This window comes from Streptomyces sp. NPDC048434 (assembly GCF_043200375.1).
In the GTDB taxonomy this organism is placed as follows: Bacteria; Actinomycetota; Actinomycetes; order Streptomycetales; family Streptomycetaceae; genus Streptomyces.
In genome coordinates this window covers 56,825-114,038 of sequence record NZ_JBICXQ010000002.1, presented here as the reverse complement: position 1 = coordinate 114,038, position 57,214 = coordinate 56,825, and the positions used below count along the sequence as shown (strand labels likewise).

Genomic DNA, 57,214 nt, shown 5'->3' with positions numbered 1-57,214 from the left:
CAGGGAACTCCTGCACGAATAAAAGCTCAGGCGTTCGATCAATACTGGGCGGCTCAGGGGGGTAACCAGCCATATGCCTCCCACCCGCTTGCCTTCTCGCGCCCCGGCGGCAGCATGGGCGGGCCAGTGGAAAAGGCGCGCTGCGCCGCAGCGTGAAGCAGGCGGGGGTACGGATGAAGCAGGCGTGGCCGCACTCCACTTTCCTCGGGCGGTTGCGAAGCAGCACGTTGGAAGAACTCATGGGCCTGGGAACTCCGATGGTGTATCCCGCTCACCGGAAACTGCTGCAGCAGGGCGACGAAAGCCGGCATGTCCTCTTGCTCACCCGGGGCGTGGCCAAGGTCGTCGCCAGTTCGGAGAGCGGCTACGAGATGCTGCTCGCCATCCGCGTGGCGGGTGATCTGGTGGGAGAGATGGCGGCCTTCGAGGACCAGCCCCGTTCCGGCACCGTGATTGCCTGCAGCGAGATGACCGCCCGCATCATTCAAGTGAATGCGTTGGAGAGTTTCCTCGGCCGCCACCCGGACGCGATGCGGGCCATGCTGGCCATGCTGTGCGCGCGGCTGCGGTGGGCCAACCGGCGCCGTATCGATTTCCGCGCATATGACTCGCTGACGAGGCTCGCGCGGGTGGTTGCGGAATTGAGCCAGGCGTACGGACACCAAGGACCGGACGACAGCGTGAGCCGGCAAATTCTCGACGTCACGCTCAATCAGGCGGAACTCGCCTCGCTCGCCGGCCTTGCGCTGCCCACGACGGAGAAGGCTCTCGCCTCGCTTTCCAAGCTCGGACTGGTGGAGCGCAGCTATCGGAAGATAACCGTCTGTGACGTGCCGAAGCTGCTGGTGTTCGCCAAAGTGTTTGGGGAAAACCCATATTGATACGGGATCAGTTGTCGGACGCTCTCCTAGCCTCTCGGGCAGCACTTCGATGGAAGTGCGGTCAGAGAGAGGAATGGCCGAGTGGCCGAGTGGTCCGGGTTCTATCCCTGCACATGTATCGCCGTGGACGCGCAGGCGTACGGAGGCAACAACGATCGTAGGCAGTCCGAAATCCAGCACGACCTTCCGCGGATTCTTTCCCGCGCGGCCGGCGGCACCGGACTGGACCGTTCGCAGTGGCACATCCAGCCCAAGGGAGACGAGGAACTGGCCGTCCACCCCATGGACGGCACCGAACCGCGCCTGGTCGACGACTTCGTACGGCATCTCGTGTCCGAGCTGCGTGAGTACAACGGCACGCGGGTCCCCACCGCTCGTATGAGGCTTCGGGCCGCCATCCACCACGGTCCGGTGGAGCTGGCCGACAACGGGTTCGCCGGAACGACGGTGGTGACCACCGCGCGGCTGCTCAGCTCCCGCCACCTCTACGACGCCCTGACGACGCACGACGGCGCCGACCTCGCGCTGCTGCTGTCCGACGACGTCTACCGGTCCACGGTGGCCGGCGGCCACACCACCCTGTCCGCCGCGGACTTCCGGTGCGTCACCGTCCGGGAGAAGGAGTGCGAGGCCGCAGCCTGGCTCCAGGTCCCCGGGCACGAGGTGCGCCGCCCCGGGGCCGGCCGACCTGCGGTGGATCAGCCCGAGCCGCCCACCCGCGAAGGCCCGGGCGGCGACTTTGCGGGGCGTCACGACTACCGGGGCGAGCAGATCAGCGTCAACAACTTCACCGCGCCGGTGGACCTGCGCGGGGGCGTCGTCGGTTTCGGGAGTGCGGGTGGCTGACGACGCCGAGGCCCCGGACCTCAGCGAAGAGCCCGTACCCGGACCCGAGGACGAACTCGCCCCGGAGCAGCCGGAGGACACCGACCCGGCGGACCGGACGGACGCCGACGACGGGCCGCCGCCCCGTGCCGACCGCGACGAGCGCGAGGAGGATGGCAAGGGGTACGACGACCTCCGGCGGGCCCTGGGCCGGCGGGTCTACAACAACTTCTACGGGGTGGTGGATGCTTCCGGGGCGGCGTTCGGTTTCGGTTCGGCGGTCGCACCCGGTCTGGCACCCGGTTCCGTGGGGCCCGAGGAGATCGACCGGGCGCTGCGGTTCTACCTCCCGCCCCAGCCGTGCTTCGACGACGCGCTCGGCAGGCTCCGCTCGGAGCACCTCGTGGTTCTGGCCGGTCCGGACAGCAGCGGGCGCGGAGCGGGTTCGTTCGCGCTGCTGCGGCGAGTGAGGGGCGAGCACACCGGACTGCGGAGCCTGTCCCCGGCCAACTCCCTCGCGGAGCTGGCCGCTTCGAGCGCCCTCAAGGCCGGCCAGGCGTATGTGATCCTCGACTACGTCGGTGAGATGAACGTCGACGCGGTGCAGGCCTTCGAGATCCGCCGGCTGAGCGAGGAGCTGCGCCGCAAGGGCTCGTATCTGGTGATCACGGCCCCCGAGGCCACCCGGCGGCGGCTGGCCCTGAAGGACCACTGCGTGCCGTGGCAGGCGCCGGACCCGGTGGAGCTGTTCGACCACTGCAGGGGGCGGACTCCGTCGGCGGACATCCCGCCGGACGTCGTGGTGGAGCTGCTGGAGCGGGTGGCCGAACTGCGCCGCCCGTCGGACGTCGTCGCCGCGGCCACCGGACTCGCCGACGGCCTCGATGCCGCTCTGCAGGTGCTGCGGGACAGCGACAAGGAGCTGGTCCGCAACTGGTTCCGCAACGAACCGGCCGCCGGCGACCTGCTGCCGCTGGCGGCCCTCGCCTTCCTGGAAGGCATACCGGAGCGCAACTTCGAGAAGGCGTCCGTCCTGCTCGGCATCCACGTGCGCGACTGGGAGCAGACCGGGGAGACAGCGGCCGGCGCCGCGGACACCACGGGGACGACGGCGTTGCGCGGTGTGACCTTCGAGCAGACCCGCGCGCGGTGGAAGGAGCGGGCCACCGGGCTCGTGCGGACGGAGCGGCGGTCCGGGCCCGGACAGGACCCCAGCCGGAGCGAGCGCCGCATCGTCTTCACCTCACCCCGGGTCCGCGCGCTGGTCATCGGCGAACTGCACGACCTCTACGGGTACGAACTCTGGTACCCGGTACGGCAGTGGCTGAGCCGGCTGTCGCAGGTGGCGGACCTGGACATCCGGACCGAGGTGGCCCAGGGGGTCGCGCTGTACGCACGGCATGCGCTCGCCGAGGTGGACGAGAGCCTCCTGCAGGTGTGGGCCGACGGTATCGCCGCGCAGCGGGTGACCACCGCGCTCACCCTCCAGTTCATGTGCGAGGACGAGCAGCTGGCGCCCCAGGCCCTGAACCTGGCGCTGAGCTGGGCGGACAACCGGGGCCCCGCGCGCGCCGTCACCACAGCCATGGCCTTGACCGGAACCCTCGGCTCGCTCTACCGCCTCGAAGCCCTCAACTGGCTCTGGTTCCTGACGCACCGCGGCGAGCGGATGGCGTTCGCCGCCCGCCGCTCGCTGGTCCTGCTGCTGCAGACCGCCGAGCAGGATCCCGAGCGCGTGCTGTTCACCCTCCGGTACGTGCGCACCCGGATCGCCGACACCGCCCAGCGGTCCAAAGGCCGCTCCCTCGCCCTGCGGACGACCGCCCAGCTGCTGGAGGCGGAACGGCTGGAGGGCCCCGGCACGCTCGCCGCGGCACTGCTGCGCGACATCCCGGGGTGCGCGCGCCACCTGGGCCTGCTGTGGGTGAGTGTGCTGCTCAGCGTCTGCCGTCGCCGGGCCGTCCGCGCCCTGTGCCAAACGCTGACGGCGCTGCGCGACGACCCCGCGGCGGCCGATGCCGTACGGGCACTCGGCGAGGCGATGCGCGGCGCCATGACCCCCCGGCAATGGAAGGCCTTGGGCAACGACCTGCCCCACGCCTTGCAGCACCCCGACTACGCGATCCCCGGCACGCACCGGCTAGCCCAGGTGCTCCTCGGGTCGCTGAGAAGCCGGCCCACGGCCGGCGAGACGACCTCTCGTCTCCCCTCATCTGTCCCATCCGTCCAAGGAGGCTGAAGCAAGTGAACTACCCGGTAGTCGCCGAGCAGGTGCTGGGCACTGTCCAGGGCAATTGGTGGTCGCGGCGCCGTCGCCGCGATGACGTCCCCGCGCTGCCGCCCGGCGCGGTCCACGTCTTCAGGGTCGGCGGCAACTACCGCCAGTTCCCCGAGGGCATGGTGTTCGACCCGTCCCACGCAGATGTACTCGACGCCTCGTCGGTCAGCCTGGTGGACACCCGGGCACGCATGGTCGAGGTCGAGCGCACCGTCCCGTCGGTGAGCGAGGCCGACCACTTCACGATCCGTGCCTCCTTCGCCTGCCAGGTCACCGACCCCACGGTCGTCGCCCGGCAGGGCATCATCGACGTGACCGTGCCGCTGCGGGCCTATCTGGCGGGCGACAGCGAGCTGCCGCGCGTGAGCGCCGGCCACCGCGTGGAAGAGGTCAACGCGGTGCGCCGCGAAGTGAGCCACCGCATGACCGCGTACAGCGCGATCGTGACGCCGCGGGTCGCGGGGCTGAGCGTCGAGTTCGTCAGCGCCGAGGTCCATGCCTCGGACGATCTGCGGAACTGGGAACAGAAGCTGCGCGACGAACGCCGCGCGCAGGAACTGCGCCGCGGCCAGCGTGACTTCGAGACGCAGGACACCCAGCGGATCGCCGAACTGCTGTCGCAGGGCTCCGACTACGCGGACGCCTTCGGGATCGCCAGGAACCGCATCGACGTGGCTCAGGCCGCGGCACGCATCCATCGCACCACGGACGAGGACTCGGCCCGCCGCAGCCGTGCCGCCGACGAGGACCGCGCGCACGCCCGCGCACGGGAGAACGCGGCGGCGCAGATGCGGCGCGACACCGTGCTCACCCTGCTGCGGCAGATGGGCGCCGCCGAGGATTACGTCGATTACCACCAAGTGCTCGACCAGGTGCTGAGTGACGGTGGCGGCCCGGCCGTGCCGGCGGTGGAGTCCGGTCCGGGGCGCCCGGCAGCCGACGGGCCCAGGCGTCTGAACAGTGGCACCTGCCGCCCGAACGACGGCTTCGTCAAGGACGAGGACGATCTCGTTGACTGACTCCCCGACCACCGACCGGACCGCGTTCGAGCGATTCGACCCTGCCCGGCGGCTGCGCACCCTGACCGGCGTCGACGAGCACCTCCTCGCCAAGGTCGGGTACGAACGGAGCAGGTACACGGCGCTCGGCGGTGTCGTGCTCGGCACCTCCGTCATCGCGGCGTTCTCCATGTGGAACTTCGCGACCGAGGCACTGGGCAGGACATCCTTCCTGGCCGTGATCCCGACCGTGATCTGGATGCTCTTCATCCTCAATCTGGACCGCTGGCTGGTCACTCCCCAGCCGAACGCACGGCGCCGCGCCGGGCCGCTGCTGCTGCGGCTGCTGATCGCCCTGGTGCTCGGCGCCGTGGTCGCCGAACCGCTGGTGCTGCGTATCTTCGCGACGGCCGTGGAGGAGCGCATCACGGACGAGCGGAACACGGACCTGGACCAGCTGCGCGGCAACCTGCTGCGCTGCAACCCCGTGCCGTCCGCGACCGAGGCTTCCTCGCCCACGGGCTGCGGCCGCTATGTGCTGTCCTTCGGTGCCACCCCCGGTGGGCAGTCCGACGAACTCTCGTCGCTGCGCGCCGAGTCCGCGGTCCTCCAGAAGCGGGTGGACCAGGACAACGACAAGTTGGAGGCCCTCGACACGGAGGTGCGCAACGAGTGCCGGCAGCTGATCCGCAACGCCTCCACAGGGCTGTATCAGCGGACGTCCGAGTGCCTGCGGATGCGCGAGAAGGCGAAGGACTACCGGTCCGTCCACCGCACCGAGGAGAACGAGCGGCGGCTGGCCGCCATGCACGGCCGCACCGCGGCGATGGAGGGCAAGGTGACCGCATCGCGCGGCACCTTCCTCCAGGCCCGTGCCGCCGGGATCGAGCGGCGCCTCGCCAAGGAGCGGGCGAAGCAGAAGGAGATCGGCGTACTGGAGCGGATGGGGGCGCTGGACGGCCTCGCGGGCGGGAACACCGTGCTCTTTGCCGGCATATGGCTGGTCCGGGCGCTCTTCGTGCTCCTCGACGCGCTTCCGGTGCTGGTGAAGTTCCTCAGTGGTGAGAGCGCCTACGACCGGATGCTCACCCACGAGAGCAACAGCGCCGTCAAGATCCACGGTGAGCAGGTACGGCTCACCGAGCGCCGGGCCATGGCGGACATCGAAATCGCCCAGGAAGCCATCGAGCAGGAGGTCCGGCGGAGCCGCGCCGAGTCCGAGGCGGCCCACCGCGAGCTCGTGGCGGCGATGAACATCCAGGCCCGGAACGCGGTGAACGGACTGGAGGAGGAACTCCGGCGCACCTCGGGAGTCTGAACACGATCCGAGTACGGACGGAGCACATGACGGCCGCCCCGGCCTCGCCCGGGGCGGCCTCCTGGGCGTCCACGGAGGGAGAGGGCATGACCACCCGCAGAAGAGACGCAACGGCCGGCCACGGCGGAGAACTCGTCCGCACCCTGATCACCGAGACCCGCGAGGAACTGCAGAAGGCGGACAGCAAGGCGGGAATGATGCTGACGGCCCTGGGAGTGGCGCTGAGCGCACTGCTAGGCGCGATCAGCGCCGGCGGCATCACACCGCAGCGCTACGCCCCGGTGCCGCAGGCACTCTTCTGGACGGGCTGCGCGGCATGGGTACCGGCTCTCGTGATGCTCGGACTGGCCGTGGCACCACGAGCCGGAAAGCCACAGCGGCTGCGTGCGCACTACTTCGGGGACGCCGCCGTGACGGCCTCCGTCCGGCTGCTGGCGGCCGTCGTACGACGGACCGACCCGCAGGACCGGGACCTGAACCAGTTCGTGACGCTGTCGCGAACGGTATGGGTCAAGTACCGCTGCATACGCCACGGCATGGCCTGGGGCGCCGTCTTCGTCGTGTTCACGTCCCTGGGACTGCTGACGGGGGCGACGGCCTGAGGGGGTGGCGCATGGTGTGGGGCCTGGCCCCCCGTGACGGTCGGCCGAACGCGACCGTTCACGGCCGTTCAGAGGGGACCGGGCCGGTCTGTCCCACTACGGTAACGGCATGTCTGAGGTCCGGGTCGGCTGCTGGGGGACCGTCACCTGCATAGCCGACTACTCCCTGTGCGGCTATGAACGCAACCTCCTGGAGCAGACCAGCTCGCTGGCCGCCCGCTACCCCGACGCCGTCATCGTCGGCACCTGTGAGGTCGACAGTCCTCCTTCGGCAAGCTCGTTCTCGGCCCCTACGCCGCCTGGGGGTTCGCCAACCTGGTCACCTCCCGCTTCCATGTCCGCTACACCGCCCGCCAGCCTCCTCCATGGAAGAGGTCTGGTTCCTCTACGAGTAACGGTCCGGACGCCAGGGCGAGTCAGGGTCTGCGACACGACAAATCGGTGTGGATCGCGAACAACACGCCCATGGGGCGGGGTAATTGGCGGCACCACCAGTCCGGCAGATCTCGGGAACCCACAGCAGCTCGACGAATCAGGGGCCCGGCGAGACGTACGCCGCGGTCAGCCGCACGCGTTCCTGGGCGGACTCCAGCATGGCGCGGATAACGGTCGTACCGTCAGGTCGAGCGCCGACCCGACCCAGTTGTCTCACCCCGCAGGAGCGGTCAGGATGCAGAGCGAATGACTGTCGTCGGGGTCACCGACGTACGTCCAGAGCTTCAGTTTCTTGCCGTCCCGCAGGGCCTCGTAGCTGGAGCTCACGCCCTTGGCCTTGAACGACACCGTGAGGCTGGTCTGTCCCTCCTGTGCGTCCTCAGCGCTCCAGGTCTTCCGGTGAGGGACGACGAACGAACGGTGCGCCGCCGGAGAGTTCGGCGACGGGGCGGGCTTCAACTCGCCTGGCGAGCCCGCTTGCCGATGATCCCCGCCGGCGAGGCCATGGTCGTCCGTGGAGGCTGCCGGAGGTCGCGGTCAGGGTGGAGCACGTTGCGCCCCACGGCCCGCACCAGGGCGCCGAGAGCGAAGCCGTAGAACGCCACCAGCCCGTGCCCGTTGGACTGCGCGAACCACAGCACCAGCCCGAGCACGGGCACGCCGAGGGCGAGCAGCCTTTCTGTGGACTGCTCCTTGCCGTCGCCACCTCGCAGCAGGAGGCCGGCTGCCAGGGTCGCCGCGAGGAAGTAGGTCGCTCCCGAACTCCCGGCGAAGTTACGAGGGTCGGTGCTGACGCCGGTCTCGCCGAAGAGCGCGTCGATGCGCTGCGGCAGGAGGATGCCCGCGGCGAAAAGGGCCACCATCAGGGAGCCACCCCAGAACCACTCCGCCAGAGCTGCCATGACGGCGAGGGTGGCGATGTTCCACACCGCCCCGAAAACCCCTCCGTTCTGCAGGAAGACGGAGGTGACGACGCGCCACCAGCCTGACTTGCTCGGGTCGCTGTCGAACGCGTCCATCGCTCCCGACCAGCACAGCTGCGCCAGCACGCCGGCGAGGGCGACCGCGGTCAGCCCGGCCGCGGCCCAGGGGATGCGGCGCTGCCCCACCGTCTCCTGCCCGATCAGGGCCACGCCGCCTTTGAACATCAGAACCATCAGCGCCGCTGTGGTCACGTTGAACAGCAGAGTGCCCATCGCCACCAGCCCCCTTCGAACCCCGTTTGAATTGTCCATGCCGAGACTAGCTGTCTCGGAGGTAGGATTCAAACGTCGTTTGAAAGTTCGTGTGAGGGTTTCTTCATGAAGTTGACCGCAGACCGCATCATCGACGCGGGCATGGCCGTGTTCGCACAAGCCGGATACCACGGGCTGTCCATGCGGCGGGTGGCCGAACAGCTGGATGCACACGCCGGAAGCCTCTACTACCACGTGCCCAACAAGGCCGCGTTGCTCCAGCTGATGGCGGACCGAGTGGCCCGGCAGGCCTACGACGCGGGCAGCGCCGCACTGGCCGCGCTGCCCGGTCGCGCCGGCTGGCAGCAGCGGGTCGAGGCCCAGGCCATCACCCTTCGGCAGGGCATCCGGCAGCACCCGGGCGGAGCCGTCATGTTCGCCGACAGCCCGAAAGTACTCAGCACCGGAGCCCTGTCACTCATGGAGCGGCTGCTGCAGACCCTGAACGACGCCGGCGTACCCGATGAACAGGCCGGCATCGCCGCCGACGCACTGTTCAGCCACCTCACCGGATTTGTGCTGCAGGAACAGAGCGAGTCGACCGCCCCCACCATCAGCGCCGAGGACATCACCGATCTCCACGAGCGCTTCCCGAGGACCGTGACCACCGCGGCCGCCCACGACCAGGACGAGAAGTTCATCCGCAGCGTGCGGCTCCTCTGCGCCGGCATCGAGACCCTCGTTGAGCACTCCTGAGGGCCCCGCCCCGCCCTGGCGGACCGCCGACACCCGCCCAGCCGACGTGCCTTCCAGGCCCTGCCGACCGAGCCCCCCACGGCCCACCAGCTCATGGCCATCCCCCTCATGCCCCGCCGCCTCACCCGCCAACGGCCCCGCACCGATGCCGCGGAGGGGACGCCGCCCGCAAGGCGTCGAGGAACGTCGCGCATGATCACGGCCGGTCCGGCAACGACGCGCGTCCCCGTCCTCGGATGCGCGCTCGGGACAGGCACATCACGCGGCCGGTGCTCCGGAAGGTCGCGCGGCAGATCGGTGACGCGCTCCGGGTGCCGCTCGAGGCCGGCTGAGACGAGAGCCGGCTGAGACGAGAACTGAGAGGGACAACGTCGAAGGGCCCCACCGCGACCGGTGGGGCCCTTCAACGTATTGCCCGGTGAGAGCAATGGCGGAGGATACGAGATTCGAACTCGTGAGGGGTTGCCCCCAACACGCTTTCCAAGCGTGCGCCCTAGGCCACTAGGCGAATCCTCCGCCGCAAACAATACAAGACGTTGGGGAGTGCTCGCGAACATGATCCGGGGGCGGGAGCCGGTGAGGGGGTGGAGTGGGTCGGGGGCGGGGGTCCGGGTCGTTTCTTGGGCGGGGGATCCGCTACTGTGGTGCGCAGCCCCTCACGTGGCGCTATCTGACTGAACTCCCCCAGGGCCGGAAGGCAGCAAGGGTAGGTCGGCTCTGGCGGGTGCGTGGGGGGCCCTTGCGTTTGTGGGGCCCGTCGGTTGTCAGTGCGGCCCGATATCGTCGTATGCGTGTCGTCCCTTGCGCTGTACCGCCGCTACCGGCCCGAGACCTTCGCCGAGGTCATCGGGCAAGAGCACGTGACCGATCCGCTGCAGCAGGCATTGCGGAACAACCGGGTCAACCACGCCTATTTGTTCAGCGGCCCGCGCGGCTGTGGCAAGACGACGAGTGCGCGGATCCTGGCGCGCTGCCTCAACTGTGAGGAAGGTCCCACTCCCACGCCCTGCGGGAAGTGCCAGTCGTGCCAGGACCTGGCCAGGAACGGCCGCGGCTCGATCGATGTGATCGAGATCGACGCGGCGTCGCACGGTGGCGTGGACGACGCCCGTGAGCTGCGGGAGAAGGCCTTCTTCGGGCCGGCCGGCAGTCGCTACAAGATCTACATCATCGACGAGGCGCACATGGTGACCTCGGCGGGCTTCAACGCCCTGCTGAAGGTCGTCGAGGAGCCGCCGGAGCATCTGAAGTTCATCTTCGCGACGACCGAGCCCGAGAAGGTCATCGGGACGATCCGGTCGCGTACCCATCACTACCCGTTCCGGCTGGTGCCGCCGGGGACGCTGCGCGAGTACCTCGGAGAGGTCTGCGGGCGGGAGGACATCCCCGTCGAGGACGGGGTGCTGCCGCTGGTGGTGCGCGCCGGAGCCGGGTCGGTGCGTGACTCGATGTCCGTGATGGACCAGCTGCTCGCCGGTGCGGGTGCCGACGGTGTGACATACGCCATGGCGACGGCCCTGCTGGGGTACACCGACGGGTCGCTGCTGGACTCGATCGTGGAGGCGTTCGCCTCGGGGGACGGCGCGGCGGCCTACGAGGTCGTGGACCGGGTCATCGAGGGCGGCAACGACCCGCGGCGCTTCGTCGCGGATCTCCTGGAGCGGCTGCGGGATCTGGTGATCCTGGCGGCCGTGCCGGACGCGGGGGAGACGGGGCTGATCGACGCTCCCGTGGATGTGGTGGAGCGGATGACGGCGCAGGCGTCCGTCTTCGGGGCGGCGGAGCTGAGCCGGGCCGCCGACCTGGTCAACACGGGCCTGACGGAGATGCGTGGAGCGACCTCGCCGCGACTGCAGCTGGAGCTGATCTGTGCGCGGGTGCTGCTGCCCGCTGCGTACGACGACGAGCGGTCGGTGCAGGCGCGGCTCGACCGGCTGGAGCGTGGCGCGGGCGCGGCGCTCCAGGGCGGTGCCGGTGGTGTGAGCGGCGGTGCGGGCCCCGGCGGAGACCTCGGGCCCGGGGCGCCCGTCGTGGCGTCCGGTGGCGGGCCAGCGGCCGGCTATGTACCGGGTCCTGAGGCTCATCCGGCGATGCCGGCGGCGGGACCGTCGGGGCCGGCCGCTGCGCGTGCCGCCGTGCGGGGAGCGGTGAGCGGCGGTCCGGGTGGCGGTGCGGGGGCTCCGGCCGCCCCGGCTCCCGCTGCCCCGGCGGCTCCCGCTCCGGACGCGCCGACTGCCGGCGCGTCCGGCGGGCCGGTGGCCGAGCCCGGCGGGGAGCAGCAGCGGGGCGACGGCGGGGGCGCGGAGGCGCCGCAGGGCGGTCCGGCCCGGGCTCCGCAGAGCGAAGCGCAGGGCGGTGGCCGTGAAGGTGCGGTCGCGCGGCCCGGAGCCTGGCCCGGCAGCACGGGCAGGGGCAACGGCGCCGGCGCCAGCGGCAATGCGGGCGGCAACGGCCCCGGTGCCGGACGGCAGCCCGGTGGCTGGCCCACGGCCGTGGCGCCGGGACAGGGCGGCCAGGCGCCGCAGGGCGGGGCGCCCGCCCCTTCGCCCGAGCCGTCGGCCGGCCCGCCCGCGCCCGTGTCCCCGCAGCCGCAGGCCGGGGCGGCCCCGGCGGCGGCGCAGGGTGCCGCCCAGGTGCGGCAGATGTGGCCGGACATCCTGGAGGCGGTGAAGGACCGCCGGCGTTTCACCTGGATCCTGCTGAGCCAGAACGCCCAGGTCTCCGGCTTCGACGGCACGACGCTGCAGATCGGCTTCCCCAATGCCGGTGCCCGCGACAGCTTCGCCAACGGCGGAAGCGAGGACGTCCTCAAGGACGTGCTGGCCGAGCGGTTCCAGGTGCAGTGGCGGGTCGAGGCGATCGTCGATCCGTCGGGCGGCGCCAATCCGCCGGCCGGTGGCGCTCCCCGTAGTGGTGGCGGTGGCGGTGGCTTCGGTGGCGGGGCGCCCGCCGCGCCGCAACAGGGCGGGCCGCAGTCCCCGCCGCAGCAGAGCGGCCCGTCGGCGCCCCAGTCGTCGGGCGGCCAGTACGGGCAGGGCGGTGGCGGAGCCGGCAGCGGCAGCGCCGGCGGCAGCCAGGGTGCGCGGATGGCGCGGGAGGCCGTTTCCCCCTCGGGGTCCGCGGGCGGCGGGCAGTCAGGGGCCGCGGCGGAGGCCTCGTATGCGCCGCCGGAGCCCCCGCCGATGTCGATCGAGTACGACATGCCGGCCGAGGACGACCCCGACCTCGTCGACTCCGCGCTCAGCGGCCACGACCTGATCGTGCGCGAACTCGGCGCGACGGTGGTGGAAGAGTTCAACAACGAGTAGCTGACGGATCAGCACCGCGTAGGCAGCGCAGGGCAGCGCGCGGTGGTCCAGGACCGGGCAGGGGGCGGCAAGCGAGTAAGCGGGCGTACACCAGGCGTACACCCGTGCTCCTCCCTACGGCGTAGGGCGCCGGGGCCGTGAAACACGTAGGCTCGGGCTACCGCACAAACGTTGTCGTATGGCAGGAGTCACGTCGTGATCCCCGGTGGTCAGCCCAATATGCAGCAGCTGCTTCAGCAGGCCCAGAAGATGCAGCAGGACCTCGCGGCCGCCCAGCAGGAACTCGCGGAGACACCCGTCGAAGGTTCCGCGGGCGGCGGTCTGGTCAAGGCGACGGTGACCGGCTCCGGTGAGCTGCAGAGCCTGGTCATCGACCCCAAGGCGGTCGACACCGACTCCGCCGAGGAGACGGCCGAGACGATCGCCGACCTCGTGCTGGCGGCGGTCCGGGACGCCAACGCCAGTGCCCAGCAGCTGCAGCAGCAGAAGCTCGGTCCGCTCGCCCAGGGTCTGGGCGGTGGCGGAATCCCGGGTCTCCCCTTCTGAGGAGTAGCCAACTAGCGTACGCACCACGGCAGAAGAGAAAGAAGACGTTCCGTGTATGAAGGCGTGGTCCAGGACCTCATCGACGAGTTGGGCAGGCTGCCCGGCGTCGGTCCCAAGAGCGCGCAGCGGATCGCCTTCCACATTCTTCAGGCCGAGCCGACCGATGTCCGCCGGCTCGCGAACGCGTTGATGGAGGTCAAGGCGAAGGTCCGGTTCTGCGGCACCTGCGGCAACGTGGCGCAGGAGGAGCAGTGCCGGGTCTGTCTGGACCCGAGGCGTGACCGGGCGGTCATCTGCGTCGTGGAGGAGCCCAAGGACGTCGTGGCGATCGAGCGGACGCGCGAGTTCCGCGGTCGCTACCACGTCCTCGGTGGGGCGATCAGCCCGATCGAGGGTGTGGGCCCGGACGACCTGCGGATCAGGGAACTGCTGGCCAGGCTCGCGGACGGCACCGTCACCGAGCTGATTCTCGCCACCGACCCGAATCTGGAGGGCGAGGCCACGGCCACGTACCTGGCCCGCATGATCAAACCCATGGGCCTGAGAGTGACGCGACTGGCGAGCGGACTGCCGGTCGGAGGCGATCTGGAGTACGCGGACGAGGTCACGCTCGGGCGGGCCTTCGAAGGGAGGAGACTTCTCGATGTCTGATGCCACGCTGCACAACGCGACCCAGGACCCGGACGACTTCGCCGTATCGATCTCCGACTCGATCGAGAGTTTCATCGTCGCGGTGACGGAAGTGGCCAAGGGCGACGAGCCGGACAGCGCGGTTCCCTTCCTGCTGCTGGAGATCTCCCAGCTGCTGCTCACCGGCGGCCGTCTGGGCGCCCACGAGGACTTCGTCCCCGACGAGCGGTACGAGCCGGACACCGGCCCCGAGCCGGACGTCGACGATCTGCGCGAGCGCTTCGCGGTCCTGCTCGAGCCGGTGGACGTCTACTCCGAGGTCTTCGACCCGTATGTGCCGCGCAGCGAGCCGGTCGCCAGCCGGATCTCCGACGACCTGGCCGACATCGTCACCGACCTGCGGCACGGCCTGGCGCACTACCGGGCGGGCCGGGTCAGTGAGGCCCTGTGGTGGTGGCAGTTCTCCTACCTGTCCAACTGGGGCCCGACCTCCTCGGCCGCCCTGCGCGCGCTGCAGTCGCTGGTCGCCCACGTACGGCTCGACCAGCCACTGGTCGAGCTGGACGGCCTGGACACCGACAGCGACGTCACCGGCGACGAGGAGCGGCTCGCCGAGGAGGCCGGAAAGGTCATGGCGGCGGAGATCGCCGGGCCGCTGGGACTGCGCGGGGTGTGAGCCGGGGGACGGCCGCACGGGGCGTGTGAGCGGCTCCTGCGCCCCCACTGCCCATGTGCGCGAGGCGCCCGCGCGGTCCGCCCCGTGGGTCTCTCCGCGCGCCCGGACCTTGTGACCTGGGTTACGTTTTCGTGTGTACCGGCCAGAAGCGGGCATGTGCTCGCCGAGCGGGCGCGACGGTGCGCCTTGCGGAGCCGCCTCGGGACGTGAAACTCACGGGACAGGTGATCACGGTGAAAATCAGTGATCAACCAGTGAGTCTCATGTCTCACGATGTGGTATCAGCAGGGCGGACTCCGCCTGCTCGTTAGACTGAGCCGACCGCAGTACCCCCATTTCCGGGGGTCCGGGGGGAAACTCCCGAAGAGACAGTTGCGAGGAGCGCACGTGGGCCTTGTCGTGCAGAAGTACGGCGGCTCATCCGTTGCGGATGCCGAGGGCATCAAGCGCGTTGCCAAGCGAGTCGTCGAAGCCAAGAAGAACGGCAACCAGGTTGTCGTAGTGGTTTCGGCGATGGGCGACACGACGGACGAGCTGATCGATCTCGCGCAGGAAGTGTCCCCGATTCCGTCGGGGCGCGAGTTCGACATGCTGCTGACCGCCGGAGAGCGGATCTCCATGGCCCTGCTGGCGATGGCGATCAAAAACCTCGGCCATGAGGCGCAGTCCTTCACAGGCAGCCAGGCAGGTGTCATCACCGATTCCGTGCACAACAAGGCACGGATCATCGACGTCACGCCGGGCCGCATCAAGACCTCCGTCGACGAGGGCAATATCGCCATCGTCGCCGGATTCCAGGGCGTGTCCCAGGACAAGAAGGACATCACGACGCTGGGGCGCGGTGGGTCGGACACGACCGCCGTCGCGTTGGCGGCCGCCCTGGACGCCGACGTCTGTGAGATCTACACCGATGTGGACGGTGTCTTCACCGCCGACCCCCGGGTCGTGAAGAAGGCCCGGAAGATCGACTGGATCTCCTTCGAGGACATGCTGGAGCTGGCCAGCTCCGGATCCAAGGTGCTGCTGCACCGTTGCGTCGAGTACGCACGCCGTTACAACATCCCGATCCACGTCCGCTCCTCGTTCTCGGGGCTGAAGGGCACATGGGTCAGCAACGAACCGCAAGGGGACCAGCCGATGGAGCAGGCAATCATCTCGGGCGTCGCACATGACACCTCCGAGGCGAAGGTCACGGTCGTCGGAGTCCCGGACAAGCCGGGCGAGGCCGCGCGCATCTTCCGTGCGATCGCGGACTCCGAGGTCAACATCGACATGGTCGTGCAGAACGTGTCCGCCGCGTCGACCGGTCTGACCGACATCTCCTTCACGCTGCCCAAGGCGGAGGGCCGCAAGGCCGTCGCGGCACTGGAGAAGACCCGTGCGGCGGTCGGCTTCGACTCGCTGCGCTACGACGACCAGATCGCCAAGATCTCGCTGGTCGGCGCGGGCATGAAGACCAACCCCGGCGTCACGGCGACGTTCTTCGAGGCGCTGTCGAACGCGGGCGTGAACATCGAGCTCATCTCGACCTCCGAGATCCGCATCTCGGTCGTCACCCGTGCCGATGACGTCAACGAGGCCGTGCGCGCCGTGCACACCGCCTTCGGTCTCGACACCGACAGTGACGAGGCCGTGGTCTATGGCGGCACCGGCCGATGATTCCGGCCGAGGCGGGCCGTCCGTCCCTCGCTGATACGGCGTGGGCGGACGCCCGCACGGCCGCCAAGCCGCATCTTGCCGTCGTCGGCGCCACCGGCGCCGTCGGCTCGGTCCTGCTCGGCATCCTGTCCGAGCGGGCCGACATCTGGGGCGAGATCCGGCTGATCGCCTCGCCCCGTTCGGCCGGCCGCAAGCTGACCGTGCGGGGTGCGGAGGTCGAGGTCGTCGCGCTGAGTGAGGATGCCTTCGACGGCATCGATGTCGCGATGTTCGACGTCCCCGACGAGGTCTCCGCGCGGTGGGCACCGATCGCGGTGTCCAAGGGCGCGGTGGTCGTGGACAATTCCGGCGCGTTCCGGATGGACCCGGACGTGCCGCTGGTCGTGCCCGAGGTCAATGCGCACACCGCACGGGTGCGCCCGCGCGGCATCATCGCCAACCCGAACTGCACGACACTCTCGATGATCGTCGCGCTGGGTGCGCTGCATGCCGAGTACGGGCTGAGCGAGCTGATCGTCTCCTCGTACCAAGCCGTTTCCGGGTCGGGCAAGGCCGGCGTCGACACCCTGCGGGCACAGCTGTCCGCGGTGTCCGGTACGGAGCTGGGGACCGCGCCGGGCGATGTGCGGCGGGCCGTCGGCGACACGCTGGGGCCGTTCCCGGCGCCGATCGCCCTCAATGTCGTGCCCTGGGCCGGCTCGCTCCAGGAGGACGGCTGGTCCTCCGAGGAGCTCAAGATCCGTAACGAGTCCCGCAAGATCCTGGGGCTGCCGGACCTGCCGGTCACCGCGACCTGTGTGCGGGTGCCGGTGATCACCACCCACTCGCTGACCGTGCACGCCCGGTTCGAGAACGAGGTCTCGGTCGGCGGTGCGCACGAGATCCTGGCCGCCGCTCCCGGGGTCGTCCTCACTGACGACCCGGCCGAGGGCGAGTACCCGACCCCCGCCGATGTCGTCGGTACCGATCCGACCTGGGTCGGGCGGGTGCGGCGCTCGCTGGACGATCCGCGGGCGCTGGAGCTGTTCGTGTGCGGGGACAATCTGCGCAAGGGGGCGGCCTTGAACACGGCGCAGGTGGGCGAGTTGGTGGCGGGGGAGCTTCGGGGCTAGGTCCGGGCTCCTTCAGGGGTTCCGGGGGCGGCCCCGTGCGGGTCCGGCCGGAGATGCCTGCGGGCTCCGGCAGGGGTTCGGGTGGAGATGCCGATGCGGGGTCCGGTACGGGTTCGGGTAGGGATGCCGATGTGGGCTCCCGTAAGGGTTGTGATGGGGATGTCCGGGGGCTCCGGCCATGGCGTGGGGGCGACTTGGCGGGATCGGCCGTCGTGCGCCGACCGTCTGGGAGATACTTTGTGGGGCGTGTGAAGATTCCGTGAGCGAATTGCTGGTCCCAACCCCTTGATCTGGGCTGACGACCTGTTCGACCATTCGCTCCCCGCCAGACTGCAACCGGCAGTTGGGCGGGGAGCGTCTTTGTGGCCGTCCTCAGGGGTGGCCCGGGATGTCCGCGGGCCACAGGGTGAGGCCCCGGTATCGGGGTATTCGCGTCGGGGTAATTAGGGCATTCAGGAAGAGCTGGTACGCATGAGGGCATTTGATGCATCGTCAAAAGCGGTGCCTTACGCGTACAACCCTTACAGGGGGAAGCGTGTCCAACAAGCGTGGCAGAGGTACTCGGATTCACCATCGCCCCAGCGGGGGCAGCAGGCGCAACAGTGCGCCCGCCGCGTCCCCTTGCGTCCGGCGGCATGCCAGTGATCGCTCCCTGGCCCACCACGCGTCCCGCGCAGATTCCTCCTCAGCATGGGGACACTGACGACGCGATGGCAGTGGGCACCACAGTCGACCACCTCACCGAGACCTACCGGGCGCACTACCGCTCCCTGCTCGGTCTCGCCGCGCTGCTCCTCGACGACACCGCCTCCTGCGAGGACGTCGTCCAGGAAGCCTTCATCCGCGTGCACTCCGCGCGCGGACGGGTGCGCGAACCCGAGAAGACCCTCGCCTATCTCCGGCAGACGGTCGTCAACCTCTCGCGCTCCGCGCTGCGCCGCCGCATCCTCGGGCTCAAGCTGCTCTCCAAGCCGATGCCCGACATGGCGAGCGCCGAAGAGGGCGCCTACGACCTGCTGGAGCGGGACCAGCTGATCCAGGCGATGCGCGGTCTGCAGCGCCGGCAGCGCGAGGTGCTGGTGCTGCGCTATTTCGCCGATATGACCGAGGCGCAGGTGGCCCAGACGCTGGGCATATCGCTCGGCTCCGTCAAGGCCTACGGGTCGCGGGGCATCGCGGCGCTCCGCGTCGCGATGGAGGCTCCGGCATGAGTGGCACAGCGTTTGGCCGGTACGACCCGTTCGACTCGTGTGGCTCGCCCGACGCGACCCACCCGAGCCACCCGATGACGTCGAGCGGACCGCTCCATCCGATCACTCCGAGCAGGCCGGTCACCCCGGCCGGTTCCAGCAGTCCGAGCACTGCGCTCGACCCGATGAACCGGCGCGGCACACGCGGCAACGGGCCCGGCCCGCTCAACTCGCAGCGTGCGGGCGCTCCGTACGGCCGTCTCTGCGAGGTGACCGGAGCCCGTGGTGCGCCCGGCGAGGCGGCGCGCGGGCCGTATGCGGCGCGCGAGGCGCAGGGCCACCCGGGCGGCGAGCCGGGCGAGGGCCGCCGGCGGGCAGAGGCGTCCGGGCCGGGCGCGAAAGCCTGCCAGGAATCCGGCAATGGCGATGACATCGGTGTCGCGGACGCGGCACCGGCGGACACGCAGGCAGCACCGGCCGGCAGGGACGCAGCACCGGCCGGCACGGGCGGAGCGGCGGCCGACGCCGAGGGAACACCCGCCGGCATGGCGGGAACATCGCTCGGCGGCCCGGACGGAGCGGACGCCGGTGGCGCAGACGCCGATGACGGGGCCGACCACCATGCGTACGGCAGCGAGGCGCACACCGACAGCGCCTTCGGCGGCGGCATGGGCGACGGCCACGGCCGGAGCCACCCCACCGGCGGCTTCGGCGGCGAGGACGACCTGAGGCGGCTGCTGCAGTCCCGCGCGGGCGCCCTCGAACCCGCGCCGGACGCGCTGGATCAGCTGCGCCGCGCGGTGCCCGCCCGCCGTCAGCGCCGTCGGCATGTCGTCCTCGGCGCGGCCGCCGCGCTGCTGCTCGGCGGTACGTCCATCCCCGCCATGGTCCACGTGGTGAACCTCAACGACAGCTCCGAGGAGCGGGCCGCCAACGCGGGAAGCAACCAGCGTGCCCAGGGCCTGAGCGGCGGCACCCACGGCGAAGGCACCGAGCAGGCCGGCCCGCAGCCGACCGAGCGGGGCGGCGAGACGCCCGGCGCGGGCAAGCCGGAGGGCACGGGCAAGGCCAAGGGCAAGAACGGCGCGGGCCCCGGCGAGGGCGCAGGCACCCCCGCCCCGGACGAGACCATGGACGTCACCTCGCCGGCCTGCGGGCGCAACCAGCTCGGGAAGGGCAGCAGCACGGTCGGCGCGGCGGACTCCACGGGCCGCATCTACGGCACGTTCCGGGTGGTCAACACCTCCGGCGCCGCCTGCTCCGTCGAGGGCGGCGGCACCGTCGGCCTGGTCGCCCAGGGCTCCACCAACCCCGACCACATCCATGTCGTCGACCACACATCGGGCGACGAGGCCACCGGCCTGCCCGACCCGGCCACCACCCCTGACCAGCTGGTTCTCAAGCCGGGCGAGGCGTACGAGGTCAAGTTCGCCTGGATCCCGCAGTCCGGCGGCGGCGCCACCGGATGCGTCAATCCCGGCCCGTCGCCGACCCCCGACCCCTCCAAGGACCCGGGGCAGTCCCCGGATGCCGGGGCCACGGCAACGGGCGACGGCGGCGGCCAGGCGGGCGGCGATGAGGGGGCCGGCGGCGGCGCGGCGTCCGGTGGAATCGTTCTCAGCCATACGCCGGAGGCCGGTGAGCCCGCCGCGGCCGACGCGAAGATCACGGAGGCCTGTGCCGGAACGGTGTACCGCACCGAGGCACTGGCGACCCCGTAGCAGCCGCAGCCCAGGTCCTGACGACAGGGCGTGGCCGGGGAGGGGGCGGTGCGGCCCCGCCGCACGGGCCCCGTACCGTTGGTGGTGTGTACCGGTTCCTGCTGACCCCGCGGTGGTGGGGAATCAACGTGTTCGCCGTACTGGCGATTCCGCTCTGCATCTTCATGGGCAGCTGGCAGCTGGGCCGCTTCGAGGACCGCGTCAACACCCACCAGCAGCAGGAGCACCGCTCCGCCCGGGCCAAGACCGCCGCGGCCCGTCCGCTGGCCGACCTGCTGCCCGTCGACACGGTCACCTCCGGACGGCAGGCCAGCGCCCGCGGGCACTACGACACCGGGCACCAACTGCTCGTACCGGCCCGCACCTTGAAGGACAAGCACGGCGAGCGGCAGGGCTTCTACGTCCTCAATCTGCTGCGCACGGACGGCGGCAAGGCGCTACCGGTCGTACGGGGCTGGCTGCCCGGCGACGCCGGCGCGAAGGCCGACATGGCACAGGTGCCCCCGCCGCCCAAGGGCGAGGTGACGGTCACCGGAGCGCTGCAGGCCTCCGAGAACCAGGGCACCGACGGCGTACAGGCCGGCGGCGGGCTGCCGCAGGGACAGCTCGGCATGATCAGCGCGGCCTCGCTGGTCAACATCGTGCCGTACGAGGTCTACGACGCCTGGATCACGGTCACCGACGCCCAGGCGCCGCTGCACGCCGTGCCCCCGGCCGCCGTCGAGGGCAGCGGCCTGGACCTCAAGGCCTTCCAGAACCTCGGCTACACCGGCGAGTGGTTCGTCTTCGCCGGCTTCGTGGTCTTCATGTGGTTCCGCCTCTTCCGCCGCGACGCAGAAGCCGCGAAGGACGCGGCGCTGGGGATCGTGCCGGAGGGGGACGAGGGCGCGCCTCAGGCCGGGGAGCGGCAGTCTCAGGCCGAGGAGCAGGGCGCAGGCCAGGGTGAGGCGGCGCGGGCCGGGCGGGCCTGAACCCCGCCGCGACCCCCTCGCTTCTGCAACGAGATTGCAGCTGGTCAGAGGCCGTACGACGGCAGTAGCTGCAATCGGTTCGGCGTGCCACCGTAGGCCATATGGCAGGCAAACGGACCCACCGGCACGGCCATGATCACAGCCACCGCGACCAGCAGCATGGGCAGCAGCGGGCAGCTGCGGAGGAGGGCCGTGCTGCGGGGGTGGATCGCGCCGCGGACGTGAGCCATGCCGGTCACGTGGACCATGCCGGTCACGTGGACCATGCCGGTCACGTGGACCATGCCGGACACGGCCAGGTGGGCACCGGCCGTCCTCGTCACGAGCACGAGCACGCGCACGGCCCCCGCGATTCCGGCCGCTGGTCGCGGATCCGGCACCGGCTCGCCCACCTCGTCACCCCGCACAGCCATGCCGCCATGGACAAGGTCGATGCCGCGATGGAGACCTCCCGCGAGGGCCTGCGCACTCTGTGGCTCTCGCTCGGCATACTTGGCCTGACCAGCGTGATCCAGCTGGTGGTTGTCGCGCTGTCGGGGTCGGTGGCCCTGCTCGGCGACACCATCCACAACGCCGCCGACGCGCTGACCGCCGTACCGCTGGGCATCGCCTTCGTCCTCGGGCGCCGGGCCGCCAACCGCCGCTACACCTACGGCTACGGGCGGGCCGAGGACCTCGCGGGTATCGCCATCGTGCTGACGATCGCCGCCTCCTCGGCCCTGGCCGCATACGAGGCCGTGGACCGTCTGCTGAACCCCCGCGACATCACCCACCTGTGGGCCGTGGCCGCGGCCGCCGTGATCGGGTTCGTCGGCAACGAATGGGTGGCCCGCTACCGCATCCGCACCGGCCGCAAGATCGGCTCGGCGGCGCTCGTAGCCGACGGGCTGCACGCCCGTACCGACGGCTTCACCTCCCTCGCCGTCCTCCTCGGCGCGGGCGGCGCAGCCCTCGGCTGGCGGGCCGCCGACCCGCTCATCGGCCTGCTGATCACCGCCGCGATCCTCATGGTGCTGCGCGACGCCGCGAGGGAGGTCTACCGGCGGCTGATGGACTGCGTCGACCCCGCACTCATCGACGCCGCCGAGCTGGCACTGCGCGCGGTGGACGGTGTCCGCGGCGTCGGGCAGGTCCGCATGCGCTGGATCGGCCATACCCTGCGCGCCGAGGCCGACATCGTCGTCGACTCCCGTCTGACCGTGGTGCAGGCCCATGCACTCGCCGTCGCCGCAGAACACGCCCTGATCCACGCCGTCCCCCGGCTCACCGCCGCGACCGTGCACACCGATCACACCAGCGAGGGCACTGACCCACATGCCGCGCTGGCACATCACGCCACGGCTTGACCGGGCCCCGCCCCCCGCCCTCCCCGCCCCTCCCCACCACCCCCACCTGCAGCCCGTGCCGGCGGCCGACGCAGGGCACGCCTCCCATGAGCACGCCTCCCATGAGCACGCCTCCCACGAGCACGCCTCCCGTGGCGCCACCCCCCCCGTCCTGGGGGGGCATGTGGCAGCCTCCAGCCGTGGGGCACCCCCGCCCGTGGGAGCCCCACCCACCGGCACCAGGCAGCGTCCGGCCGTGGCGAACCGCTCCCGCGGGCGCCTTGCCATGCCGCGCCCGGGCCGTGGGGTTCCCCCGTAGCGTCCCCCCCACGGGGAGCGCCGCCCGTGGGCAACCCAGTAGCGTCCCGTGGCGGCGGACCGCTCCCTGAGGTTCCCGGCGCCTCCCGTGGCCCCGCTCACGGACCCCGGTAGCGTCACGCGGCGGCGCACTGCTCGCTGGGATTCCCGGCTCCCCATGGCGATCCCCGCCCACGGCCTACCCGGTAGCGACCCGCGGCGGCGCACTGCTCGCTGGGGTTCCCGGCGCCCCCTTGGCCCTGCTCACGGGCCACCAGGCAGCGTCCGGCCGTGGCGAACCGCTCCCACAGGCACGCAGCCGTGCCGCGCCCGAGCCACAGGGCACCCCGCCGTGCCGCACCCAGGCCAGAGAGCACCCAGCCGTGCCACGCCCGAGCCAGGCGGCACCCCGCCGTGCCGCGCCCGAGCCGACGGGAACCCCGTCGTGCCCCGCCCGGTCCACGGGGCGCCCCATCGGCCCCGAACGCTTCTCGGGCTCTAGCTCTTCTCGATCACATGCCGCTGGGCGAAGTCGAGCTCCAGGCGGACCTGCTTGATGCGCTCCTCCACGACCAGGGAGCCGTGTCCGGCGTCGTAGCGGTAGACCTCGTGCGGATGACTGCGTCCCGCCAGCCGCTGGACGTAGTTCTCCACCTGCTGGATCGGGCAGCGTGGGTCGTTGACGCCCGCGGAGATGTAGACCGGGGCCCGCACCGCATCCACATACGTCAGCGGCGACGACGCCTCGAAGCGCTCCGGGACCTCCTCGGGGGTGCCGCCCAGCAGGGTCCGGTCCATCGCCTTGAGGGCTTCCATCTCGTCGTTGTACGCCGTGACGTAGTCCGCGACCGGGACCGCCGCCAGGCCCACCGCCCAGGCCTCCGGCTGCGCACCGAGCCCCAGCAGCGTCAGATAGCCGCCCCATGAGCCGCCCGCCAGCACCAGCCGCTCCGGATCCGCCAGCCCGGACGAGACCGCCCACTCGCGCACCGCGGCGATGTCCTCCAGCTCGATCAGCCCGACGCGATGCTTGAGCGCATCCGTCCAGGCGCGGCCGTAGCCGGTCGAGCCGCGGTAGTTGACGCGTACGACCGCGAAGCCGTGGTCCACCCAGGCCGCGGGGGACGAGGCGAATGCATCGCTGTCGTGCCAGGTCGGTCCGCCGTGTATGTCGAAGACCGTCGGGAAGGGACCGTCACCCGCCGGCTGCTGCACCAGCGCGTGGATACGGCCGCCGGGTCCCTCCACCCATACGTCCCGCACCGGCACCGACCCGGGCGCCTTCATGCCGGGCGGGTCCAGTACGACCTCGCCGCTCGTCGACCGCACCTCCGGGGGCTGCGCCGCCGACGACCACAGGAATTCCACCGTTCCGTCCGGCCGCGCCGTCGCACCGGAGACCGTGCCGGCCGGGGTCTCGACCCGGGTCAGCCGCGGGCGGCCGGTCGCAGCAGCCGCGTCGGTGGCACCGGCCGGAACGTCGGCGACGCCCGGCTCGCCCAGCTCGTAGCGCCACAGCTCGCTCCGTGCCTGGTACTCGTGCTCCACCAGCAGCGCCGACCCGTCGGGATACCAGTCGGCACCCACGTCTCCGGGCAGGTCTATCTCCAGGGCCGTCTCCGTCCCGGTCAGCGGATCCCAGATCATCGGCTCCCAGCGGCCCCGCCGCTGGTGCCCCACCAGCAGCCGGGCGTCCCCGTCCACCGGTGCGAAACCCATCACCGACAGGCCCAGCTCCTCGGTCCCGCCGTTGGTGTCGTCCAGCTCCGCGACCGTGGAGCCGTCGGGCCGTACGACACGGATCGCGGAGTGCATCGCATCGCCGTGCTCGGTGTGCTCCAGGGCGATCAGCGAGCCGTCGTGCGAGAGATCGCCGACGCCCGCCGACTCGCGGTGCCGGTAGATCTCCACCGGCGCTTCTCCCGGCCGTACGACATGGACCGTCGAGCCCTCCTCGTCCGTGGAGCACCCGACGACCGCGGTCCCGTCCCGGCCGATCGCCAGTCCGCCCGGATACGAGGCGGCGAGCCCCGGGGTGGCCGGCTCATCCGGGCCGCCGGCGAACGGCTGCCGCATCCAGACGCCGAACTCGTCCCCGTCGGTGTCCGAGAACCACCAGACCCACTGGCCGTCCGGCGACAGCGTCCCGTCCGTCGTGCCGTTCGGCCGGTCCGTGGCCTGCCGCTGACTGCCGGTCTCCCGGTCCCAGGCGTACAGCTCGAAAGTGCCGGTGGCGTTCGAGACGAACAAGGAACGGCCCGGGGCGTCCTCGGCCCAGTCCGGCAGCCCGATCCGCGGCGCACGGAAGCGCTTCTCCCAGTCCGGCATCGCGGTGTCCGCGACGCTGGAGTCTGCCGAGCCTGTCGAGCGCGCCGAGCCTGTCGAGTCCTTCGTCGCCCCGCCCGTCACCGCTGTCGGATCGGCCGCGGCCGCGCCCGTCCCGGACGTGTCGTGGGTGTCGGTCGTCGAAGGGGTCGGAGCGCTGGCGTGGCCTGGGTCTGCGGTCGTCTCGTCAGTCATGGGCCCATTCTGCGCCCGGCGCAAGAATTCCGTTGGCGAGGGTCACCGGGCTGTGGATAACTTCGCCATATGCGAAGACACACCGGCCCGGATGACTGGCGGGACAGCAATCGCGCGAAGTGGGACGAGCGGGTCGCCATCCACACTGCGAGCGATTATTACGACCAGGACGGATTCCGGCGGGTCCGCGACGTACTCCGTGACTTCGTGGTCGCGGAGGTCGGGGAAGTCACCGGCCGGTCCCTCCTTCACCTCCAGTGCCACTTCGGCCAGGAGACCCTCTCCTGGGCCCATCGCGGCGCGGCCCGCGTGGTCGGCCTGGACTTCTCCGAACCCGCCATCGACGCCGCCCGCGAGCTGGCCGCCGAGTTCGGCTACGGCCCGGACCGCGCGGCGTTCGTCGCCGCCGACGTCTATGACGCCGCCGAAGCCGTCCCGGACACCGCGTACGACATCGTCTACACCGGCATCGGCGCCCTGAACTGGCTCCCGGACCTGGAGCGCTGGGCCGACACCGCCGCCTCCCTCGTCGCTCCCGGCGGCTTCCTCTACCTCGCCGAATTCCACCCGCTGTGCGACGCCCTGGACGACGAGACCGGATCGCGCGTCGTCCACGACTACTTCAGCCGCGACGCGTGGGTGGACGAAAGCCCCGGTACCTACACGGACTTCGGCGCACCGACGGTCAACAACCGAAGCGTCGAATGGCAGCACCCGCTCGGCGATGTCGTCTCCGCCCTGGCAGGTGCCGGCCTGCGCATCGACTTCCTGCACGAGCACGACATGACGATGTTCCAGCGCTTCACCGCACTGCGCCGCGACGATGACGGCTTCCACCGCTTCCCCGGCGACCGCCCCCGTATCCCCCTCATGTACTCGCTGAGGGCGAGCCGTACCTGCTGACGACAGCCGTATCCGCTGATGGCAGCCGTACCTGCTTGCGGACGAGGCCCGGTACCTGTCCAGGTCCGGCTGGGGTGTGGAGGTCCGCCCGGCCCCGTCATCCGCCCGCTCCCCGGGGCGGCTAATCTGTCGCACCGGCCCGTCCAGAGGGCGCCGGCGCGAGCCCGCCAGGCCGGACCGGAACCCGGCCGACCGGACGGGAAACCGCCCGGCGGGACCGGAACCCGGCCGACCGGTCCGCACCCGGACCGACCCGGACCCCACCCGGACCCACCCGGACCGACCGGGACCGGACCCCGACCGGCCAAGGCTTTCCCAACAGCCCCGGACCGACCGTCGGGCGTCGGGCAACGGGCGACGAGCGACAACATCGCGTGGTAGGCACCACGCGACACACATCAACGGGGGTTATTCATGCGCGTTCCCATACGTATTGCCGGTGCCGCGAGTGTCAGTGCGCTCATGTTGCTGGCCGTCGGGTGCGCCGGCGGACCCGGCGCGGGCAAGGCGAAGCCGGGGGCGACGGAAGCCGTCACGCCCGCCGAGCCGCTGCCGATGAAGGCCACACCCCGCCCGGCCACCTGGACCGGCACCGACCACAAGGCGCACCAGCTGCGGATCACGCCCACGCGGCTGGCCCGCGGCTCCGACTCCGACCTGGCGCACATCCAACTGGACGACGAATTCAAGGGGATGGTGCCGTACTACCTCACCTTCTCCTACACCAACACCGGCAAGGACACGGTGAGCGACGTCTCCCCGGAGCGGAACTTCTCCGTCAACGGGGCCGACGGCCAGGCCGCCGAGCAGCTCTCGCTGTTCCGGAGCAATCCGATGGCCACCGACTCGGGCCTGCCGCCCGAGTGCCGCGAGAGCGGCAAGGCCAAGCTGGCGCCCGGCGCCTCGGCTGCGATCTGCGGGATCTTCATGCTGCCGAAGGACGGGCAGCCGGCGACCGTCTCGTACAAGGACGACGGCGGCGACACCCTCATCTGGCGGGTCGGCGGTGGCAAGGGCGGCGCGTCCGCCGGGGTGCTGCCCGCGGGCAAGCCCGCCGACGGCATCACCACGGACAGCCGTAGCCGCCCCGTATCGCTGCGCATCACGCCGAAGGGGGTGCGCACCGGCTCCCTCGCCGACCTGAGCCGCTTCGACCTGGACGCGGACGAGAAGAAGCTGGTCCCGTTCTACGTGACGATGCAGTACCGCAACAGCGGCAAGTACGACCTGCTGCCGAGCATGAGCGACGGAGTGGCGCTGCGGACCGTGGGCGGCCGGACCGTGAAGAAGCTGACCCTGATCGACATCGGCGGCCCCGGGGTCAGCCAGTGCCCCGAAGCCGTCCCGCACAAGATGGTGAAGCCGAACGGCACGGTGACCGAGTGCTCCATCCACCTGCTGCCGAAGGGCGACGCCCCGGCTGCCGTCCTCTTCGACGGCGAGGGGGAGGGCAGCGAACCGGTCACCTGGCAGGCGTCGGCGGGCAGCGGCAAGTAGCGACAACAGGCGAGGTCCCCAACCGGACCCGTACGGGACGGCCGTCGCGCACGGGTCCCGGTAGGGAGTACCGGCGTCCCGCACGGGTCCGGTAGGTGGTACCGGTCCGCCGTACGGGCACCACGGGACCCCTTACCTCCTGGGGGCGTGACCGCCACCTTCTGGGGCATGACCCACTACCTCCTGAGGCCGTGACCCCCTACCTCCTGGGCCCGTGACCCGCTCTCACCCCAGCCGCACCGGCAGCGAGTTCAGCCGCCAGTTGCCCGGCAGCGGCGTCCGCTCCAGACGTTCCGGTGCGATGCCCAGCGACAGCTTCGGGTAGTGCGCGAGCAGTTTGCCGAAGGCGACTTCGCCCTCCTGCTTGGCGAGTGTGGCGCCCAGGCAGTAGTGCGCCCCGTGGCCGAAACCCACATGGTTTTCGGCATGGCCCGCGGGATGGCGGGTCAGGTCGAGACGGTCGGGGTTGGTGTAGTGGCGGGGGTCGAAGTTCGCCGACACCAGGACGAGTTGGACGGCATCGCCCTTGCGGACCGGTGTGCCGGCGAGGTCGACGTCGGCGCCGGCGTAGCGCAGCTGCGTCATGTGCACCGGCCCGCACCAGCGCATCAGCTCGTGGACGGCACGGGGGAACAGGGCCGGGTCCTCCTGGAGCAGGCGCAGCTGGTCGGGGTGGGTGAGCAGCGCCGCCGTGCCGTTGCTGATGAGGTGGGCGGTGGTCTCGTGACCGGCGAGGACGAGCGTGAGGATCATGGTGACCATCTCGACGTCGCTCAGCCGGCCCCCGTCGTCGTCATGGGTACGGATCAGCTCGCTGAGCAGATCGTCGGTGAGCGCGCCGCGCCGCTCCCGGACCATCCGGTGGATGTGCTCGATCATCGCCGGGAACGTGGTGCCGAGCCGGTCCGGCTCCATCGAGATGAGGTCGGCGCCCCACTCCCGCCACTGCGGGCGATCCGCTTCGGGTATGCCGACCAGTTCGCAGATGACGGTGATCGGCAGGGGGTAGGCGAAGTGCCGGATGAGATCGACGACGCCGTCCTCGGCGTGCTCGGGGAGCCGGGCCAGCAGTGTGTCGGCGATCTGCTCGACACGCGGCCGCAGGTTGGTGATCTTGCGTGCCGTGAAGGCCCGCGACACCAGACGGCGCAGCCGGGTGTGATCGGGGGCGTCGTAATTGAGAATCGAGCCGAGCAGATAGACGCGGAACTGCTCGGGGAGGCCGAGCATGTCCATCAGCCTGGTCAGCGGGTTGTCCTCGGCCGAGTAGTCCAGGGGCGGCGACGCCGGATTGTTCACGAACCGCTGGTCGCGCAGGACTTGGCGGACTTCCTCGAACCGCGTCACCAGCCAGACCGGTGAGTCGTCCATGAACCGGCCCCGTACGACCGGGCCCTGCTCACGCAGCGCGCCGTAGCCGGTGAAGGGGTCGGTGAGCAGCGCCGGGTCCATCACGTTCGGCTCGCCCGGGTGTTTCCCGACGTGTGCAGCGAACGGAGAGGTGGGTAATGCCGACATCTTTCGTTCTCCTCCGGGTTGGGAGTCGTTCCGGGAGTCGGGGAAAGCGGCTGCGGAGCGGGGCTCGAAACGGACTTGCGGTGCCGGGACCGGCCGCCGCCGTGGCGCGTGGATCAGTCACGTACCTGCCGGCGTATCTCGCGCGCGGTGAGCTCCCCGAACTGTTCGTAGAGCGCGATGACCTCCGGCGCCGCGGCGGCTGCGGCCCCCTGCCCGGGGGACGTTTCCAGTGCGCTGCGGACCGTTCGGGCGAGTATGTCGGCGCGTACCTCCGGGGCGGCCGGGGCGCGGCCGACGAGCAGGGCCTCGCCCGTGAAGAAGCCGGTGGCCATGGCCATCAGGGCGTATCGCTGGTGGTGTACGTCGAGGTCGTCGCGCACCAGACCGTGCCGGCGCAGCACTTCGAGATGGCCGAGCACCATCCGGTCGCCTTCCACGATCAGCTCGGTGAACTCCTTCTTCGCGGTGTCGTTGAGCCGGCCGAGGACATCGGCGTCGTCGGTGTACACGGCGCGCAGCACCGGCTCGTCCAGGAAGTCGCAGAAGTGCCCGCGCAGCATCCGGCTCGGCAGGATCTCCAGCGGGTCGGCGCGCATCCGCGCCAAATGCCGCTGATGACTGCGGAATTGCGTCTCCAGCACGACGGCCAGAAACAGCGCGTCCTTGGTCTTCCAGTGGAGGTACACCGTGCCCTTGCCGACCTTCGCGCGCCGGGCGATCTCGTCGATCGTCACACGGCGGTAGCCCCAGGCGAGCAGCAACTCCCCGGCCACCTCAAGGATGCGTTCGCGACGCTCCACCCGATCCACGGCCGTCCCCCTCTGACTCTGTGACCAGATTTCTCATCCGGTCACACAGTCAAAATTAGGTCCGGCGGAACCGGCGGATAAGAGCTTTTCCGGCCAGGAGTCGTGGCGGCGCGATCCGCCGCGCCCGCGCCGCGATGAGGCGGCGTCAGGTGTTAGAACACTCTCAGGGCGGGGTGGCGGAACCCGTCGAGGCGGAGGCCGCAATACCGGGCAAGACGCCCGAAGGCACGCCTCTGACCTGGTCATACGTAAGCGGGGCGCAGTGCCGGGAGCGTTGCGCCGGAGCCTTGTCACACCGGCGAGAGATCTTGGAAGTACTCCCCTGCCCCGGATAACTGATGAGTACACTCGCCGACCATGTGTGAGGCCAGTCGGAACCCAAAACGCCAAAAAATACGCGTTTCTCAGCCATGTGCCGATGCTTCGGGCCGGCACGGAAAGGGCCTGCGGAACCCGGCCGCCGTTGTCGGATGCGCTCCCCAGCGGGCGTCCGCCGCTGACGACGGACGGGTCCCGTACGGGCGGGAGGCTCCGACGAAGAGTGCGGCGGAGGCCTCGGCCGCCGACGCGCTCCCGTGGTCCCCCGCCCGCGTCGCGGCGGCCTCGGCGACAGCCACCGTCCCCACCACCCCCGCCCCGAGACACCCCACACCGGCCGTGGCCGGGCCCACCTCGGCCACGACGTGAGGCGCCGGACCAACCGGGGCAGGCATGCGCAGTCCCGTGACCCGCGCGGCCATTGGCTGCTGCTGAGCCTCTTACTTCCGCTGGCGTTCGGCGCCCTGCTCTTCGAGGGCTGGACCAACCACGAGGTCGACGCCGCCAAGACCCGGCGCGACTGCACCGAACCCGTGCCGACGGCGGTGAGCCAGGGCGGGCCGGTGGTGCGCCTCAACGGTGACACCGTGAAGTCCGCCGGGATGCCCGCCCGTACCGTGGCACTCACCTACGACGGCGGCCCCGACCCCGTGTGGACGCCACGCCTGCTCGATCTGCTGCGCAAGCACCATGCGCACGCGACCTTCTTCCTGTACGGCGCCCAGGCCGCCCAACACCCGGACCTCGTACGGCGCATCCGGGCTGAGGGCCATGAGGTCGGCTCGAACACCTACACCGGCGCGGACATGGGCACGGCATCGCCCCTCCGGGCCCGGCTGGAACTCTCGCTCACGCAGAAGGCGCTGGCGGGCACGGCGGGCATCCACACGAATCTGCTGAGACTGCCGCAGACCACCGCGGTGGACACGATGTGCGGCGCGGAGTGGAAGGCGGCCCGGCAGGCCGGCGCGGAGGGCTACACCCTGGTCGCCGCCGACCGGTGGTTCCGTAAGCCGTCGCAGGGCGTGATCCGGCAGTTCAGCCAGACCGACACCGCCTACAAGGACACCGAGAGACTGCTCAACAACCCGAACGTCCAGAAGTTCACCACCGTGACGTACGGAACCGGGCTGGCCGCGGCCGAGCAGCCGGTCTCCGCCGTCGAACGAGGGCTGGGCACGGCCCTGGTCTGGGCCAAGGCCGCCGGGTACGCCTTCGTGAACGGGATGACCTGGGTGCTGGGCATCGCCGGGGCGCTGGGAGTGCTGCGACTGGCGTCCCTCGTCTTCTTCGCCCGGACCCATGTCCGGCGGCTGACGCGCTTCCGCCCCGGCTCCCCCTGGCTGCGGGAGGTCATGGAACCGGTGACGGTCCTCGTGCCCGCCTACAACGAAGAGGCGGGCATCGAGTCCACCGTCCGTTCGCTGCTCGCCTCCACCCATGCGCAGCTGCAGGTCATCGTGATCGACGACGGGTCGACGGACGCCACGGCGGACCTCGCCGCCCGGATCGCCGACCCCCGCGTGGAGGTGATCCGCCAGGTCAACGCGGGCAAGGCGGCCGCTCTCAACACCGGCCTGAGCCGTGCGCGGTACGACATCGTGGTCATGGTCGATGCCGACACCGTCTTCGAGCCGGATGCCGTCTACCGGCTCATCCAGCCGCTCGCCCACCCGGCCGTGGGCGCGGTCAGCGGCAATACCAAGGTCGGTAACCGGCGCCGTCTGCTGGGCAGATGGCAGCACCTGGAGTATGTCTTCGGGTTCAATCTCGACCGGCGGATGTTCGAGGTGCTGGAGTGCATGCCGACGGTCCCCGGTGCCATCGGGGCCTTCCGCCGGGACGCGCTGATGGGCGTCGGCGGGGTCAGTGAAGAGACGCTCGCCGAGGACACCGACCTCACCATGGCCCTGTGGCAGGCGGGCTGGCGGGTGGTCTACGAGGAAGCCGCGATCGCCTGGACGGAGGTGCCCACCTCGCTGAGCCAGCTGTGGCGGCAGCGCTACCGCTGGTGCTACGGCACCCTGCAGGCCATGTGGAAGCACCGCCGGGCCGTCATCGAAGTGGGCCCGGCCGGACGCTTCGGACGGCGCGGGCTGAGCTACCTGGCCCTCTTCCAGGTCGCCCTGCCACTGTTCGCGCCGATCGTCGATGTCTTCGCCCTGTACGGGGCGCTGTTCCGCGGTCCGGTGCTCTCGGCCGCCGTGTGGGTCGGCTTTCTCGCACTCCAACTGGCCTGCGCCGGATACGCCTTGCGGCTCGACGGCGAGCCGGTGAAGTCGCTGTGGGCGATGCCGTTCCAGCTCTTCGTCTACCGACAGCTGATGTATCTGGTGATCATCCAGTCCGTGGTGGCCTTCCTGCTCGGCACCAGACTGAAGTGGCAGCGCATGCACCGCTCCGGCACCGCCGCCCAGCACATCGGCCAACCGGTCGCGTACCAGAGCCTGTCGTCGAGATGACCGGCACCCGAGCCCCTGGGGGTGCCCGCCCGGCTCGGCGCCGTGCGGGCCCCGGGCACGGACCGGGGCCCGGGGCGCGGCCGGCGCACCCGGGGCGGGCCGCCCCTCGCGCCCCGCAACCGGCCCGCACCCGCGCCCCGTTCGCTTGTGCAGAACTGAGCACTATTTGGTGAAGAGGACATGACAGTGCAGACTTCCGCGCATGACTGATTGGCTGGACGGGCCGCCTGATCACCGGCATGGCGGCGAAGCGGACACGGCGCACCTCAGTGCCGGACAGGCGTGGCGCCAGGGCGAACACCCGCCCCAGATGCATCCGGCACGGTCGATGAACAGCCCCCCGCGCACCGCCCGTTCGCCCGCGCCGGCGCCGCCGGACCGGTTCGGCGGGCCCACCGGCAACACGGGGCGCGCGGTCCGCACCGGCCGCCGTACGGGCCCCGACAACGGCCGCACCGGCCGCCGCCGGCGCGCCGCCGGCCGTTCCCCCCGGCGCCGCCGGATCACGCGGACGGCGATCGTCCTGGCCACCGTGCTGGCCGTCGGGTTCCTCGGCACCTACGTCTGGGCCGACACCCAGCTCAACGACGAGGTCGACCTCGGCAAGATCGCGGACCGGATGCCGCAGGGCCGGGGGACCAACTACCTGATCGTGGGCTCCGACAGCCGTGTGGGCCTCTCCGAGCAGGCCAAGAAGGATCTGCACACCGGCGGCTCGGCCGACGCGGGCCGCCGCACCGACTCGATGATCCTGCTGCACACCGGCGCCAACGGAACCACGATGGTGAGTCTGCCGCGCGACTCGTGGGTGACCATCCCGCCGTACATCCGCCCCGACACCGGCAGGCACTACCGCGCGTCACAGAACAAGCTCAACGCGGCGTTCTCGTTCGGCGGCCCCGACCTGCTCGTCCGGACCATCGAGCACAACACGGGCATGCACGTCGACCACTACACGGAGATCGGCTTCGCCGGCTTCGTGGGCATCGTGAACGCGATCGGCGGCGTACCGATCTGCCTGGACAGGGACGTCAGGGACGAGAAATCGGGCGCGAACCTGAAGAAGGGCTGCCACACCCTCGACGGCCGCACGGCGCTGGCCTTCGTCCGCCAGCGCCACCAGGAGGCCAAGGGCGATCTGGGCCGGAGCCAGAACCAGCAGAAGTTCCTGGCCGCACTCGCCCGCAAGGCCGCCACCCCCGGCATCCTGCTCGACCCGACCAAGGTCTACCCGACCGTGAGCGCGGGCCTCGGCACGCTCATCGTGGACAAGGACACCGGCCTGCCCAGCCTCACCTCGCTGTTCAAGGCGATGAAGGGCGTCACGGCGGGCGACGGCAGGCGGCTCAACGTCCCCGTGTCGAACCTCGCCTTCCGCACGCCGAAGGGCAGCGCCGTGAAGTGGAACGCGCCGAAGGCCAGGCAGCTCTTCACCGAGCTGAGCAACGACCGTCCGGTGACCGTCGACGACAAGAACTGACCGCCCGCCCGCCACCCGGCGTTGCCCGACAGCTCCCTTCGACGCACAAGGCGCCCTGGCACCGGCAACGTCCGGCGCCCCGGCCGCCCCGTCCCAGGGGCGCGGACCGACGCACGGCCCGCTCGCGAACCGAGCGCCGTCGGCCGCCCGCGGAAGCCGCCGGCCGGCCGGCGGCCGCCTGCCGCCGTCCGGAGCCGCCGACCCCGACTACAGAAACAGCCCCCAGGCGCTGTCGAGCGACCAGCTCTGCCAGCTCATGGCGAGCAGCCCCGTCATCGAGATCAACGCCATCATCAGGTTCTGCCCCTGCTCCGCCCAGTCGTGGATCATCAGCACGAGGTAGATCAGGTTGAGCACCGTCCCGGCGACCAGGGCTATCGGCGTCAGGAACCCCACGATCAGGCCGAGGCCGAGAGCGAGTTCCGCGTAGGCGACGAGGTACGCCATCAGGCGGGGGTGGGGCTTCACGAGGTGGTCGAAGCCTGTGCGGACCGCAGGCCAGCGGTGTTCGGCCGCGATGCCGGCCGCCCACCGGATGCCGCCGCCGGTGAACCAGGTCTTCTTGTCCTTGTGGCGCCAGCTCTCCAGCCACCACAGCCCGAGGCCTATGCGGAGGACGGCGCACCACTCGGCACCGCTGAGCCAGATCGTCTGCATGCTGCCCCTCGTCTCATCAAGCTGAACTGACGATGTGTCAGTTCAACGGACGCCGTGCGATACCGCAAGGGGTGGAGTTCCCGGCCTTGCCTTGCCGTCGCAAGGGCGAGCCCATAGCCTCGAAACTGATGGGTCGTCAGATTCCGTTCCCGGCGTGACACACCGGCGGGCAGTTGGGGGTACAGCGTGATCAGCAGCGAGAGCGGCACGGCAGAGCTACCCAAGATCATCAGCGTGGACGATCACGTGATCGAGCCCGCGCACCTCTTCGAGACCTGGCTCCCGAAGAAGCACCGCGACAAGGGGCCGAAGCCCTTCACCGCCGGCATCGGTGAGCTGGCGTACGTCGGCGGGAAGTACCGGTTCACCACGGACCCGGACGGCCAGATCACGGACTGGTGGGAGTACGAGGGCCTGATCTTCCCGTACAAGCGCATCATCGCCGCCGTCGGCTTCTCCCGCGACGAGATGACGCTGGACGGGATCACCCGGGAGCAGATGCGACGCGGGTGCTGGGACCCCAAGGCCCGGCTGGCGGACATGGACCTCAACCATGTGGAGGCCTCGCTCTGCTTCCCGACGTTCCCGCGCTTTTGCGGGCAGACCTTCGCCGAGGCCGAGGACAAGGAGGTCGGGCTCGCGTGCGTGCGGGCGTACAACGACTGGATGGTGGAGGAGTGGTGCGGGGACAGCGGCGGCCGGCTGATTCCGCTGTGCCTCATCCCGCTGTGGGACATCGACCTGGCGGTCGCCGAGATCCGGCGTAACGCCGCCCGCGGGGTACGGGCGGTGACCTTCAGCGAGATCCCCACGTACCTGGGGCTGCCGTCCATCCACTCCGGCTACTGGGACCCGTTCTTCGCGGCATGCGAGGAGACCGGGACCGTCGTGAACATGCACATCGGCTCGTCGTCGCAGATGCCGGCGGCGTCCCCGGACGCGCCGCCCGCCGTGCAGGCGTCCCTGAGCTTCAACAACGCGATGGCCTCGATGATGGACTTCCTCTTCAGCGGCGTGCTGGTGAAGTTCCCGCGGCTGAAGCTCGCCTACAGCGAAGGCCAGATGGGCTGGATCCCGTACGCCCTGGAGCGCGCCGACGACGTCTGGGAGGAGCACCGGGCCTGGGGCGGGGTGAAGGACCTGATCCCCGAGCCGCCGTCGTCGTACTATTACCGGCAGATCTTCTGCTGCTTCTTCCGCGACAAGCACGGCGTCGCCTCGATCGACACCGTCGGGGTCGACAACGCCACCTTCGAGACCGACTACCCGCACGTCGACTCGACCTGGCCGCACACGAAGCAGGTGGCGGCCGAGCATGTGGCGGGACTCCCCGAGGACGTGACGTACAAGATCCTGCGCGGCAACGCCATCCGGATGCTGGACCTTCCCTTCGACCGGGACTGACCGGCCGCACCACGCGCAGCCGCCCTGTCCGGCACCGTGCCACGCCGTGGTGTGGCGGTGCCGGACAGCGGCGGTGAGCGGCTACATCCAGCCCGCGGCCCCGGCGGCGGCGACGGCGGCCGCCTCGGTTGCCTCCGCCTCGGTATTCAATGCCTCTTTCCTGCCCAGTCCCTCCCTCCCCGCGGCTTCCCCGGCAGCTTGGGATGCCTTGAGGGCAGCGCCGTACGCGGCCTCGGAGAGCTCGCCGGCATCGTGGGACCGGGCTATCCGGGCAGCGAGCACGGCAGCAGCAGAGACGTTCCTCGCGTGGCGGGCGTCCGCGGCGGGATCCGGGGCACTCCCGGCGAACGCGGTGAGGGCCTCGGCGGACAGGCGGAGGGCGTTGGCGGCCTTCGCGGCAGCCTCGGTGGGTACGGGTACGACGTGGGCCCGGTCCTCCTCGACGCCGGCATAGCGGCAGGCCGCCCGGACGCGGTCGCAGGCGCTTCGGGCGCGAGCGGCGTGCCTCTTCCTGAGGGCCTCCTCGGCGCTGCTCACCGGCGTTTCCCGGGGTGAGGCGACGTGGTCCCGCGACATGCCCTGTTGCTCACCTTTGGTCTCGCTCATTGCCGTCCCCTTGTCTGTAAGAGCGACAGTGCTGCGTGATGGGCCTTTGCTGTGGGCCTCGGGGCTGAGTGTGCGAGGGCCACGCAGAAGGTGCCGCGAAGGGTGGCACGTTGGGCAGCAACAGACCAGAGCGGTGCTCAATGCATCGCACGGACGGTGGGTCCCACGCCATGTTCGCGAGGGAATGCCTCGCAGCCGGAGGCAGGGGCGGAAGACCCACGAGGATCTCCTGATACCCGTCGATCGACAGTGCTGATCAATCGGCCGTGCCGTGCCGGTCAATCGGCAGCCGGATAGCGCCACTTGAAGTGTGCGAGCTGCCGCGCCCTGGCCTCCACGACGGCCATGCGGGCATCCCGCTCGGCGGCGTCGGTGTGGGAGGCCTGACTGGTCGCCTGGCCGGGCCACTTGCGGTAGTGGAGGCCTACTTCGGCGGAGAACCAGCCGCGGCTCGTGGCGTTCAGCGCGAGGAGCAGCCCGGTGTCCTCCGACGCCGGGAGGGCCATCCAGCCGCCGAGCGCGAGGACCAGGTCGCGGCGCATGAAGAGCGTCGCCGGGTGCACCGGGGCGCGAAACCCGTTCGCCTTCCAGCGGTCGAGCACGGCTCCGCGCTCGACCGGCCCGGGCTCCGGGTCTCCGGGGAAGCCGGCCGTGGAACCGTCGGGAAGCAGATCGAGGGCGCGCGACGTCGCCCAGCCGATGCTGCTGTCGCCTTCGAGGGCGGCCAGGTCACGCGCCAGCGCGCCGGGCGTCAACTGGTCGTCGGCGTCCAGGACCTTGATGTACTCGCCGTCCGCCTGCGACAGGGCGATGGTGCGGGCGACACCGGGGCCGCCGGGCCGTCCCTGCCGGAACGTCACCCGCTCGTCATCGGGAAGGTGGGGAGCGACCTCGTCGCTCTTCCCGTCCTCCTGGACGACCCAGTGCCATTCCCACCCCTCGGGCAGTTCCTGCCGGCAGATCGACCGGTACGCATCCGGAAGGAAGTGCGCGGACGGCGCATGAACGGCGGTGACGATGATGATGCGCCGGCGCACGGCACTCACCACCTTTCCAGGGGAGTGGTGAACAGCATTTCCGTGCGGTCGCCAGGCAGGATGACATGGGAGACGTCGACGACCCGGTCGTTGATGTCGATCGAGGTCTTCCGGAGCACGAGTACCGACGTCCCGGGCGGCAGCTCCAGTTCCTCCGCTTCCTCGGGCGTCGGCGGACGGGCGGTGACGCGCTCCTCGACGCGGTCCAGCTCGATTCCGACGGTGTAGAGCTGGCTCTGTGAGCCCCCTGGCCACGGTTCCTTGGCCGTGTCCAGCAGGTCCGGGTTCGTCGCGATCAGGTCGTGGACGAGGTAGGACGTCACCAGGCTGAAGGGGGCGCTTTCGGCCGCGTACCGGGTTCTGTAGCTGCGTTCGAGGAGGGTGGTGCCCTCCGGGAGCCCGAAGGCCTCTGCGAGGCCCTGGTCCGCCGTGGTCTCGCGGTACGACACACGAAAGACGAGGTCGTCGACCTCCAGTCCGGTCTCGTGCTCGGTGGCGCCGGTCTGGGCCCGCTCCGCCAGAGGCTGACGCGCCCGACCCTTCTCCCACTGATGGCGGAGGTTTGTACGCAGCGTGGAGGTGCGTTGTCGGCGGACGAAATTGCCGCGCCCGTGGTGCTTCTCGATGAGGCCTTCGTCGCGGAGCGAGCGGAGCGCCTCGCGGATGGTCGGCACGCTGCGCCTGAACCGTTCGGCGAGCTTCGACTCCGCCGGCAACTTGTCCCCGGGTCTCAGCTCACCTGCACGGATGGCTTCGCGGAGCTCGTCCGCGATCCGCTCGTATGCCACTGCCATGGGTGCTCACTGTTCCGTTCTTCGGCGCCCTGGCCGGCTGGCCGGCCGGACGGCTCCACCTTACGACTCCTCAAGAGGTGTTGATGAGTGGGGCCCGTCTTGGACACCCGGGCCGAACTCCATACCGGGCATTGTTTCTTCAGTAGGGGTGACGGCGGCCGCACCACGACCATTTCGCCCCGGCCGAGTCCCGACGGGATCGGCACCCTGGCGGACCGGAGACAGTCGGCTGACCCTGTGGTGCCCAAGAAGGCGAAGAGGCCGATTGCCTCCATACGGGCCCCTTGCCCCGCCGTATCGAAAGCGCCTGGCAATTGCCGGTCCAGGGGTGGACGGGCGGACGGCAGCAGTCACCGGCGGCGAGGCCTTGTCACGCACGCCAGGGAGTGTGATGAGCGCTTTCGCGCGGCGCCCCTCTTTGCGTTGTTCGCGTTCTCCACGATGTTCACGAAGTTCACGTAGTTCATGTTCTGCGCAGGGCATGGCATGAAAGAGCCCGACCGCTGGCGACGGGGGATGCACCAGCGATCGGGCTGCAGCCAAGACTAGCAAGGCTGCCTGCGAGACGGGGAGTCAACTGCAGAATTCTTGTGCCGGGTTGTGATCGGAGTCACCTGGCGCGGGTCCGGCAAGGGGAAACGGAGAACCAAGGGCGCGGCCGAGCCGACCGGCGGCATCCCGCCCGATGCGCGGACGCATGCCGCTGGTTGATCCCGGCTTCGTTACTTGCCGCACGGCGGCGCGTACGAGAGGTGGGGCAGATATTCGCGCCATTTCTCCGGTGTCAGAACGCCTCGAGTGGTCGAGCAAATGCGTTGAATTGCCTCGTCGGCATCCAGGTTCCACAGCCGGACGGTACCGGCCCCGCTCGATACACCGAGCATGTGGTTCTTGGGACTGAACGACAAAAAATTGCCCGTCTTGGCGTTGGGGCTCGTCGATTGACCGATGGGAGCGGCCTTGGAAGGGTCCGCGACGCGCCAGAACCGGACCGTGGTGTCACTGCCGCCGCTCGCCAGGGTGCGGCCGTCCTTGCTGAACGTCAGCGAGACGACCGCTTCGGTGTGGCCCGTGAGAGGGGATCCCAGCCGGGTTGCCTTGCGGGGATCGGCCGTGTTCCAGAGCCGGACGGTGTCGTCGTCGCTGCCGCTGGCCAACGTACGGCCGTCCGGACTGTAGACGAGCGCGTTGACGGGTCCCAGGTGCCCCGTGAGGGGCGCGCCGAGCGGGCTGACATGACGGGGGTCGGCCGTCTTCCAGAGCCGGACGGTGGAGTCCGCGCTGCCGCTGGCGAGCGTGCGTCCGTCCGGGCTGAAGACCAGGGAGTTGATGTAGCCCTTGTGTCCGGTGAGCGGTGCGCCGAGCCGGGCGACATGGGACGGGTCGCCGACGTTCCACAGCTGGATGGTGCGGTCGCTGTAAGCGGTCGCGAGCGTGCGCCCGTCCGGGCTGAAGGCCAGCGCGCGCGGGCCCATGAACCGCGTCCGCAGGGTGACGGGCCGGCCGTAGGGGACCGGCCGGGCCGGGTCGGTGACGTTCCACAGATACACCGCCCGGTTCGCCGTCAGCACCGCGAGGGTGCGGCCGTCGGGGGAGAACGCCAGCGAACGATCGCCGGCGTCCGCGTGCATGAACGGTTTGCTCAGCGACCTGGGCCGGTCGGAATGCTGCACGTTCCACAGCCGGATCCGCCCATCGCGCGCGGCCGTGGCGAGCACCCGCCCGTCCGGGCGGAACGCTCCGCTTCGGCCGATCATGTCTGCCGTCGGAATCGACCACAGCCGGACCTTGCTGTCGCCGCTCCCCGTGGCGAGGGTCCGACCGTCCGGGCTGAAGCCCACGGCGTACATCTCACCGCTGCCGCCCGCGAGGGGCTCGCCGACCTGCGACGGATATGCCGGATCACTGACGTTCCACAGGCTCGCCGTGCTGTCGGCGCTGCCGGCGGCGAGCATGTTTCCGTCGGGGCTGAAGGCCACGGACCACAGAGGACCGGTGTGGCCGGTCAGTGGTGCGCCGAGCGGTGCCGCGTGACGTGGGGCGGCCACGTCCCAGAGCCGGATGGTGTTGTCCGCGCTGCCGCTGGCGAGCGTGTGGCCGTCCGGGCTGAAGGCCACCGAGTGCACCGTGCCCGAGTGGCCGGTCAGCACCCTGTCGATCCGCTTCGGATGACGCCGGTCGGCCAGGTCCCACAGCCTGATCTTGTTGTCGTCGCCACCGGCTGCCAGCGTCCGTCCGTCGGGGCTGAGCGCCACGGAGCGCACGGCGGCCGTGGGGCCGGTCAGGGCACCGCGCTCCTTCGGCCGGTGCGGGTCGCGGATGTCCCACAGACGGACGGTGTGATCCTCGTCGGCGGAGGCCAGCGTGTGTCCGTCGGGGCTGAAGGCGAGCAGGTAGACCGTGCCGGCATGGCCGGTCAAGGGCGCCCCGAGCAGGTGTGGGTGGCTCGGATCCCGCACGTCCCACAGCCGGATCGTGCCGTCGTCCGAAGCGCTGGCAAGAGTGTGTCCGTCCGGGCTGAAGACAGCGGTGCTCACCCAGCTCGAGTGGCCGGTGAGGGGCTTGCCCAGGGGTTTGGGGCGCTTCGGATCCCGCACGTCCCACAGGCGAACGGTCCGGTCGTAGCTGGCGGTGGCCAGGATCCGCCCGTTCGGGCTGAACGAGGTGAGGTAGACGGCGCCGGTGTGGCCCAGCAGCGGCGTGGCCAGCGGCGCGTTCACGATCGAGATCAACCGGTTGTTCGCGCCCTCGTCGTCGGGCCGCAAGCCGTGCGCCACCAGGTCGAGTTGAGCCGACAAGGACGGATCCGTGTACTGGGCGCGATCGGTTTCGGCCAGCACCTGCTCGAAAACGGTGTCGTCCCGCTGCTGCCACGCGACCACCGCCGAACCGACAGCCAGCATCGCCATGACGACCAGAGCCGCCACCGCACCACGGCTGATCCAGACCGTGCGCCGGCGCAGTCTGACCGAAGCGGCCAGGAATTCCACCGCGCTACGGGTCAGAAAGGTGTCACCGGCGGATTGCGCCCAGGTGCGGGCTTGTTCCAGACGGGAACCCCGGTAGAGCAGCGACGTGTCGCGGTGTGAGCCCTCCCAGGCCCTGCCGTCCTCCTCCAGCCGCTGGCGCAGCAGGTTGCCGTTCCTGTCCTCGTCGATCCAGTCGCGCAGGCGTGGCCAGGCGTGGAGCAGCGCTTCATGGGTGATCTCCACCGCGTCCGCGTCGAGTGTCACCAATCGGGCGTGTACCAGCGCTTCGAGCGATTCCTCCGTCTTGCCGGGGTCCGTCGACTCCTCCGCCAGTTGGCGCCTCGTCCCCCGTCTACGGGTGGCCTGGGTGTCCTCGCCCAGCCGGACCAGCCGGAGGAGCAGCAGCCTCGCGGCCGTGCGCGCTGTCGGGTCGAGGCCGGTCCAGGCCCGCTCGGCGGTCGCCGCCACCGCTCCCTGGATTCCGCCCGCCGCGCGGTAGCCGGCCAGCGTCAGCCTTCCCGCCTTCCGCCGCTGCCAGGTCGCGAGCAGGGCGTGGGAGAGGAGCGGCAGCACCCCCGCGTCGTGCGTCCCGCCGGGACCGTCGGCGCTCACCTCCCGGACGATCAGCTCCGCCAGCCCCGGTTCGAGTTCCAGGCCCACGGCCTTGGCCGGGCCGGTCACCGCTTCGCGCAGCTCGGTGGCGGTCAGCGGCCCGAGCACCATGTGCCGGTGCTGCAGCGCGTCGGCCAGTTCGGGATACCCGAGGCATTGCTCGTAGAAGTCGGCGCGTATGCCGAGGATGACGCTCACCGGGGGCGGGCCGCCCGAGTCGGCGGGCGTACACGCGGCGTGGAGGAGCTGGATGAAAGCGCGCCGGTCCGCGTCGTGGGAGCAGAGGGTGAAGGCCTCCTCGAACTGGTCCACGATGACGACCGGACGGGCGGCGGACGATGTCCCGCGCCCCGCCCATGCCGCGGCGGCCTCCCTCGCCGCCTGCGCGAATTGCGGAGTACCGGGTTCCGTCGCCGCCTGTTCCTCCGCGGCGGAGACGACAGGCGCAAACTCGGGGATCCGGCGGGTCAGCTCCGCGAGCGGATCGCCTCCCGGCACGAGCTGCACCACTTCCCTCTCCGGGCTGTTCCCGTCGCCCGGTGCGCCGTTCTGCAATGCGGGCATCAGGCCGGCGTTCAGCAGGGAGGATTTTCCTGCCCCGGAGGCGCCCACCAGCATGACCAAGCCACCCGCGGCCTCCGTCGCGCGAAGCTGAGCTGCGAGGGCGTCCGTACACCGCTCCCGGCCGAAGAACCACCGGGCGTCCTGCTCACGGTACGAAGCCAGCCCTCGGTACGGGCACACACCGGGGACGGCCGGGGCTTCGGCCCGGGAGCCTTCCTCCTCTTCCGCGGGTGCCGCGGCGCGGTCGCCGACCGCGCGCTCCCACAGGCGCTGCCACTGGGCCAGGTCGTACAGGCCCGTGGACACCGGCGCGGGCCGCAACCGCCGTGCCTGGGGGATCAGGATGTGCAGCACCGCGGTGAGGGCGGTGAACTGGGCAGGCACGTTCTTGGCCCGTCGCCAGTCGCTGATCCGCTGTACGGACACCCGCACGGGCCGCCCTCGTTCGTCGACCCGCTGCAGCCGGACGACCGCCTCGGCCACCTTCTTGAGGGGAGGGTTGCCGGCCTCCTTGTACAGCAGCGCGAGACGTTCCGCGAAGGCTGTGCGTGCCCCTGAGTCGGAACTCAAGGCCTCCACCCCTTACTCCCCCCGCACCTGGACATCCGGACCGGAAAACTCACCTTATCTGGCTGACCTGCGGTTAAGCCCTGTCCCCGAGGCCGGAATCTCCTCGGCGGGAGCCTCAGCTGGCAGGATCACGTCGCAGCAGCGCATCAACCGGGCACCACCCGGACAGGCCACCAGCTCAGCGCTCGGAGGCACAACTCTTGACGCACGTTCCCGGTCATCTTCCACCACAGTTACAGGTCGGTGTCGACGGTCTCGGCGCATGAATCCGAGAGGACCGCCACCCGGTCCCGTCGGACTCCCGTCGCATCGACCACGAGTCCGGCCTTTCCTCGATCCGCGCCGGCACGGCGGCGGATCGACCCAGCCCGCGCCGTCGGTACCGGTCCCCACGAGGGGAGGGACCGGCACCGAATGGCGCGACGCCCGGACGAGCTCGCTGAATTGGGAACCTTGCACCAGGCAACCCAAGACCAAACACAGTGCTTCTCGGCCTTGCCGTGTGACCACTGTGCGGTGCGGCCTTGCCTGTTCTGACATCCCGATTCACCAGGGGGAGCTTCCCCCCACGGGGGGGGCTTCCCCCACAATGAAGCGATCACGGACATTTCGGGTGCTGGCCGTTGCCGGCGCCGTCGTTCTGAGCGGCGCGGCCACCACTCCCGCCGCGCACGGCGAAGCCTCCGCGCCCACAGCCACGACTGGTCGGGCCCGCGGAACTGCCTTTCGACCAGCGGAGAGTCCGGCTCTCCGAACCCCGGCGAAGTGACCACCTCTTGAACGAACCCGCCCAAGAACCGGAAGACGGCCACCGTCCACATCTCGGCACCGGACGATCACTACACCATCAAGGCGAAGTGCTCCGACGGCCAGATCTTCGGAGGTGCCGGGTCGTCGCTGTCTGTCCCGCAGCACATGAGCGCCAGGACGATGCGATATAGCCCGGTTTGCGCGGACGTTGACGTGCACAACGGTGGACGACCTGCCCGGTGAACCGGTCGAGCGGACGCGTCGTCAGTCCCTTCTCCGGTCGGACCGCACCCGTGCTCGACGTCGCAGCCCCCGCGGCCTTCCGGGCCGTCGCACCCTCGCTGCCACCGACGCCGACGGAATGACGTCGGACACCGCCGGCCTTCCCGCCGCGACGGCCCTGACCACTCGTGGGTTGAGGCATACGCACAAGGCCGGCATGGAGAGATACGGACTGTGCGGACCCCGGCCGGCCGATGACGAGCGCATGGGGCACATGGGCGGCTCGGTGCAGGCTCGCTGCACCACCTCACGCGACGGATGCGTGCGGAGCTGATGGCAGGTCTGACGCGGGAGCGGCGGAGGTGTCGGATGCTTGCCTCGTGATGTGTCCTACGTCACCCGCCGCCGTGCTCGGTGAGTTGCTGCAGGCTCGCTTCGCGGAGCGGCGGCAGGCGCCGCGCGCGGGACCCAAGTTCCGAGATCTTCTCCCAGACCCCTCCCAAGAGGGCAGGGAGAAACAGCAACGGCCTGATCCTCAGTGAGGATCAGGTCGTTGACCTGTGTTTCTTCAGTCGGGGTGGCGGGATTTGAACCCACGACCTCTTCGTCCCGAAGCAATTCGACCGTCGGTTCGACCTGTGAAGGGCACGCCATTGACCTGGACTAGCTGTCCCTGAGCGTCCGTGGTTGTACGCGGTGGTACACCCTGGTTGTAGCGCAGTTAGACACTCGGATAGAGCTTGATGACCAAGGTGAAGTCGCCTTCGGCTCCTACGGCCTATCAGGGTCGGCTTCGCCGCCGGGCTGCAACACGTGTTCATGTTGCAGCCGTCTGTAACCGGACAGCCCGGACAGCTCCTGTTTCTGCTGTCCGGGTCATTTCCCCTGGTCATCGCTCTAACCGGACAGTCGGACAGCTGGGACACCTCCCCCGGATGTTCCGTCGTGGGCTTCCCTCGCTGCTGCCGGTTCAGGAATCCTGCGGCGTCATCTGCTCCGGTGCCGCCACACACCGAAAACCCGTGTCATCGTCCTGCATAAAGTCGTCAGCGTCGTTGGAGGCGGACGGCACCCCGCGGAACAAGGGGCTGGTGAAGGCGCTGCCCTTCAGCTCGTATCGCCCCGGTTGGGTCGGGGTGGAACACCACTCCCATACATTGCCCACCATGTCGTAGACGCCGTATGGCGATACGCCACTGTGGTAGCGGGAGACTGAAGTGGTGCCTTCGATGCCGGTCTCGCGCACGTTGCATTTGGCGGCGGTCTTCTGGTCACCCCACGGGTAGATCGTGCCTGTTGTGCCACGAGCCGCCTTCTCCCACTGCTCAACGGTGGGCAATGACTTGCCAGCCCATTCCGCGTACGCGGAGGCGTCCTTCCACGACACCTCGATCACCGGGTGGTCGTACAGGCGGCGTGGGCAGCGACCCCCGTCCCAGTGCCGGGGAGTGCGGTGTCCGACGGCCGCACAGAATCTCGCGTAGTCAGCGTTGGTCGTCGGGAACGTGTCGATGTGGAACTCATCCACCCATACTGGTTCGTCAGTTTCCCCGGCCAGGTAGATCCCCTCGGGTACCCGTGCCATCAGCTTCCCGTCACGCGGGTGTTTGACGTACTGCCCGCTCATGACCGCGCTCTCTGCTGGGTCGATCAACTGACGCGGAACGGGTTCGTTGACTGATAGGAGTCCGATGAAGCGTCCGTGAACATCGGGGCTGGCCTCGGCCAACAAAGTATCGAGCGCAGCTTGGTTCACCATGCGAGGAATGCTCTCCGATCCGCCTCTCTCCCATTTGGAGATGATCCGGTCGGAGACGCCCAGCTTGTCGGCGAGATCCATCAGGCTCATCCGGGCAGCTTCTCGAAGCGCTTTGACCTCTCGGCCCGTCCACTGAGTAACGAGTGGCATGATCGCTCCCCTTCGGATTGGCGGTCCGCCGCCGGCGTCGGGCGCGGACCGCCAGGTCCAGTTACAGATGCTCCCCAGGAATGTCGGCGTAAACGTTGCGGAGAGCGCTAAGGACGGGGTCTTCAGCAGCGAACTGGACGTCATCCAAGGCGCTGATGGTGCGTACTCCGATGGAGGTGTTGGTGGCGAAGGCAGCACGCATCCTCGGCACGTCGGCGAGGGTTACGGGAGCTGTGGTCATCTTCTCGTCGTAGGCAGCTTGGAGGAGCTGCATAGTGACGCCGGGCAGGACAGGTGCGTCAGGCCACACGACCATGCCGGATTCGTCGATGAAGCCCAAATTCCAGGTCCCGCCCTCGGAGATGCGCCCGTCGGCTTCAACGAAGACAGCGTCATCAAAGCCCGCGCGCTGGGCTTCACGCCGCAGGCGGAGCTGAGGGAAGAGGCCGATGTGCTTCACCGCTGCTGTGTCGCGGCTGAAGGTGAAGGTCTTCGCCTTGAGCGACGGTGGAGGCATGGCGCCGGCGGGACGGGTGGTTACCAGGACGTGAGGGTCGGCATCGGCTCCGGGGTGCCCCATTTCCAGCGCGGGGTCAAAGATCGTGACCCTGATGTTGAATGAGCCCGTGCGCTGGCCAACTGCCTTACGGACATACCCGAGCACCCGCTCCGGGGCAAGGTCGGCATCGAAGACCAGTCGGCAGTCCCGTACGAGTCGTTCCATGTGCAGCGTGAGCCCACGAATGGCACCGTCGTCCATGCGCATCGACGTGAAGTGCCCGTAGTTTGTGAGGGCGAGGATCTGAAGATCTTCGAGCGATACTGATGCTCCGTTGAGTTCGGCCATGCGAGCCAGTCTGGCACCCGCTCCGGAGCCGAATCAGGTGGTCAGCCAAGAAAGTTCGGATTAGTTCGGTGCAGGGGCGGTGAGAGTGCGTTCCGAGATGACGCTTGCGCCGACAGGCTTGTCACATGACGCCAAAGACACCGAACACGCAGGTCAGCACCTCACTCGCTGCCGCTCGATGCGCTGGAGGTGCGCTCTTCCTCCAGCTTCTCGACCCTCTCCGCGAGATCCGTGAGTCGGGAAGTGACTCGCACCAGCTCAGCCTGAATGTCACGGATGCTTACAGCGGTCTGCTGTGCGGTGGGCTCGCCCTGCACAGGGTCGATCACGTACGTACCGCTCCCCGGACGCCCCTCGACAAGCCCGTCTTCGGCGAGCTGCCCGTACGCGCTCTGCACGGTCATGAGCGCTACGCCGAGCTTCTTCGCGTATCCCTTGGCGCCCGGCAGCCGGGCCCCTGGGCCGTACGTCCCGTCGGCGATGTCGTCACGGATCTGGGCGGCGATCTCCCGGGCGTTCGGCGTCTTCGGGGGCTTCGAGTCCATCAGTAGAGCGTACCTGACCTAGGTCATTTGGGGTTTTTGAGCGCGACTCCTTGACACCTCGAAAGCAACCTAGGTAGCTTCATCTCATCGCAACGACCTAGGTTACCTAGGCGGTGAAGGCCCGTCTAAACCGGCGGAGCCCAGCGACCCGCAATGCCCCGCACCAGCCGGAAGACCCGGGAAGGCGACGTTGTCGCACGCCGACGGGCTGGGAGCGGACCTTCCTTGAGAACTGAACAGAGCGCTGAGAACGAGTGATTTTGGCTGCTGGTGCCTCCAACCGGGGCGCCAGCAGCAATGACCACTCGTCTTCGACGAGCGGTCGCCTGAGCCCGAGCACCCGAAGTGCGCGGCTCGCTTGGCCCGTTTCTGCGGGGCGGTCGTCTCTCGCCAAGGACCGCGACCGCCCCGCCCTTCCTTCTCTCTCGAAACAGGAGATCAGCAATGACTAAGCGCCCCTTTGGCTTCCAGTCCACCGGCCCGGTCGTCCTCGGGCTCGACCTGCCGATGGGCAGCGTCCACGTTCAGGTCCTCGCCAGCATCACGACCGCTCGTGTGGTGCTGCGGACGGACGACTCGTCCGGTCCGGCCGCCGACGCGGTCAACCGGGCCCGCGCCAGCCAGGACGGCCAGACCCTGGCTGTGGAGGTCCCGAAGATCCCCGGCAACGTGATGATGCAGAACATCCGAGGCAACCGGGTCGCGCAGAGCGTGGGCACCGTGTACGGGTCGGTCACCGGCGTCACGATCGTCAACGGCCGAATCATCACCGGTGGTGGTACCGGCGTGATGGACACGGTCAGCCCGATCGAGGCCATCGTCAGCCTGCCGGTTGGCTCCTCCCTCGCGGTCGTCTCCCAGTCCGCGAGTGCCCATGTCCACGGAGCCATCGAGCGCATGGAGTTCCGCTCCATCTCCGGAGACTTGGAGATCGACGGAGCCCGCCACCTGAGCGCGTCCACCACCTCCGGCGACGTAATCGTCGGCTGTCTGTCCGACCATCTCACCGCCCGCTCTGTGTCGGGCGATATCACCGTGGACCTCTACAGCGGCTCCGACGCGGACCTGAACACCACCTCCGGTGACGTGGACATATGCGCCACCGCCCAGGCTGCCGGCGCCCTCCGGGCCAACACCGTCTCCGGTGACGTCCGCGTGAGCGGGGGTCGCGATCTGCGGGTGAGCGCCCACAGCGTTAGCGGTCGCGTCCGCACCCGTTGACCACAGACCCTCGTCCTCGCCCGTCCGGGCGGGGTGGGTGAGTCGGAACATCCCTTCGCTTCCTTCAAGGAGCCCTCATGGCTGCTGTCGAGATCATTTCGTTCGGTTACCTGCACGACGCGCCGCCCGCCGCGCACTTGACCATCGACCTGCGCGAGCACTTTCGTGACCCGCACGTCAGCCGGGAACTGCGGTACATGACCGCCGAGGACGAGGCGGTGCGCGCCGCTGTGCTGGGCACCGCTGGCGTCCCGGAGTTGGTCGCGGCCACCGCGACGGCCATCGGCGCGTTCGCTGCCGGCCCGAGTGCCGGGGTCGTGACCGTCGCCGACGGATGCGCCGGCGGCCGTCACAGGGCCCCGACCTTCGCTCTTGTGCTGGCCGATCTGCTGCGGCTGGCGGGTCACCAGGTCACGGTCACGCACCGGGACCTGCACCGCCCCGTAGTCCAGCGCTGACTGCCCTCACCTGCGCATTCGCCCCGATGGTCGTAAGGCCGGGTTCGACTCCTGGTCGGGGCACGCACGACCCACATCACTCACTCGAAGACGGAGAAATCAACCATGTTCCGAAAGACCCCTTCCACGGCATCCGAGCACAACCAGAACCGTTCCACCGATGACCTGCGGCGCGAGTACGAGCTGATCGACCGGGAGCGGGCCGGCGGCGGGACCTCCGTCGGTCCGGTGGCCGACCAGAACGACATCGCCCGCGAGCTGGAGCGGCGCGGCGAGCTGTAGCAGCGCGCCGCTATCAGCCCCGGACCCGCCGTGTGCGGGAGCCGCGAGAGCGCTTCACCTACATCTCCGAGAGGACAGTTCATGAACCGCCTGAAGAAGGCTGCTGCCGAGAACCGCAATGCTGCTGCCGTACAGCGCGAACACGGTCATGACGGCGCGGCGGAGGGCTACGAAACCCGCGCGGAGGAGCTGGAGTCCGGCCGGGTCGTTGACCGCACCGACGACGTGATCGGCCTCTTCCGTGCGGCGTTCCGTCGCTGACCGCGAAAGCCACCTTCCATACGGCCCGTGCTCCCGGAGTTGCAGCGCCGGGGGCACGGGCTTGATCAGCACTTCTAGCCGCACATGAAGCAGGGCGCGCCCTCCGCCTGGCAGCTTGCGGGCGCGCCCTGTGATCCCAGAAAGGATCGATGGTGAGCCTATTCCGCTCCCGCAGCGATGCCCAGTCCAGCGAGGTTGACCGGCTGCACGCCGAGGCCGGCGAGGACTACCGCGTCCACAGCAGCCCGGAGAGCCAGGCTGCGGCCCGTGAGCAGTCCGGGCAGGCCCGCACGAACGGCAATGCCGCGGCCGGCGCCTGGCGCGGACGCAAGTAGCCACATCCACACACCCGCCGGGGCGGTCGCCTCTCGCCAAAGACCGCGACCGCCCCGGCCTCCCTTCGACTCAAGGAGAGCTCCACATGCGTACGTACATCGGCAACCAACGGGTCGTGAACGGCACCGAGTTCAAAGAGCTGGCCTTCGGCTTCGACGAGTTCCCGCTCGGCATCGACCGCGACCTGTTCCGCGGCCCGCTGACCAAGGAAGACGAGGAAGAGCAGGAGCTCCGGCTGGATGTGGCCCGCGAGGTTCTGCGGGACCTGCGGGAACTGGGCGAGAGCGGCGATGAGATCGCCGCGTGGGACGCCCTGTACGCCGACGCCCTTACCGCCGTCGTGCCGCTGTCCAGCCCGGCCAAGGCCAGGGCCAAGGGCCGGAAGTCCCGGAAGGCGGCAGCCTGATGAGCGAGCTGCTGACCCTCGCTGCGGCCTCCGGACCGCTGGCCGGTGCCTGGAGCGCACACACCGTGTGGATGCGGCGCCAACTGCGTGCCGCCCGACGCGATCCGCTCACCGGTCTGCTGCGGCGGGACGGATTCGAGCCTCGGGCCTGTCGTCTGCTGCGCCAGGGGACCACCGCCGTCGTGGTTATCGACCTGGACGGCCTGAAGGGATTGAACGACACCTTCGGCCATGCGGCCGGGGATGCGGCGATCCGTGCCACGGGCGAGCGACTGGCGCTGTGGGCCCATGCACGTGGGCCCGCGGGGCGGCTGGGTGGCGATGAGTTCGCCGCCGTGATCGGCCGTCCGCCCGCCGGGCAGCCAGAGGGCCTTAAGACCCTGGATTTCCACCTCTGGTACCTGCATGCGCAGCTGAGCGAGCCGGTCACCATCGACGGCCGCGAGGTGTCGTTGGGCGCCTCCATCGGCGCTGTCGTCGCTCCGCGCGGCTGCGCTGACCTGTCCACGTGGATGCGGCGGGCGGACGAGGCCATGTACGAGGCCAAGCAGGACGGTGGTGGCTGGCGCATCGCCGACGGCTCCCACCCCGTCCACGACACCGTCAACGGCCGCCGCGCCGGTCGCCGAGGCACCGCCAGCGAAGCGGAGGCGGCCGGGTGAAGCGCTTCGCGACCATGAGCCCGTCGCAGATCCGCACGGCTGAGCGGACGCTGTCCGTCGGCACGTGGGCGATCACCTTCGGCGCGGTGGTCTTCTCGGTCCTGACCGTCACCCCGCTCGTGGAGCGGGTCACTCCCGACGGCTGGGGCTGGACGGCGCCGATCCTGCCCATCGTGGTGGACGCCGCCGTCGTCATCGTTGTCCGCCTGGATTCGACCGTTGCCCGCCTCGGTGGGGACAGCGGTCGGTGGCCGGCCGTCCTGCGCTGGATGACCGGGCTGATGACCATCGGCCTGAACATCGGCGACTCCGCCCTCAACGCCGATCTCGTCGGCGTCGCTGTTCATTGCGTCGCCCCGCTCCTGCTCATCGTGACCGCCGAAGCGGGGCTCGCCTACCGCCGAGCGATCACACAAGCCCTGGCCCGCATCGACCGTGAACAGCAAGAGCACGCCGAGCGTGAACGCCGGGAACGACAGGTCCGTGAACAGCGTCAGCGCGAGGAGCGTGAACAGCAGCGGCTCGCTCGTGAACGGTCCGAGCGGGAAGCGCGTGAACAGGCTGAGCGGCTGGAGCGTGAACGCCTCGAACGTGAGGCGGAAGACCGCCGGGAAGCCCGTGAGCACGCCGAACGCATGGAGCGTGAGCGCCTGGACCATGAGGGCCGCCAGCGTCGTGAGGAGCGTGAGGAGCGCGAGCGTATCCGCAGGGAGGCGCAGGAGCGGGCCGACCGTGAACAGGCGAAGAAGGAGGAGCGAGAGGCTGCTGACAGGGCAGAACGCCTGGCCCGTGAAGAGCAGGCCCGCGCCGCTCGTAAACACCGCGAGGCCACTGTTCGTGAACGGCGCCCGCGTCCGCAGCGGGCACCCCGTGAACAGTCCGCGCCGCAGCCCGTGAACGCCAAAACCGAGGCCGACAAGATCCCCGAGGACGCTGCCCGAGAGGCCGTGCGCGTCGGGTTTGCGGCTGGCCGGTCGGTGCGTGAGACCGCCGATCTGACGGGCTGGTCGGTGGGTTGGGTCGCCGCCCGCTATCAGGAACTCAAGCTTGCCGAGGACGGCGTGGATGAGGCCGAGGCCGCCTGATGGCCGGCCGTTTCTACGACCCCGACGGCGCCCGCTACGGCATCCCCACCTTCCCGTTCCGGCTGGCCCCGGACGGACTGGCGACCCGTCGCCAACTCCGCGCCAAGGGCCTGCGGCCGGGCGGTCAGGACATCGCCGCTCAGATCCTGTGGCGCTCACGCCGCTACGGCCGCCGCGTACGCGTCGCCTACCTCTACCGGCTCGACCTGGCCAAGCCGGCCCGGCCGATGACCCCGGCCAAGTGGGCAGCGCTCGCCAAGGCGAACACTGCCCGCCGCACGTGCCCCGACTGCCGACGCGATGCCGGATACGTCATCGCCGCATCCCTCGGCATCTGCACCACCTGCGCGGATACACCCGCGCTCGCCGCCTGACCGCGACACCACGTATCAGCGCGGGGCCCGGTCCAACCGACCAAAGCGACACCGGGCCCCGCTCTCTTCACTCCCGAAGGAGCACACACACCGTGTCTGACGTGCACGTCACTGGCCAGCCCGAAGAGCCCGAGCGCCCTGACGCCGAGGTCTTCGACATCACCACCAAACGCCCCGCCACCCCCGCCCCTGAGCCTGCCGAAGCGCCCGTTCCCGCCCCGCCGGCCGAACCGGATGCCGAGGACGAAGAGACGCCCAAGCTGCGGCCGGTCGACTCACCCGACCTGCCCTCCCCGGGCATCACCACCTACAAGCGCAAGCCGATCCTGCCGAGTTGGCTCTTGTCGAAGCCCGGGTTCGTCTCCACCGTGCAACGGGCTGCCAGCAACGCCTTTTATTCCACCGTCTTCCATGGCATCCGCACCCCCTGGTACGCGCTCCAGCTTGGGCTGATGGCGCCACGCGGCGTGGCCCGCAAGGTGGGGGAGGCCAACCGGTGGGTGTGGGATGCCGAATCCGCCCCGCTGCGTGCCTACGAGGTGGAGCACGAAAACACGGCCGAGTACCTGAAGCTGTCGCGCCAGCGGGATCGGCGCGTGCGGCTGCGAGTGCTGGTGACGGTCGTCGGCGCCATCTTCGGCGCCGCGTTCGCGCTGACCATGTACGTCATGGCCCCGGGCTGGCTGGCGGTCCTGGCTTCGGCTGCCGTGCTGGTCGCAGGGTTCTGGGGTGCTCCGCAGGACAAGCCCGTCATTGGGCCGGCGGTGCTGAAGACCGAGATCCAGAAGCTGACCGGGCCGATCGTGCTGCGGGCGCTGGACAACATCGGCAACGCGAAGCTGTCGGCCGCCATTAAGAAGGGCGGCGACATGAACGGGCTGCGCTTCACCTCCGAGATCACCCGGGACGGGCCCGGATACCGCGCCGACCTCGACCTTCCCTGGGGCGTCACCCCCGAGGACATCATGGAGGCCCGCAAGCCACTCGCCTCCGGGCTACGCCGCAAGGTCGGCTGCGTGTGGCCGACCGCCGACCCTGAAGAGCACGAAGGGCGGCTGGTCCTCTGGGTGGGCGACAAGCCCATGAACGAGACCAAGAAACCCGCCTGGCCACTGCTGAAGTCCGGGCAGGTGGACCTGTTCAAGCCGGTCGTCTTCGGCAACGACCAGCGCATGCGGGACGTGTCCGTCACGCTCATGTTCGCCTCGGTCGTGGTCGGCTCCATCCCGCGCATGGGCAAGACGTTCCTGATGCGCCTGTTCCTGCTCATCGCCGCCCTCGACCCGCGCGCTGAGCTGTATGCGTTCGACTTCAAGGGAACCGGCGACTTCGGCGCCCTGGAGCCGGTCTGCCACCGCTACCGCGCGGGGGACGAGGACGAAGACATCCTCTACGTCCTGGAATCGCTACGGGAGCTGCGCAAGGAGCTGCGGCGACGGGCGAAGGTCATCAAGTCCCTGCCCCGTTCGCGCTGCCCGGAGTCGAAGGTGACCCCGGAGCTGGCGAACGACAAGTCCCTTGGCCTGCACCCGATCGTGGTCGCGTCCGATGAGTGCCAAGTCCCCTTCGAGCACGAGAAGTACGGCGCGGAGCTGGAAGAGATTTGCGTCGACATCACCAAGCGCGGCCCCGCGCTGGGCATCGTGGGCATGTTCGGCACCCAGCGCCCGGACGCCAAGTCCCTGCCGCCCGGCATCTCCGCCAACGCGGTCCTGCGGTTCTGCCTGAAGGTCATGGGCGACACCGCCAACAACATGGTGCTGGGCGCGGGCATGTACAAGGCGGGCTACCGGGCCACGATGTTTTCCCGCTCCGACCGCGGCATCTGCTGGATGGCTGGTGAGGGCGATGACCCGCGCATCGTCGCCTCGGCGTTCGTGGACGCGCTCGGCGCCGAACAAGTCGTCGCCCGCGCCCGCAAGATGCGCGAGGAGTACGGCAACGTCACCGGCCACGCCATCGGCCAACAGCCCGACAGCAGCGAAGCCGCCTTCGACCTGCTCGCCGACGTCCTCAAGGTCGTCCCCGCCGACGAAGACAAGGTCTGGAACGAGAAGATCGCCGCTCGCCTGGCGACGCTTCGGCCGGAGATCTACGGGGGCTGGAAGGCCGAGACCGTGACCACCAACCTGCGCCCGCACGGCATCACTGCCCAGGACGTCTGGGGCACTACCGACAAGGGCAAGGGCACCACCCGCCGAGGAATCGTCCGCGCCGACATCGCCACTAAAGTCACTCAACGTGACGGGAAACGGCCCGGGAGCTGACGCGCATCGCTACTAGACCTAGCAGCCGCCGCTGCTAGGTCTAGCACCCCCGCTAGCAGTCCATACCGGCTCTGATCAGCAACCTCGCACCTAGCACCCCGCCTGCGAAAACACCGGAAAAACCGCCTGGAAGGCACCCCATGACCCTCTCCCTCCTTGCTAGCGCCTGCCTACTCATCGTCACTCTTGGTTACGTGAGTCTGTGTGCGGGATCGCCGTTCGGCAACTGCCGCAAGTGCAAGGGCTTCGGCTTCGCGATGAAGACCGACCGCAAGGGACGGCCCAAGCGCGGCAAGCACTGCCGCCGCTGCGACGGCCACGGCAAGCGCATACGCGTCGGCCGCCACCTGTTCAACGTCGCCATGCGCCTGCACCGCGACGGCACCCGATGAGAGGACCCGCCATGCGCCTGCGCCTGTGCCTTTGTCTCCTGGCCCCCGCCGCGCTGCTCGCCCTGGCCGCCTGCACCCCGCCGCCTGGTCCCGCCGGCCGAGTCATCGACAAGGCCACCACCTACCGGCCGGCCACCAAGACACGTGACTGGACCCTGACCGTCCGCACCGCCGACGGACACACGGCCCGCTTCACGGTCAGCCCCGCCGCCTACGACGCCTGCCGCCGGGGCTCGTCCTATCCCGCCTGCACCCGCTGACCACTGACCAAGGAGGCCCCCGTGGCCATCACCCTCTCCCTCGTCGCCCTCTTCGGCCTGGTCCTGTTCTTCCTGCTCCGCTCGAAGACCCTCGGCTACGGCTCCGCCTTCGTCGCCATCATGTTCGGCTTCTTCCTCGCCTCCACCGGCGCCTCCGGCCCCATCAACCAGCTCACCCACGCGGTCCTCGACGCCGCCGCAAAGCTGTAGGGCTCGGTCGTGAACCAACAGCTCACCTCCCGGCACTGGATCGCCGCGGCGGCCCCCAAAGCCGCCCCGGCCATCGCCACCTCCACCGTGCTGATCCTCGCCAGGATCTGGAACGCCAACGGCGCCGAACACTCCGTCGGCGACGCCGTGCTGATGACCACGCTCTCCCTCGGCGCGGCTGCGGCCGGCGCCCTGGCCTCCGTTGGCCGCGCCGGAGATGGCGTCATCGCGGGAACCGCGTTCGCCACCTCCGGGGCCCTGGCCCTGGCTGGGGTAGCGGGATACGCCGATGGCCTCTCCCTGCCCCTGCTGCTGTGGGCCCTGTCCACCGCAGTGACCTACGGCCTGGCAGCGCGGCACTGGCGCACAGACCGCCGCGAAGCCACCGCCCACAACCGGCACATCGGCGAGCGCCGCGAAGAGCACGCCCACATGGAACGCGTCGAAGCGCTGCGGGCCGGGGCGCAGATCGAGGTAGCCCGCGAGGGCGCCGCCTACGCCACCGCCCTGGCCCAGGCCATCACCGCACGTTCCGCCCTGCCCGGCTTCAACGCCGCCGAACTCACCCGCACGGGACTGCCCGAACTCCCCACCATCGAGATCACCAAGGAGCACTGACATGGACATCGACCCCGACGAGATCGTCACCGTGGCACTCGACACCTACGACTGGGAGAGCTCCTACTCCCGACTTCTCACCCGCCGCCAGCTCGGCGAACTCCTCCTCCGCTTCGACGACATGGCCGACGAGACCGAAACGGCCTACGAGGAGAGCACGGCATGAGTCGCCGCCTCTTCCTCCGGCTGCGCATCCAGCGCGCCACCTGGCCGCGCCCGGCCCTCATGCTGACCGACACCCCGGACCCCGCCTGCCGCTACTGCGAGGGCATCGGCGGCATCGAGCACGAATACGGCCACCCCGAGACCGGCGAGTACGACGGCTCCCGCTGGGAGCCCTGCGAGTGCTGGAACCAAGACCGCCGCTGGGTCCTGCTGCCCCTGCCGCGCCTGCCCCGGCGCTGGCACCGCACCGGCCGCGACCCGTGGGCCGCCCACGGCTTCAGCGACGAACCCCCCTTCTGACCCGCACCAGAAAGGCACGACCCATGAGCGCTACCCGCAAGCCCCAGGACAGCGCGGACACCGCTGCCGAATCGGTCCGCACGTTCAACCACGCCACCCTGCCCACCCCACGCTCCCGCTCGGGCAGCCTGCACCACCCCGGGCAGGCGTACTCCAGCGTCGCCGCGTTCAAGCGCATGGCGCAGTACCTGCCGCAGTCCTTCGACCAGACCAGCGGATTC

Annotated in this window: 54 protein-coding genes, 1 tRNA gene and 1 other RNA gene (1 of these 56 only partly in view); 41 read left to right on the top strand and 15 right to left on the bottom strand. The window is 70.0% G+C overall.

Annotation, left to right across the window (positions count from 1 at the left end):
* Positions 1-173: 173 nt before the first annotated feature.
* The 7 genes from ACGFWI_RS02780 (at position 174) to ACGFWI_RS02750 (ending at position 7,587) form a co-directional block, all read left to right on the top strand.
* Positions 174-881, top strand: a complete 708-nt coding sequence (locus ACGFWI_RS02780) for a Crp/Fnr family transcriptional regulator (protein ID WP_393904098.1) — start codon at positions 174-176, stop codon at positions 879-881.
* A gap of 81 nt (positions 882-962) precedes the next feature.
* A complete protein-coding gene (locus ACGFWI_RS02775) occupies positions 963-1,727 on the top strand; it encodes a hypothetical protein (RefSeq protein ID WP_393904097.1) in 765 nt (254 codons plus the stop codon).
* The gene (locus ACGFWI_RS02770) at positions 1,720-3,945 is read left to right on the top strand and encodes a hypothetical protein (protein ID WP_393904096.1); all 2,226 of its coding nucleotides are present in this window, start codon (positions 1,720-1,722) and stop codon (positions 3,943-3,945) included. Before ACGFWI_RS02775 ends, ACGFWI_RS02770 begins: the two co-directional genes overlap by 8 nt.
* A gap of 5 nt (positions 3,946-3,950) precedes the next feature.
* On the top strand, positions 3,951-5,003 hold the full coding sequence (locus ACGFWI_RS02765; protein ID WP_393904095.1) for a hypothetical protein: 1,053 nt from the start codon (positions 3,951-3,953) through the stop codon (positions 5,001-5,003).
* Positions 4,996-6,300 carry a DUF4407 domain-containing protein gene (locus ACGFWI_RS02760; protein WP_393904094.1) on the top strand — a complete coding sequence of 435 codons (1,305 nt, stop codon included), beginning with the start codon at positions 4,996-4,998 and terminating at the stop codon, positions 6,298-6,300. The genes ACGFWI_RS02765 and ACGFWI_RS02760 overlap by 8 nt, the downstream gene beginning before the upstream one ends.
* Before the next feature lie 86 nt (positions 6,301-6,386).
* Positions 6,387-6,902 carry a Pycsar system effector family protein gene (locus ACGFWI_RS02755; protein ID WP_393904093.1) on the top strand — a complete coding sequence of 172 codons (516 nt, stop codon included), beginning with the start codon at positions 6,387-6,389 and terminating at the stop codon, positions 6,900-6,902.
* Positions 6,903-7,011: 109 nt separating this feature from the next.
* Complete coding sequence (locus ACGFWI_RS02750; RefSeq protein ID WP_393904092.1) at positions 7,012-7,587, top strand: DUF6333 family protein; 576 nt, start codon at positions 7,012-7,014, stop codon at positions 7,585-7,587.
* On the opposite strand, the gene ACGFWI_RS02745 is transcribed toward ACGFWI_RS02750, so the two are convergent.
* Positions 7,551-7,796, bottom strand: coding sequence for a hypothetical protein (locus ACGFWI_RS02745; protein WP_393904091.1), 246 nt, complete (start codon positions 7,794-7,796; stop codon positions 7,551-7,553). The two genes, ACGFWI_RS02750 and ACGFWI_RS02745, sit on opposite strands and share 37 nt — an antisense overlap.
* Positions 7,793-8,533: a hypothetical protein gene (locus ACGFWI_RS02740; protein WP_393904090.1), complete on the bottom strand. Its 741-nt coding sequence runs from the start codon at positions 8,531-8,533 to the stop codon at positions 7,793-7,795. The genes ACGFWI_RS02745 and ACGFWI_RS02740 overlap by 4 nt, the downstream gene beginning before the upstream one ends.
* Positions 8,534-8,638: 105 nt before the next feature.
* Here ACGFWI_RS02740 and ACGFWI_RS02735 point away from each other — a divergent pair, with 105 nt between their 5' ends.
* On the top strand, positions 8,639-9,268 hold the full coding sequence (locus ACGFWI_RS02735; protein ID WP_393904089.1) for a TetR/AcrR family transcriptional regulator: 630 nt from the start codon (positions 8,639-8,641) through the stop codon (positions 9,266-9,268).
* A 428-nt stretch (positions 9,269-9,696) separates the two neighbouring features.
* Here the strand turns inward: ACGFWI_RS02735 and ACGFWI_RS02730 are convergent.
* A tRNA-Ser gene (locus ACGFWI_RS02730) sits at positions 9,697-9,784 on the bottom strand.
* A 131-nt stretch (positions 9,785-9,915) separates the two neighbouring features.
* Here ACGFWI_RS02730 and ffs point away from each other — a divergent pair.
* The 10 genes from ffs to ACGFWI_RS02680 all read left to right on the top strand — a co-directional run bounded on the left by ffs (position 9,916) and on the right by ACGFWI_RS02680 (position 21,081).
* Positions 9,916-10,012, top strand: an RNA gene (ffs, locus tag ACGFWI_RS02725) — signal recognition particle sRNA small type.
* A 47-nt stretch (positions 10,013-10,059) separates the two neighbouring features.
* Positions 10,060-12,576 (top strand): DNA polymerase III subunit gamma and tau, encoded by a 2,517-nt coding sequence (locus ACGFWI_RS02720; RefSeq protein ID WP_393904088.1) that lies wholly within the window; start codon positions 10,060-10,062, stop codon positions 12,574-12,576.
* Positions 12,577-12,771: 195 nt separating this feature from the next.
* The gene (locus tag ACGFWI_RS02715; RefSeq protein ID WP_086718527.1) at positions 12,772-13,122 is read left to right on the top strand and encodes a YbaB/EbfC family nucleoid-associated protein; all 351 of its coding nucleotides are present in this window, start codon (positions 12,772-12,774) and stop codon (positions 13,120-13,122) included.
* Between the two features lie 51 nt (positions 13,123-13,173).
* Entirely contained in the window at positions 13,174-13,773 is a 600-nt protein-coding gene (recR, locus tag ACGFWI_RS02710; protein WP_362603699.1) for a recombination mediator RecR, read from the top strand.
* Positions 13,766-14,428 (top strand): DUF5063 domain-containing protein, encoded by a 663-nt coding sequence (locus ACGFWI_RS02705; RefSeq protein ID WP_393904087.1) that lies wholly within the window; start codon positions 13,766-13,768, stop codon positions 14,426-14,428. Before recR ends, ACGFWI_RS02705 begins: the two co-directional genes overlap by 8 nt.
* A gap of 387 nt (positions 14,429-14,815) precedes the next feature.
* A complete protein-coding gene (locus ACGFWI_RS02700) occupies positions 14,816-16,087 on the top strand; it encodes an aspartate kinase (protein WP_030989759.1) in 1,272 nt (423 codons plus the stop codon).
* Positions 16,084-17,199 carry an aspartate-semialdehyde dehydrogenase gene (locus ACGFWI_RS02695; protein WP_393904086.1) on the top strand — a complete coding sequence of 372 codons (1,116 nt, stop codon included), beginning with the start codon at positions 16,084-16,086 and terminating at the stop codon, positions 17,197-17,199. Before ACGFWI_RS02700 ends, ACGFWI_RS02695 begins: the two co-directional genes overlap by 4 nt.
* A gap of 548 nt (positions 17,200-17,747) precedes the next feature.
* Positions 17,748-18,410: a SigE family RNA polymerase sigma factor gene (locus tag ACGFWI_RS02690; protein ID WP_393904085.1), complete on the top strand. Its 663-nt coding sequence runs from the start codon at positions 17,748-17,750 to the stop codon at positions 18,408-18,410.
* Entirely contained in the window at positions 18,407-20,110 is a 1,704-nt protein-coding gene (locus tag ACGFWI_RS02685) for a hypothetical protein (protein ID WP_393904084.1), read from the top strand. Before ACGFWI_RS02690 ends, ACGFWI_RS02685 begins: the two co-directional genes overlap by 4 nt.
* Before the next feature lie 86 nt (positions 20,111-20,196).
* Entirely contained in the window at positions 20,197-21,081 is an 885-nt protein-coding gene (locus ACGFWI_RS02680) for an SURF1 family protein (RefSeq protein ID WP_393904083.1), read from the top strand.
* A 44-nt stretch (positions 21,082-21,125) separates the two neighbouring features.
* Here ACGFWI_RS02680 and ACGFWI_RS02675 read toward each other — a convergent pair whose 3' ends face one another.
* Entirely contained in the window at positions 21,126-21,356 is a 231-nt protein-coding gene (locus ACGFWI_RS02675) for a hypothetical protein (RefSeq protein ID WP_393904082.1), read from the bottom strand.
* Here ACGFWI_RS02675 and ACGFWI_RS02670 point away from each other — a divergent pair, their 5' ends adjacent.
* Positions 21,357-22,427 (top strand): cation diffusion facilitator family transporter, encoded by a 1,071-nt coding sequence (locus ACGFWI_RS02670; protein ID WP_393904081.1) that lies wholly within the window; start codon positions 21,357-21,359, stop codon positions 22,425-22,427.
* Positions 22,428-23,201: 774 nt separating this feature from the next.
* On the opposite strand, the gene ACGFWI_RS02665 is transcribed toward ACGFWI_RS02670, so the two are convergent.
* A complete protein-coding gene (locus ACGFWI_RS02665; RefSeq protein ID WP_393904355.1) occupies positions 23,202-25,031 on the bottom strand; it encodes a S9 family peptidase in 1,830 nt (609 codons plus the stop codon).
* A 261-nt stretch (positions 25,032-25,292) separates the two neighbouring features.
* On the opposite strand from ACGFWI_RS02665, the gene ACGFWI_RS02660 reads away from it, so the two are divergent.
* Positions 25,293-26,126 (top strand): class I SAM-dependent methyltransferase, encoded by an 834-nt coding sequence (locus ACGFWI_RS02660; RefSeq protein WP_393904080.1) that lies wholly within the window; start codon positions 25,293-25,295, stop codon positions 26,124-26,126.
* Between the two features lie 414 nt (positions 26,127-26,540).
* Positions 26,541-27,623 carry a hypothetical protein gene (locus tag ACGFWI_RS02655; RefSeq protein ID WP_393904079.1) on the top strand — a complete coding sequence of 361 codons (1,083 nt, stop codon included), beginning with the start codon at positions 26,541-26,543 and terminating at the stop codon, positions 27,621-27,623.
* A 225-nt stretch (positions 27,624-27,848) separates the two neighbouring features.
* Here ACGFWI_RS02655 and ACGFWI_RS02650 read toward each other — a convergent pair whose 3' ends face one another.
* Together ACGFWI_RS02650 and ACGFWI_RS02645 are read right to left on the bottom strand one after the other, a co-directional pair.
* Positions 27,849-29,141: a cytochrome P450 gene (locus ACGFWI_RS02650; protein ID WP_393904078.1), complete on the bottom strand. Its 1,293-nt coding sequence runs from the start codon at positions 29,139-29,141 to the stop codon at positions 27,849-27,851.
* A gap of 113 nt (positions 29,142-29,254) precedes the next feature.
* The gene (locus ACGFWI_RS02645) at positions 29,255-29,950 is read right to left on the bottom strand and encodes a TetR/AcrR family transcriptional regulator (protein ID WP_393904077.1); all 696 of its coding nucleotides are present in this window, start codon (positions 29,948-29,950) and stop codon (positions 29,255-29,257) included.
* Positions 29,951-30,633: 683 nt separating this feature from the next.
* On the opposite strand from ACGFWI_RS02645, the gene ACGFWI_RS02640 reads away from it, so the two are divergent.
* Together ACGFWI_RS02640 and ACGFWI_RS02635 are read left to right on the top strand one after the other, a co-directional pair.
* Complete coding sequence (locus ACGFWI_RS02640) at positions 30,634-32,730, top strand: bifunctional polysaccharide deacetylase/glycosyltransferase family 2 protein (RefSeq protein ID WP_393904076.1); 2,097 nt, start codon at positions 30,634-30,636, stop codon at positions 32,728-32,730.
* Between the two features lie 202 nt (positions 32,731-32,932).
* The gene (locus ACGFWI_RS02635; protein WP_393904075.1) at positions 32,933-34,210 is read left to right on the top strand and encodes an LCP family protein; all 1,278 of its coding nucleotides are present in this window, start codon (positions 32,933-32,935) and stop codon (positions 34,208-34,210) included.
* Positions 34,211-34,417: 207 nt separating this feature from the next.
* Here ACGFWI_RS02635 and ACGFWI_RS02630 read toward each other — a convergent pair whose 3' ends face one another.
* On the bottom strand, positions 34,418-34,867 hold the full coding sequence (locus ACGFWI_RS02630) for a DoxX family protein (RefSeq protein WP_393904074.1): 450 nt from the start codon (positions 34,865-34,867) through the stop codon (positions 34,418-34,420).
* Between the two features lie 186 nt (positions 34,868-35,053).
* Between ACGFWI_RS02630 and ACGFWI_RS02625 the strand changes: the two genes are divergently transcribed.
* On the top strand, positions 35,054-36,271 hold the full coding sequence (locus tag ACGFWI_RS02625) for an amidohydrolase family protein (RefSeq protein WP_393904073.1): 1,218 nt from the start codon (positions 35,054-35,056) through the stop codon (positions 36,269-36,271).
* Positions 36,272-36,352: 81 nt separating this feature from the next.
* Here the strand turns inward: ACGFWI_RS02625 and ACGFWI_RS02620 are convergent, their stop codons facing one another.
* The 7 genes from ACGFWI_RS02620 to ACGFWI_RS02590 form a co-directional block, all read right to left on the bottom strand.
* Entirely contained in the window at positions 36,353-36,877 is a 525-nt protein-coding gene (locus tag ACGFWI_RS02620) for a hypothetical protein (protein ID WP_393904072.1), read from the bottom strand.
* A 278-nt stretch (positions 36,878-37,155) separates the two neighbouring features.
* Complete coding sequence (locus tag ACGFWI_RS02615) at positions 37,156-37,914, bottom strand: glycosyltransferase family 2 protein (protein WP_393904071.1); 759 nt, start codon at positions 37,912-37,914, stop codon at positions 37,156-37,158.
* A 5-nt stretch (positions 37,915-37,919) separates the two neighbouring features.
* On the bottom strand, positions 37,920-38,708 hold the full coding sequence (locus tag ACGFWI_RS02610) for a GntR family transcriptional regulator (RefSeq protein WP_393904070.1): 789 nt from the start codon (positions 38,706-38,708) through the stop codon (positions 37,920-37,922).
* A 722-nt stretch (positions 38,709-39,430) separates the two neighbouring features.
* Positions 39,431-43,432 carry an AAA family ATPase gene (locus ACGFWI_RS02605; protein WP_393904069.1) on the bottom strand — a complete coding sequence of 1,334 codons (4,002 nt, stop codon included), beginning with the start codon at positions 43,430-43,432 and terminating at the stop codon, positions 39,431-39,433.
* A 1,933-nt stretch (positions 43,433-45,365) separates the two neighbouring features.
* Complete coding sequence (locus ACGFWI_RS02600) at positions 45,366-46,304, bottom strand: SUMF1/EgtB/PvdO family nonheme iron enzyme (protein WP_393904068.1); 939 nt, start codon at positions 46,302-46,304, stop codon at positions 45,366-45,368.
* A gap of 61 nt (positions 46,305-46,365) precedes the next feature.
* Positions 46,366-47,151: an aminotransferase class IV family protein gene (locus ACGFWI_RS02595; protein WP_393904067.1), complete on the bottom strand. Its 786-nt coding sequence runs from the start codon at positions 47,149-47,151 to the stop codon at positions 46,366-46,368.
* Between the two features lie 161 nt (positions 47,152-47,312).
* On the bottom strand, positions 47,313-47,696 hold the full coding sequence (locus tag ACGFWI_RS02590) for a GntR family transcriptional regulator (protein ID WP_393904066.1): 384 nt from the start codon (positions 47,694-47,696) through the stop codon (positions 47,313-47,315).
* Positions 47,697-48,140: 444 nt separating this feature from the next.
* Here ACGFWI_RS02590 and ACGFWI_RS02585 point away from each other — a divergent pair, with 444 nt between their 5' ends.
* The 17 genes from ACGFWI_RS02585 to ACGFWI_RS02505 all read left to right on the top strand — a co-directional run.
* Positions 48,141-48,917: a DUF4097 family beta strand repeat-containing protein gene (locus ACGFWI_RS02585; protein WP_393904065.1), complete on the top strand. Its 777-nt coding sequence runs from the start codon at positions 48,141-48,143 to the stop codon at positions 48,915-48,917.
* 77 nt (positions 48,918-48,994) lie between these two features.
* On the top strand, positions 48,995-49,375 hold the full coding sequence (locus ACGFWI_RS02580; protein WP_393904064.1) for an ATPase: 381 nt from the start codon (positions 48,995-48,997) through the stop codon (positions 49,373-49,375).
* A gap of 105 nt (positions 49,376-49,480) precedes the next feature.
* Positions 49,481-49,657 carry a hypothetical protein gene (locus ACGFWI_RS02575; protein ID WP_393904063.1) on the top strand — a complete coding sequence of 59 codons (177 nt, stop codon included), beginning with the start codon at positions 49,481-49,483 and terminating at the stop codon, positions 49,655-49,657.
* Positions 49,658-49,738: 81 nt separating this feature from the next.
* The gene (locus ACGFWI_RS02570) at positions 49,739-49,918 is read left to right on the top strand and encodes a hypothetical protein (RefSeq protein WP_393904062.1); all 180 of its coding nucleotides are present in this window, start codon (positions 49,739-49,741) and stop codon (positions 49,916-49,918) included.
* A gap of 149 nt (positions 49,919-50,067) precedes the next feature.
* On the top strand, positions 50,068-50,253 hold the full coding sequence (locus ACGFWI_RS02565; protein ID WP_393904061.1) for a hypothetical protein: 186 nt from the start codon (positions 50,068-50,070) through the stop codon (positions 50,251-50,253).
* Between the two features lie 86 nt (positions 50,254-50,339).
* Positions 50,340-50,660 carry a hypothetical protein gene (locus ACGFWI_RS02560; RefSeq protein WP_393904060.1) on the top strand — a complete coding sequence of 107 codons (321 nt, stop codon included), beginning with the start codon at positions 50,340-50,342 and terminating at the stop codon, positions 50,658-50,660.
* Positions 50,660-51,322, top strand: coding sequence for a GGDEF domain-containing protein (locus ACGFWI_RS02555; RefSeq protein ID WP_393904059.1), 663 nt, complete (start codon positions 50,660-50,662; stop codon positions 51,320-51,322). Before ACGFWI_RS02560 ends, ACGFWI_RS02555 begins: the two co-directional genes overlap by 1 nt.
* Positions 51,319-52,407, top strand: a complete 1,089-nt coding sequence (locus ACGFWI_RS02550) for a DUF2637 domain-containing protein (RefSeq protein ID WP_393904058.1) — start codon at positions 51,319-51,321, stop codon at positions 52,405-52,407. The genes ACGFWI_RS02555 and ACGFWI_RS02550 overlap by 4 nt, the downstream gene beginning before the upstream one ends.
* Positions 52,407-52,781: an RRQRL motif-containing zinc-binding protein gene (locus ACGFWI_RS02545; protein WP_393904057.1), complete on the top strand. Its 375-nt coding sequence runs from the start codon at positions 52,407-52,409 to the stop codon at positions 52,779-52,781. The genes ACGFWI_RS02550 and ACGFWI_RS02545 overlap by 1 nt, the downstream gene beginning before the upstream one ends.
* Positions 52,782-52,873: 92 nt before the next feature.
* Complete coding sequence (locus tag ACGFWI_RS02540; protein ID WP_393904056.1) at positions 52,874-55,048, top strand: cell division protein FtsK; 2,175 nt, start codon at positions 52,874-52,876, stop codon at positions 55,046-55,048.
* Positions 55,049-55,188: 140 nt separating this feature from the next.
* Complete coding sequence (locus ACGFWI_RS02535) at positions 55,189-55,440, top strand: hypothetical protein (RefSeq protein ID WP_393904055.1); 252 nt, start codon at positions 55,189-55,191, stop codon at positions 55,438-55,440.
* 11 nt (positions 55,441-55,451) lie between these two features.
* Complete coding sequence (locus ACGFWI_RS02530) at positions 55,452-55,700, top strand: hypothetical protein (RefSeq protein ID WP_393904054.1); 249 nt, start codon at positions 55,452-55,454, stop codon at positions 55,698-55,700.
* A 21-nt stretch (positions 55,701-55,721) separates the two neighbouring features.
* Complete coding sequence (locus ACGFWI_RS02525) at positions 55,722-55,910, top strand: hypothetical protein (RefSeq protein WP_393904053.1); 189 nt, start codon at positions 55,722-55,724, stop codon at positions 55,908-55,910.
* 9 nt (positions 55,911-55,919) lie between these two features.
* Positions 55,920-56,528, top strand: coding sequence for a hypothetical protein (locus ACGFWI_RS02520; RefSeq protein ID WP_393904052.1), 609 nt, complete (start codon positions 55,920-55,922; stop codon positions 56,526-56,528).
* Position 56,529: 1 nt separating this feature from the next.
* Complete coding sequence (locus ACGFWI_RS02515; protein WP_393904051.1) at positions 56,530-56,694, top strand: hypothetical protein; 165 nt, start codon at positions 56,530-56,532, stop codon at positions 56,692-56,694.
* On the top strand, positions 56,691-56,993 hold the full coding sequence (locus ACGFWI_RS02510) for a hypothetical protein (RefSeq protein ID WP_393904050.1): 303 nt from the start codon (positions 56,691-56,693) through the stop codon (positions 56,991-56,993). The genes ACGFWI_RS02515 and ACGFWI_RS02510 overlap by 4 nt, the downstream gene beginning before the upstream one ends.
* A 23-nt stretch (positions 56,994-57,016) precedes the next feature.
* Positions 57,017-57,214, top strand: partial view of a hypothetical protein gene (locus ACGFWI_RS02505; RefSeq protein ID WP_393904049.1) — the 5' portion only. Its footprint extends 183 nt past the window's final position; 198 of the gene's 381 nt are visible here — the first part of the coding sequence; it begins with the start codon at positions 57,017-57,019; its stop codon lies off the right edge, out of view.

Bases quoted from the DNA above. Each gene is read 5' to 3' on its own strand.
- ACGFWI_RS02780 (WP_393904098.1), top strand. From the start codon at position 174: ATGAAGCAGGCGTGGCCGCACTCCACTTTCCTCGGGCGGTTGCGAAGC.
- ACGFWI_RS02755 (WP_393904093.1), top strand. From the start codon at position 6,387: ATGACCACCCGCAGAAGAGACGCAACGGCCGGCCACGGCGGAGAACTC.
- ACGFWI_RS02750 (WP_393904092.1), top strand. From the start codon at position 7,012: ATGTCTGAGGTCCGGGTCGGCTGCTGGGGGACCGTCACCTGCATAGCC.
- ACGFWI_RS02740 (WP_393904090.1), bottom strand. From the start codon at position 8,533: ATGGGCACTCTGCTGTTCAACGTGACCACAGCGGCGCTGATGGTTCTG.
- ACGFWI_RS02735 (WP_393904089.1), top strand. From the start codon at position 8,639: ATGAAGTTGACCGCAGACCGCATCATCGACGCGGGCATGGCCGTGTTC.
- ACGFWI_RS02705 (WP_393904087.1), top strand. From the start codon at position 13,766: ATGTCTGATGCCACGCTGCACAACGCGACCCAGGACCCGGACGACTTC.
- ACGFWI_RS02695 (WP_393904086.1), top strand. From the start codon at position 16,084: ATGATTCCGGCCGAGGCGGGCCGTCCGTCCCTCGCTGATACGGCGTGG.
- ACGFWI_RS02685 (WP_393904084.1), top strand. From the start codon at position 18,407: ATGAGTGGCACAGCGTTTGGCCGGTACGACCCGTTCGACTCGTGTGGC.
- ACGFWI_RS02665 (WP_393904355.1), bottom strand. From the start codon at position 25,031: ATGCCGGACTGGGAGAAGCGCTTCCGTGCGCCGCGGATCGGGCTGCCG.
- ACGFWI_RS02660 (WP_393904080.1), top strand. From the start codon at position 25,293: ATGCGAAGACACACCGGCCCGGATGACTGGCGGGACAGCAATCGCGCG.
- ACGFWI_RS02655 (WP_393904079.1), top strand. From the start codon at position 26,541: ATGCGCGTTCCCATACGTATTGCCGGTGCCGCGAGTGTCAGTGCGCTC.
- ACGFWI_RS02650 (WP_393904078.1), bottom strand. From the start codon at position 29,141: ATGTCGGCATTACCCACCTCTCCGTTCGCTGCACACGTCGGGAAACAC.
- ACGFWI_RS02635 (WP_393904075.1), top strand. From the start codon at position 32,933: ATGACTGATTGGCTGGACGGGCCGCCTGATCACCGGCATGGCGGCGAA.
- ACGFWI_RS02630 (WP_393904074.1), bottom strand. From the start codon at position 34,867: ATGCAGACGATCTGGCTCAGCGGTGCCGAGTGGTGCGCCGTCCTCCGC.
- ACGFWI_RS02620 (WP_393904072.1), bottom strand. From the start codon at position 36,877: ATGAGCGAGACCAAAGGTGAGCAACAGGGCATGTCGCGGGACCACGTC.
- ACGFWI_RS02610 (WP_393904070.1), bottom strand. From the start codon at position 38,708: ATGGCAGTGGCATACGAGCGGATCGCGGACGAGCTCCGCGAAGCCATC.
- ACGFWI_RS02600 (WP_393904068.1), bottom strand. From the start codon at position 46,304: ATGCCACTCGTTACTCAGTGGACGGGCCGAGAGGTCAAAGCGCTTCGA.
- ACGFWI_RS02595 (WP_393904067.1), bottom strand. From the start codon at position 47,151: ATGGCCGAACTCAACGGAGCATCAGTATCGCTCGAAGATCTTCAGATC.
- ACGFWI_RS02590 (WP_393904066.1), bottom strand. From the start codon at position 47,696: ATGGACTCGAAGCCCCCGAAGACGCCGAACGCCCGGGAGATCGCCGCC.
- ACGFWI_RS02585 (WP_393904065.1), top strand. From the start codon at position 48,141: ATGACTAAGCGCCCCTTTGGCTTCCAGTCCACCGGCCCGGTCGTCCTC.
- ACGFWI_RS02580 (WP_393904064.1), top strand. From the start codon at position 48,995: ATGGCTGCTGTCGAGATCATTTCGTTCGGTTACCTGCACGACGCGCCG.
- ACGFWI_RS02575 (WP_393904063.1), top strand. From the start codon at position 49,481: ATGTTCCGAAAGACCCCTTCCACGGCATCCGAGCACAACCAGAACCGT.
- ACGFWI_RS02570 (WP_393904062.1), top strand. From the start codon at position 49,739: ATGAACCGCCTGAAGAAGGCTGCTGCCGAGAACCGCAATGCTGCTGCC.
- ACGFWI_RS02565 (WP_393904061.1), top strand. From the start codon at position 50,068: ATGGTGAGCCTATTCCGCTCCCGCAGCGATGCCCAGTCCAGCGAGGTT.
- ACGFWI_RS02560 (WP_393904060.1), top strand. From the start codon at position 50,340: ATGCGTACGTACATCGGCAACCAACGGGTCGTGAACGGCACCGAGTTC.
- ACGFWI_RS02555 (WP_393904059.1), top strand. From the start codon at position 50,660: ATGAGCGAGCTGCTGACCCTCGCTGCGGCCTCCGGACCGCTGGCCGGT.
- ACGFWI_RS02545 (WP_393904057.1), top strand. From the start codon at position 52,407: ATGGCCGGCCGTTTCTACGACCCCGACGGCGCCCGCTACGGCATCCCC.
- ACGFWI_RS02535 (WP_393904055.1), top strand. From the start codon at position 55,189: ATGACCCTCTCCCTCCTTGCTAGCGCCTGCCTACTCATCGTCACTCTT.
- ACGFWI_RS02530 (WP_393904054.1), top strand. From the start codon at position 55,452: ATGCGCCTGCGCCTGTGCCTTTGTCTCCTGGCCCCCGCCGCGCTGCTC.
- ACGFWI_RS02515 (WP_393904051.1), top strand. From the start codon at position 56,530: ATGGACATCGACCCCGACGAGATCGTCACCGTGGCACTCGACACCTAC.
- ACGFWI_RS02510 (WP_393904050.1), top strand. From the start codon at position 56,691: ATGAGTCGCCGCCTCTTCCTCCGGCTGCGCATCCAGCGCGCCACCTGG.